59 protein-coding genes (2 of these 59 running past the window's edge) are annotated in these 56,280 nt (G+C 43.5%); 33 read left to right on the plus strand and 26 right to left on the minus strand.

Translation table 11 applies throughout. The features are described from left to right. From D8S93_RS18480 to D8S93_RS18490, 3 genes are all read left to right on the plus strand, one after another. Positions 1 to 1,666: the 3' portion of a bifunctional metallophosphatase/5'-nucleotidase gene (locus D8S93_RS18480; protein ID WP_152814662.1), read on the plus strand. 77 nt of this gene lie to the left of the window's left edge; only the last 1,666 of its 1,743 coding nucleotides appear in the window; the start codon falls outside the window, past its left edge; its stop codon occupies positions 1,664 to 1,666. Between the two features lie 626 nt (positions 1,667 to 2,292). Beyond that, a complete protein-coding gene (locus D8S93_RS18485) occupies positions 2,293 to 3,312 on the plus strand; it encodes a TerC/Alx family metal homeostasis membrane protein (RefSeq protein WP_152814669.1) in 1,020 nt (339 codons plus the stop codon). Between the two features lie 278 nt (positions 3,313 to 3,590). After that, the gene (locus D8S93_RS18490) at positions 3,591 to 3,782 is read left to right on the plus strand and encodes a hypothetical protein (RefSeq protein ID WP_005376351.1); all 192 of its coding nucleotides are present in this window, start codon (positions 3,591 to 3,593) and stop codon (positions 3,780 to 3,782) included. Between the two features lie 191 nt (positions 3,783 to 3,973). On the opposite strand, the gene D8S93_RS18495 is transcribed toward D8S93_RS18490, so the two are convergent. The 4 genes from D8S93_RS18495 to D8S93_RS18510 form a co-directional block, all read right to left on the minus strand. Next, positions 3,974 to 4,531: a PhnA domain-containing protein gene (locus D8S93_RS18495; RefSeq protein ID WP_005395511.1), complete on the minus strand. Its 558-nt coding sequence runs from the start codon at positions 4,529 to 4,531 to the stop codon at positions 3,974 to 3,976. 289 nt (positions 4,532 to 4,820) lie between these two features. Beyond that, positions 4,821 to 5,030 carry a YgdI/YgdR family lipoprotein gene (locus D8S93_RS18500; RefSeq protein WP_109169951.1) on the minus strand — a complete coding sequence of 70 codons (210 nt, stop codon included), beginning with the start codon at positions 5,028 to 5,030 and terminating at the stop codon, positions 4,821 to 4,823. A gap of 135 nt (positions 5,031 to 5,165) precedes the next feature. Further along, entirely contained in the window at positions 5,166 to 7,574 is a 2,409-nt protein-coding gene (locus D8S93_RS18505; RefSeq protein WP_152814671.1) for a VolA/Pla-1 family phospholipase, read from the minus strand. Between the two features lie 20 nt (positions 7,575 to 7,594). After that, complete coding sequence (locus D8S93_RS18510; protein WP_012842310.1) at positions 7,595 to 8,839, minus strand: outer membrane protein transport protein; 1,245 nt, start codon at positions 8,837 to 8,839, stop codon at positions 7,595 to 7,597. A gap of 422 nt (positions 8,840 to 9,261) precedes the next feature. Here D8S93_RS18510 and D8S93_RS18515 point away from each other — a divergent pair, with 422 nt between their 5' ends. Beyond that, positions 9,262 to 10,290 (plus strand): site-2 protease family protein, encoded by a 1,029-nt coding sequence (locus tag D8S93_RS18515; RefSeq protein WP_227484009.1) that lies wholly within the window; start codon positions 9,262 to 9,264, stop codon positions 10,288 to 10,290. 74 nt (positions 10,291 to 10,364) lie between these two features. Here the strand turns inward: D8S93_RS18515 and D8S93_RS18520 are convergent, their stop codons facing one another. Continuing rightward, positions 10,365 to 11,153, minus strand: a complete 789-nt coding sequence (locus D8S93_RS18520) for a M48 family metallopeptidase (protein ID WP_152814675.1) — start codon at positions 11,151 to 11,153, stop codon at positions 10,365 to 10,367. Between the two features lie 203 nt (positions 11,154 to 11,356). Between D8S93_RS18520 and D8S93_RS18525 the strand changes: the two genes are divergently transcribed. The 5 genes from D8S93_RS18525 to cutA all read left to right on the plus strand — a co-directional run bounded on the left by D8S93_RS18525 (position 11,357) and on the right by cutA (position 14,402). Beyond that, entirely contained in the window at positions 11,357 to 11,791 is a 435-nt protein-coding gene (locus D8S93_RS18525) for a hotdog fold thioesterase (protein WP_012842307.1), read from the plus strand. A gap of 6 nt (positions 11,792 to 11,797) precedes the next feature. Further along, entirely contained in the window at positions 11,798 to 12,031 is a 234-nt protein-coding gene (locus D8S93_RS18530; RefSeq protein ID WP_054867596.1) for a DUF3389 domain-containing protein, read from the plus strand. 79 nt (positions 12,032 to 12,110) lie between these two features. Continuing rightward, on the plus strand, positions 12,111 to 13,820 hold the full coding sequence (locus D8S93_RS18535; protein ID WP_005395502.1) for an SgrR family transcriptional regulator: 1,710 nt from the start codon (positions 12,111 to 12,113) through the stop codon (positions 13,818 to 13,820). Further along, positions 13,804 to 14,055 carry a hypothetical protein gene (locus tag D8S93_RS18540; RefSeq protein WP_053349877.1) on the plus strand — a complete coding sequence of 84 codons (252 nt, stop codon included), beginning with the start codon at positions 13,804 to 13,806 and terminating at the stop codon, positions 14,053 to 14,055. The genes D8S93_RS18535 and D8S93_RS18540 overlap by 17 nt, the downstream gene beginning before the upstream one ends. Before the next feature lie 14 nt (positions 14,056 to 14,069). Then, a complete protein-coding gene (gene cutA, locus D8S93_RS18545) occupies positions 14,070 to 14,402 on the plus strand; it encodes a divalent-cation tolerance protein CutA (protein ID WP_031780471.1) in 333 nt (110 codons plus the stop codon). Here the strand turns inward: cutA and D8S93_RS18550 are convergent. After that, positions 14,364 to 14,960: a DUF2238 domain-containing protein gene (locus tag D8S93_RS18550; protein WP_005395495.1), complete on the minus strand. Its 597-nt coding sequence runs from the start codon at positions 14,958 to 14,960 to the stop codon at positions 14,364 to 14,366. The genes cutA and D8S93_RS18550 overlap by 39 nt on opposite strands. Before the next feature lie 242 nt (positions 14,961 to 15,202). Here D8S93_RS18550 and D8S93_RS18555 point away from each other — a divergent pair, with 242 nt between their 5' ends. Together D8S93_RS18555 and D8S93_RS18560 are read left to right on the plus strand one after the other, a co-directional pair. Continuing rightward, entirely contained in the window at positions 15,203 to 16,042 is an 840-nt protein-coding gene (locus D8S93_RS18555; RefSeq protein WP_005376329.1) for an isopenicillin N synthase family dioxygenase, read from the plus strand. A gap of 201 nt (positions 16,043 to 16,243) precedes the next feature. Then, entirely contained in the window at positions 16,244 to 16,864 is a 621-nt protein-coding gene (locus D8S93_RS18560) for a DNA-J related domain-containing protein (protein ID WP_152814677.1), read from the plus strand. 82 nt (positions 16,865 to 16,946) lie between these two features. On the opposite strand, the gene D8S93_RS18565 is transcribed toward D8S93_RS18560, so the two are convergent. The 4 genes from D8S93_RS18565 to tesA form a co-directional block, all read right to left on the minus strand. Beyond that, positions 16,947 to 18,602, minus strand: coding sequence for an ABC-ATPase domain-containing protein (locus tag D8S93_RS18565; RefSeq protein ID WP_152814679.1), 1,656 nt, complete (start codon positions 18,600 to 18,602; stop codon positions 16,947 to 16,949). 71 nt (positions 18,603 to 18,673) lie between these two features. After that, entirely contained in the window at positions 18,674 to 20,584 is a 1,911-nt protein-coding gene (locus tag D8S93_RS18570) for an EAL domain-containing protein (RefSeq protein ID WP_152814681.1), read from the minus strand. 180 nt (positions 20,585 to 20,764) lie between these two features. Then, a complete protein-coding gene (gene fabV, locus D8S93_RS18575; RefSeq protein ID WP_012842298.1) occupies positions 20,765 to 21,964 on the minus strand; it encodes an enoyl-ACP reductase FabV in 1,200 nt (399 codons plus the stop codon). Between the two features lie 82 nt (positions 21,965 to 22,046). Next, positions 22,047 to 22,649 (minus strand): multifunctional acyl-CoA thioesterase I/protease I/lysophospholipase L1, encoded by a 603-nt coding sequence (gene tesA / locus D8S93_RS18580; protein WP_005395483.1) that lies wholly within the window; start codon positions 22,647 to 22,649, stop codon positions 22,047 to 22,049. Here tesA and D8S93_RS18585 point away from each other — a divergent pair. The 3 genes from D8S93_RS18585 (at position 22,648) to D8S93_RS18595 (ending at position 27,589) form a co-directional block, all read left to right on the plus strand. Further along, positions 22,648 to 23,340 carry an ABC transporter ATP-binding protein gene (locus D8S93_RS18585; RefSeq protein WP_005395482.1) on the plus strand — a complete coding sequence of 231 codons (693 nt, stop codon included), beginning with the start codon at positions 22,648 to 22,650 and terminating at the stop codon, positions 23,338 to 23,340. The genes tesA and D8S93_RS18585 overlap by 2 nt on opposite strands. Beyond that, positions 23,340 to 25,796, plus strand: a complete 2,457-nt coding sequence (locus tag D8S93_RS18590) for an ABC transporter permease (protein WP_152814683.1) — start codon at positions 23,340 to 23,342, stop codon at positions 25,794 to 25,796. Before D8S93_RS18585 ends, D8S93_RS18590 begins: the two co-directional genes overlap by 1 nt. Positions 25,797 to 26,149: 353 nt before the next feature. Further along, entirely contained in the window at positions 26,150 to 27,589 is a 1,440-nt protein-coding gene (locus D8S93_RS18595; RefSeq protein WP_152814685.1) for an FAD-dependent oxidoreductase, read from the plus strand. Between the two features lie 27 nt (positions 27,590 to 27,616). Here the strand turns inward: D8S93_RS18595 and D8S93_RS18600 are convergent, their stop codons facing one another. Genes D8S93_RS18600 through D8S93_RS18610 form a run of 3 tightly spaced genes read right to left on the minus strand, consistent with a single transcriptional unit; the run spans position 27,617 to position 29,987 of the window. Then, positions 27,617 to 28,552: a biotin-dependent carboxyltransferase family protein gene (locus D8S93_RS18600; RefSeq protein ID WP_152814687.1), complete on the minus strand. Its 936-nt coding sequence runs from the start codon at positions 28,550 to 28,552 to the stop codon at positions 27,617 to 27,619. Then, on the minus strand, positions 28,549 to 29,232 hold the full coding sequence (locus D8S93_RS18605) for a 5-oxoprolinase subunit B family protein (protein WP_152814689.1): 684 nt from the start codon (positions 29,230 to 29,232) through the stop codon (positions 28,549 to 28,551). Before D8S93_RS18605 ends, D8S93_RS18600 begins: the two co-directional genes overlap by 4 nt. Then, complete coding sequence (locus tag D8S93_RS18610; protein ID WP_152814691.1) at positions 29,232 to 29,987, minus strand: 5-oxoprolinase subunit PxpA; 756 nt, start codon at positions 29,985 to 29,987, stop codon at positions 29,232 to 29,234. Before D8S93_RS18610 ends, D8S93_RS18605 begins: the two co-directional genes overlap by 1 nt. Positions 29,988 to 30,306: 319 nt before the next feature. Between D8S93_RS18610 and D8S93_RS18615 the strand changes: the two genes are divergently transcribed. Together D8S93_RS18615 and galE are read left to right on the plus strand one after the other, a co-directional pair. Then, complete coding sequence (locus D8S93_RS18615; RefSeq protein WP_152814693.1) at positions 30,307 to 32,265, plus strand: diguanylate cyclase domain-containing protein; 1,959 nt, start codon at positions 30,307 to 30,309, stop codon at positions 32,263 to 32,265. Between the two features lie 54 nt (positions 32,266 to 32,319). Beyond that, positions 32,320 to 33,336 (plus strand): UDP-glucose 4-epimerase GalE, encoded by a 1,017-nt coding sequence (gene galE, locus D8S93_RS18620; protein WP_134645666.1) that lies wholly within the window; start codon positions 32,320 to 32,322, stop codon positions 33,334 to 33,336. A gap of 333 nt (positions 33,337 to 33,669) precedes the next feature. Here galE and D8S93_RS18630 read toward each other — a convergent pair whose 3' ends face one another. After that, complete coding sequence (locus tag D8S93_RS18630; RefSeq protein WP_152814695.1) at positions 33,670 to 35,808, minus strand: TonB-dependent hemoglobin/transferrin/lactoferrin family receptor; 2,139 nt, start codon at positions 35,806 to 35,808, stop codon at positions 33,670 to 33,672. 231 nt (positions 35,809 to 36,039) lie between these two features. Between D8S93_RS18630 and D8S93_RS18635 the strand changes: the two genes are divergently transcribed. Beyond that, complete coding sequence (locus D8S93_RS18635) at positions 36,040 to 36,927, plus strand: LysR family transcriptional regulator (protein WP_268978892.1); 888 nt, start codon at positions 36,040 to 36,042, stop codon at positions 36,925 to 36,927. Positions 36,928 to 37,003: 76 nt separating this feature from the next. Here the strand turns inward: D8S93_RS18635 and D8S93_RS18640 are convergent, their stop codons facing one another. Next, complete coding sequence (locus D8S93_RS18640) at positions 37,004 to 39,637, minus strand: bifunctional acetate--CoA ligase family protein/GNAT family N-acetyltransferase (RefSeq protein WP_152814699.1); 2,634 nt, start codon at positions 39,635 to 39,637, stop codon at positions 37,004 to 37,006. A gap of 236 nt (positions 39,638 to 39,873) precedes the next feature. On the opposite strand from D8S93_RS18640, the gene D8S93_RS18645 reads away from it, so the two are divergent. From D8S93_RS18645 to yciH, 4 genes are all read left to right on the plus strand, one after another. Then, positions 39,874 to 40,443: an SPOR domain-containing protein gene (locus D8S93_RS18645; RefSeq protein ID WP_005390018.1), complete on the plus strand. Its 570-nt coding sequence runs from the start codon at positions 39,874 to 39,876 to the stop codon at positions 40,441 to 40,443. 149 nt (positions 40,444 to 40,592) lie between these two features. Next, the gene (locus tag D8S93_RS18650) at positions 40,593 to 41,582 is read left to right on the plus strand and encodes a D-alanine--D-alanine ligase (protein WP_124007891.1); all 990 of its coding nucleotides are present in this window, start codon (positions 40,593 to 40,595) and stop codon (positions 41,580 to 41,582) included. A 128-nt stretch (positions 41,583 to 41,710) separates the two neighbouring features. Then, on the plus strand, positions 41,711 to 42,097 hold the full coding sequence (locus D8S93_RS18655) for a DUF3319 domain-containing protein (protein ID WP_005395460.1): 387 nt from the start codon (positions 41,711 to 41,713) through the stop codon (positions 42,095 to 42,097). Between the two features lies 1 nt (position 42,098). Further along, positions 42,099 to 42,410: a stress response translation initiation inhibitor YciH gene (gene yciH / locus D8S93_RS18660; RefSeq protein WP_012842285.1), complete on the plus strand. Its 312-nt coding sequence runs from the start codon at positions 42,099 to 42,101 to the stop codon at positions 42,408 to 42,410. A gap of 229 nt (positions 42,411 to 42,639) precedes the next feature. On the opposite strand, the gene D8S93_RS18665 is transcribed toward yciH, so the two are convergent. Continuing rightward, positions 42,640 to 43,008: a DUF3693 domain-containing protein gene (locus D8S93_RS18665; RefSeq protein ID WP_045346885.1), complete on the minus strand. Its 369-nt coding sequence runs from the start codon at positions 43,006 to 43,008 to the stop codon at positions 42,640 to 42,642. 183 nt (positions 43,009 to 43,191) lie between these two features. On the opposite strand from D8S93_RS18665, the gene D8S93_RS18670 reads away from it, so the two are divergent. The 10 genes from D8S93_RS18670 (at position 43,192) to D8S93_RS18715 (ending at position 49,203) form a co-directional block, all read left to right on the plus strand. Further along, a complete protein-coding gene (locus D8S93_RS18670; protein WP_063518144.1) occupies positions 43,192 to 43,497 on the plus strand; it encodes a hypothetical protein in 306 nt (101 codons plus the stop codon). After that, positions 43,497 to 43,769 carry a hypothetical protein gene (locus D8S93_RS18675; RefSeq protein ID WP_152814701.1) on the plus strand — a complete coding sequence of 91 codons (273 nt, stop codon included), beginning with the start codon at positions 43,497 to 43,499 and terminating at the stop codon, positions 43,767 to 43,769. The genes D8S93_RS18670 and D8S93_RS18675 overlap by 1 nt, the downstream gene beginning before the upstream one ends. After that, positions 43,769 to 43,969, plus strand: a complete 201-nt coding sequence (locus D8S93_RS18680; protein WP_043048356.1) for a hypothetical protein — start codon at positions 43,769 to 43,771, stop codon at positions 43,967 to 43,969. Before D8S93_RS18675 ends, D8S93_RS18680 begins: the two co-directional genes overlap by 1 nt. Beyond that, positions 43,959 to 45,059 (plus strand): replication initiation factor domain-containing protein, encoded by a 1,101-nt coding sequence (locus D8S93_RS18685; RefSeq protein WP_152814703.1) that lies wholly within the window; start codon positions 43,959 to 43,961, stop codon positions 45,057 to 45,059. Before D8S93_RS18680 ends, D8S93_RS18685 begins: the two co-directional genes overlap by 11 nt. Beyond that, positions 45,031 to 45,366 (plus strand): DUF1293 domain-containing protein, encoded by a 336-nt coding sequence (locus D8S93_RS18690; protein WP_043852786.1) that lies wholly within the window; start codon positions 45,031 to 45,033, stop codon positions 45,364 to 45,366. The genes D8S93_RS18685 and D8S93_RS18690 overlap by 29 nt, the downstream gene beginning before the upstream one ends. A 2-nt stretch (positions 45,367 to 45,368) precedes the next feature. Next, the gene (locus tag D8S93_RS18695; RefSeq protein WP_005376279.1) at positions 45,369 to 45,614 is read left to right on the plus strand and encodes a hypothetical protein; all 246 of its coding nucleotides are present in this window, start codon (positions 45,369 to 45,371) and stop codon (positions 45,612 to 45,614) included. Between the two features lie 28 nt (positions 45,615 to 45,642). After that, entirely contained in the window at positions 45,643 to 45,834 is a 192-nt protein-coding gene (locus D8S93_RS18700) for a hypothetical protein (protein WP_152814704.1), read from the plus strand. Between the two features lie 134 nt (positions 45,835 to 45,968). Continuing rightward, positions 45,969 to 47,441: a chemotaxis protein gene (locus D8S93_RS18705; protein WP_152814706.1), complete on the plus strand. Its 1,473-nt coding sequence runs from the start codon at positions 45,969 to 45,971 to the stop codon at positions 47,439 to 47,441. Continuing rightward, the gene (locus tag D8S93_RS18710; RefSeq protein ID WP_005376274.1) at positions 47,441 to 47,773 is read left to right on the plus strand and encodes a DUF2523 family protein; all 333 of its coding nucleotides are present in this window, start codon (positions 47,441 to 47,443) and stop codon (positions 47,771 to 47,773) included. The genes D8S93_RS18705 and D8S93_RS18710 overlap by 1 nt, the downstream gene beginning before the upstream one ends. 5 nt (positions 47,774 to 47,778) lie before the next feature. Beyond that, positions 47,779 to 49,203 carry a zonular occludens toxin domain-containing protein gene (locus D8S93_RS18715; protein WP_152814708.1) on the plus strand — a complete coding sequence of 475 codons (1,425 nt, stop codon included), beginning with the start codon at positions 47,779 to 47,781 and terminating at the stop codon, positions 49,201 to 49,203. Positions 49,204 to 49,836: 633 nt separating this feature from the next. On the opposite strand, the gene D8S93_RS18720 is transcribed toward D8S93_RS18715, so the two are convergent. Further along, positions 49,837 to 50,289, minus strand: coding sequence for a hypothetical protein (locus D8S93_RS18720; protein WP_086494970.1), 453 nt, complete (start codon positions 50,287 to 50,289; stop codon positions 49,837 to 49,839). 255 nt (positions 50,290 to 50,544) lie between these two features. On the opposite strand from D8S93_RS18720, the gene D8S93_RS25050 reads away from it, so the two are divergent. Next, positions 50,545 to 50,916, plus strand: a complete 372-nt coding sequence (locus tag D8S93_RS25050; RefSeq protein ID WP_227484008.1) for a hypothetical protein — start codon at positions 50,545 to 50,547, stop codon at positions 50,914 to 50,916. Positions 50,917 to 50,937: 21 nt separating this feature from the next. Here the strand turns inward: D8S93_RS25050 and D8S93_RS18730 are convergent, their stop codons facing one another. Then, positions 50,938 to 51,291: a regulator gene (locus tag D8S93_RS18730; protein WP_413743279.1), complete on the minus strand. Its 354-nt coding sequence runs from the start codon at positions 51,289 to 51,291 to the stop codon at positions 50,938 to 50,940. Positions 51,292 to 51,634: 343 nt separating this feature from the next. On the opposite strand from D8S93_RS18730, the gene D8S93_RS18735 reads away from it, so the two are divergent. Beyond that, positions 51,635 to 52,057, plus strand: a complete 423-nt coding sequence (locus D8S93_RS18735) for a phage protein (RefSeq protein WP_152814712.1) — start codon at positions 51,635 to 51,637, stop codon at positions 52,055 to 52,057. A gap of 77 nt (positions 52,058 to 52,134) precedes the next feature. On the opposite strand, the gene D8S93_RS18740 is transcribed toward D8S93_RS18735, so the two are convergent. From D8S93_RS18740 to D8S93_RS18775, 8 genes are all read right to left on the minus strand, one after another. Beyond that, complete coding sequence (locus D8S93_RS18740) at positions 52,135 to 52,701, minus strand: hypothetical protein (protein WP_152814714.1); 567 nt, start codon at positions 52,699 to 52,701, stop codon at positions 52,135 to 52,137. Continuing rightward, on the minus strand, positions 52,698 to 53,042 hold the full coding sequence (locus tag D8S93_RS18745) for a hypothetical protein (protein WP_152814716.1): 345 nt from the start codon (positions 53,040 to 53,042) through the stop codon (positions 52,698 to 52,700). Before D8S93_RS18745 ends, D8S93_RS18740 begins: the two co-directional genes overlap by 4 nt. Positions 53,043 to 53,248: 206 nt before the next feature. Next, complete coding sequence (locus D8S93_RS18750) at positions 53,249 to 53,770, minus strand: hypothetical protein (protein ID WP_152814718.1); 522 nt, start codon at positions 53,768 to 53,770, stop codon at positions 53,249 to 53,251. Between the two features lie 67 nt (positions 53,771 to 53,837). Next, positions 53,838 to 54,017, minus strand: coding sequence for a hypothetical protein (locus D8S93_RS18755; protein ID WP_152814720.1), 180 nt, complete (start codon positions 54,015 to 54,017; stop codon positions 53,838 to 53,840). After that, positions 53,998 to 54,225, minus strand: coding sequence for a hypothetical protein (locus D8S93_RS18760; protein ID WP_152814722.1), 228 nt, complete (start codon positions 54,223 to 54,225; stop codon positions 53,998 to 54,000). Before D8S93_RS18760 ends, D8S93_RS18755 begins: the two co-directional genes overlap by 20 nt. 13 nt (positions 54,226 to 54,238) lie before the next feature. After that, complete coding sequence (locus tag D8S93_RS18765; RefSeq protein ID WP_029865452.1) at positions 54,239 to 54,709, minus strand: hypothetical protein; 471 nt, start codon at positions 54,707 to 54,709, stop codon at positions 54,239 to 54,241. Between the two features lie 2 nt (positions 54,710 to 54,711). Further along, positions 54,712 to 55,836: a TasA family protein gene (locus D8S93_RS18770; RefSeq protein ID WP_152814724.1), complete on the minus strand. Its 1,125-nt coding sequence runs from the start codon at positions 55,834 to 55,836 to the stop codon at positions 54,712 to 54,714. A gap of 3 nt (positions 55,837 to 55,839) precedes the next feature. Continuing rightward, positions 55,840 to 56,280: the 3' portion of a hypothetical protein gene (locus D8S93_RS18775; protein WP_152814727.1), read on the minus strand. It continues 300 nt past the right edge of the window; only the last 441 of its 741 coding nucleotides appear in the window; the start codon falls outside the window, past its right edge — the gene reads right to left on this strand; it ends in the stop codon at positions 55,840 to 55,842.

Raw genomic sequence — 56,280 nt, forward strand, 5'->3', positions numbered from 1 at the left:
AACGTCATTACAGTTAAAGCTTAAGATCAACAATGAACTCACGCTAGAGCCATACGTGAGTGCTGGCGGGTTTTCTCGCATCGCAACCCGAGTAGAGCAGCTACGAGACGACGCGCAACGTCAAGGGCATGGGATGTTATTTCTCCATGCTGGAGACTGTTTCCAAGGCACACTTTATTTCTCATTATTTAAAGGTAAAGCCAACGCCGATTTGTTGAATGCGTTAAAGATTGATGCGATGGCGTTAGGCAACCATGAACTGGATATGGGTAATGAACCTGTTGCCTTATTCTGTCAACGCACTCAGTTTCCATTGCTTGCTGGTAACTGGGATCTATCAAATGAATCGCTTCAAAAGCCTCACCGAGTCAGCGATAGCAACAATGTGTATAGTTATCAAACGGAGACACAAAGCGCACAATACATCGTCAAAGAGTTTCATGGTGAGCAGGTTGCGATTTTCGGATTATCCATTGATAAAATGAGCGATATCGCGAACCCAGATGCAGATACGCCATTTAAGTCTGCAATTGAAACCGCTAAGGCGACCGTAAAACAAATTCACTCCTCTGGTATTAAAAATATCATTCTTCTTAGCCACTTAGGTTATGAAGGTGATTTAGAGTTGGCTGAACAAGTTGAGGGGATTGGTATTATTGTTGGTGGACATAGCCACCGACTGCAAGGCGATTTCTCATCAATAGGTTTAGGGCAAGATGACCCTTATGGTGTCAAAGTAAAAGATACCTACGTTGTGCAAGCGGGCTTTCATGCTTTGACCATGGGGCACTGCGTCATTGAATTTGATGAAAACGGCAAAGCAACCATGCTGAGTGGTCAAAATGAACTTTTACTTGGCCGACGTATTTTTTGGGACTCGACACTAAACCAACAGCTTGACCAAGGCGTATTCGAAACCGCATGTGACTTTATCCATGGTCAACCTAATGTGGTGGTCTGTAAGAAACACCCAGAGACTCAAGCGATCCTAAGTGATAAATACATCCCTCGGGTAAGACAGTTACAGTCACAAGTCATTGCTAGTATTGACACCAAAAAGCGTCATGTGCGAATCCCAGATGAGTTTGGTGAGAGCGAGCTGGCTTCTTCTGTTGCGCGTTCATTTTTGTACAGCCTAAATAAACGCGGGCATGAGGTTCAATTTGCGATTCATAATGCGGGTGGCGTGCGAACATCATTGAATCCTGGCAACATCACAGTGGCAGATATTGCCGGACGATTGTTGCCTTTTGCCGTTCCGATCGGCTTTTACGACGTAAAAGGCAGTGCTATTCGCCGAGCACTTGAAGGCGCCATAAACAATGCACTCAACAATGATGTGGAAGGTACTGGCTCTGGCAGTTATCCATACACTTACAATTTAAACTTTGAGTACCGAGCTGATGCCCCTAAAGGTGAAAGAATTCAGTCATTAGCAATTTTTGATGGTCAACAATGGGTCGACGTTCAAGACGACACCTGGTATCGAGGCACTTCCTCCGCTTATACCATGAAAGGGAAAGAAGGTTACGATGCGCTACTGGAGATGAAAGACGAGGGGCGTGTAACCAACTTATCCATGGCAGACTGTTTTATTGAACTTCTGACCGATGAGCCAAACTGCTTGAATCAAAGTCACAAACTTTATACACAGCAACACAGGTAGTAGATATTGGTATCGATTTTGCTGCCCTTCAATTGCTACATGCGATGATGAGGGTGGCAGTATGTGGAATAAAGATTGGACAGATACGGCAGTGGTGGTTGCTTGGGTCGCAATTTGGTCAACGTTAGTTTACTTTGTCCCTTTGAGCGGCTTTTGAATTGCTAATAACACGGAAGTTAGAAAAGGAGCAGTTATGCTCCTTTTTTGTGTCTATGTTCTCAAAGACAACGCTCTGACTCCTAAATGTATCATCTTGAGTCACTTGCTGCTCTTTACACCTAATAACAAAAGTTCACGTGGTTGAATCAATTCCTTTCTTTTTATATTTCTTTCTGATTTTTAATAAGAATTTTATTTCGATTGGACAAAGTTTTTTTGTTGGAAAGCGTGACATTCGGCGTTATCATTGCGGCGTTTGGGGAGTAGTTAGCGCAAGTTTACTTATCGTCATCTCGTTAAGCATCAGCTTATCCGGTAAGTAAAGGTGTTGCGTGATTCATCCACGCCGACACTTCAACGAGACCAACGCATTCATTGACTGGCAGCACATGATTATTATGTGACTGCTTGTTGTTATTGTCTGCGGAAGGTCACCAAACTCATGTCCTTCCGCCATGGGAGGAAGCATGTCTCTTATCGAAAGTACCACCCAATTGAGCCAATTGGCACCACTTCAAGAGTCATTAGCGATGTATGGCGCTTTTGGTCTTTTTACGCTTGTTCTTGTTGCGCTTGATATCTATCAAACGCGTGGTGGCGTTATAACGATGAAAAAAGCCATCCTCTGGAGTGTTTTTTGGTTCTTACTTGCCTTTGTTTTTGCAGGTTCTATCTATTTATTCTGGGACTTTTACGCACCGCACAGCACTTATACGAACGATAAAGCAACGGTTTCATTCTTAACAGGCTACTTACTAGAGAAGTCGCTAAGCGTGGATAACTTGTTTGTGTTTGCCATCATCTTTGCACAATACAGTGTGCCGGAGCATTTGCGTCCGCGAGCGCTGCTTTGGGGCGTGATTGGTGCGTTAGTTCTACGTGCTATCATGATTGCGGTTGGTGCTCAGTTACTTGCGCAGTATCACTGGGTGTTGTACCTCTTTGCCGCATTCCTTGTTTGGACCGGTATTAAGCTTGCTCGCGACAAAGGTGAAGCAGAAGAGGTTAACCCATATCCTGAGCAGTTTATTCGCAAAATATTGCCAGTTACGAATGATTACCAAGGAAATCACTTAATCTTAAAGCAAGCTGGTAAGTGGGTGGCAACACCAATGCTGATCGTAGTCGGTGTAATTGCAGTGATGGACGTAATGTTTGCACTGGATTCTATACCAGCCATATTTGCGGTAACACGAGAGCCATTTTTAGTCTTAGCCGCGAACGTGTTTGCACTGTTGGGGTTGCGATCTTTGTACTTTGTTCTGCAAGCGATGTTAGACAAGTTTGTGTACTTAAAACCAGCATTATCGGTGATCATGATGTTTATCGGTGTAAAGATGTTATTGGTGGGAACAGAGTATGAGATTCCGACAACGTGGTCACTCACATTCTTAATCGTTGTGATGACATCAGCGGTTGTGGCATCGCTCCTCAAAAATAAGTCGAACAGTCGCTCTAGCGTTAAAATTACTAATCAAAAAATATAAGTAAAGCGCTAAAAATAAAATAAATAACGAAACTTAATGTTAAAAACATGTTGTTAGTCGAGATGGCTTTATGCAGGTAACGTTAAGTTATTCAACATAATTAGACAGTTTATGACTATTTATGCTGTTATTATTCATTTGTATTTTTGATATTTGTAATGGGCTTGTTTTATTAGATAATCTAATTCGAATAGGTAAAATTTGTCATTTCTTAAACAATAAGAAACTGACTAATATACAACCAACAAAACAGACTACTGCTTTAAAGAGAGGCAATCATGGCACAAGCAATGCAAATGACAAATGTAGCTTTACCAACCTCTATGGATAAGAAAACCTACGCGGTTAACTTCAAAGGACTGATTGCTCACTTACTAGACATTCTATTCGTAGATAATACTGCACCACGCAGTTACTATGCGGAAGATTTGTCAGCTCACATTCAAAAAGATATCGGTATGTACCGTTAATCTTGAAATAATGAATGAAAATACCGGCTTATAAGCCGGTATTTTTTTAGCTGCTCAAACGCGAATAACGGAGCTAGAACTCTATACAGAGTCAATACCGGAGTAGAGGAGCTTATTCCAAATTGGTGTTCATTAGAAATGAAAACGGGGCACTAATAGTGCCCCGTTTTGACTTGTAGAGTAATACGATATTACTTCTTACGGCAGTATTCTGCGATCACGTACATTGACTGACCGCCATTTGCCTTGCCCGAAACTAGTTTCGGATCATCACCAAGGCTTATACCACGGATCACTGTGCCTTGTTTGATTACTTGGTTAGTGCCTTTAACTGGTAGGTCTTTGATTACCGTTACATCGTCACCTTTCTTAAGTTCAGTGCCGTTGCAATCTAACGTTTTGTCATCATCAGACATACCCTTCATCGCCCAGTTCATTTGCTCTTCTTCCATGTACATCATGTCAAGAGCATCTTGAGCCCAGCTTTCAGAGTTTAGGCGAGTGAGTTGGCGCCATGCTGTCACTTGTACTGCAGGAACCTGGCTCCACATGCTTTCGTTTAGACAACGCCAGTGGTTAATGTCTTTTGGCTCATCGATCTCACCCAGACACTTATCACAAACCATGATAGCAGTATCAACGGTCACGTTACCGTGAGGTGGGACAGCGTATGCTGTTAGTTGAGATTCAGAAGAACACAGTTCACATTTTGACTCGCAGCGCGCAAGCAGAGTAGCTTCAATAGACATAAGGACTCACCTTAGTAATGTTATTTTGTGGCGGTATTATCCACTTTATCCTGAGAAATAAAAGGGTGTTAGCGAATTAAAGCCGAGATTTTACAATATTCCAACCTGATTAGGGTGAAGATGTAAAATATTCGCTAAACAAATAATACCTGTATATAAGAAAATGCATTGATTGCTTTGGGTGATGAATTGGTTGCTTCATTTATTGAGGAAGTTAGAAGTTCGTTGTGAGTATTAACTGCGCTCAGAAGTGTGGGTAGGGCCCTCTAAAAATATAGAGGGCATATTGCTAGCGTTCTATAATCTGCACAATTTGATCTTTTGAAATGCTCATTTCTTTCCCATCCATGTCTTCATACTCGTACATACCCGTTTCTTCGTTAAGGTCTGGTTTTCCGTAAGAAGTAATAATTTTCCCTTCATTTGTCGACATAAGATATTGGCTACTTCCGCATGCAGCAAGAAGTAAAGCAGTGACCATTATAGTGAATATGCGCATAGAGTTTTCCTTTCAAACAAGTAAGTTAGGTACGACACCGATTTAACTATAGCAAAGGATATACGGGACGGTTTTTTATGATAGAGAACGAAAAAGCCCAGTCGAAACTGGGCTTTGGTAAGAGAGGTGATACGATTACTTCAGAACGGAAGTATTAGTCACACCCGTTAAAGTGTCATCCATTAAGAAGTCTGTGTTTTCCATTTGCATCTCAAAGTGATGGTCAATATCAGAAAGTGTGCCATTTGGTGAAGCAAAGGTACTGTGTGATGCAGTTGCATTAAACTGAACAAAGCTTGCCATTGGAGACACGGCTGTACTAGCACTGTTTACGGTCGTTAGACCTAGCTTAGCTGCTAGAGGCTCAGTCCCGGCAAACGGTGCATTTGGAACGCTGTTTGGCACTGTGCTATCACCCTCAACCTCGGTCATCAAGAATGGTGTAGTTAGTGAACCAGAAGCGACCAAATCTGAGGCGTTTGTGAACGGGTCGACTGTATCTAGCGTTGTTTGTGCTGCATAGATAAATTGTGAGAAACCAGCTTCTAAAGCTGCGACTTGAGCTTCCGTTGCCGCAGCCTCAAATGCTTCGTAACATGTTTTATCTTCTAGATCCGCACATGATGCATCAGCGTAATTCGCATAGTCTTTTGATGCTGCATAAGCGAGGTTATGTTTGATCTGAGGACCGTAATTGTCTGAACCCAGTAACAAATTACCAATTTGTCCACCAGAGTTCTGTACTGATGCAGAGCTAAAGGTGTACAGCGCATCCGCAGTAGGGCTGCCCAATGTATTGTTTGCTGCTGCGACGGCAGATGTAGCTACAATACCGCCAAGTGAATGACCTAGCATTTTGACTTTTGAACCCGTCATTGGGTTGAAGCCTTGCAGAGGACCTCCAGCTAAAAGACCGCCTTGCGCCGATACTACCAAGCTAGCGCGCAAACCTAACACATCCAGAACACTTTGACGTAGATTGTCACGCGCAACGGCTAAGTTGGAAAGATTTAGATAAGCCAGTACATTCGCATTTGCGGAACGTTGTTCATCTAAGCTGCGCGTACCGTGAATAGGTAAGTCAATAGCAATAACAGCCACACCTGCTTTTACCATATTGAACGCGAACGCGTACGCATTCTCTTTCGCTGAAGTGATGCCGTGTTGATAAATCACAACGTCTGTCGCGACGCCAGATTTAGGTGTGAAGACCAGTACTTCGACATCTTCTACCGATTTAACGACTGGAACTGGGGAGTAGCGAGTCACAATACGTTCATTGTCGAGTTGGGTACCATCGCTTAATGTGAGTTTAGCACCCACCAGTTTTAGCTGCTCTGTAGGATCGGTTGCGAGCTTTGTCACGTCAACAGGGTTATTTGCGAAAACGCCAGTTGATAGCTGCTGAACCATGTTCGCTTGCTCGTTCGGATCCGCCAGTGCTGCACTTAGCTTCGCTAGGCTTGGCATCGCAGATACCATTGGCTGCATGTTCCAGTTTGCCCCTTTTTCTAGATAATGAGGCAGTCTTACCACACCTTGAGTCACATTTACATCGGCACCTGACTTCGCATAAAGGCCTTTAATTGCCGTTTTTGCCGCGTCTAGGTCACTAACGTACTTACTAAAGTCATCGTCAGAGTCTAGCGCAGTGCTAAAGTCTTGGGTTGCACCAAGTGTCATTGTGTAGGCTGTTGATAAATCTACTGAACCTTCGTTCGCATCGTTTTTGTAAACGGCGTTTAGTGTATTTGCACCCGTTGAGAAACCGGTTGCGGTTACACCTTTAACCGCCGCCAAAGTATCACCTACAGACTGAGTGCTGAACCATGAGGAGTAAACGATGTCGTCAGGGTTAACTTGAGCTAGACCAAAAATGCCTTCCACCGCTTGTGTCACCGCTTGAATAGAAGCAAGAGCACCAGTTTCATAAACGATTTCTTTCGATTTACCTGTCGCGTAACTGGCTGATGTACCGATTGGCTCACCATTCACGTCAGTAACATCTTGTGTTACTGCAAAAATGTACTCGCTTGACTCATCAAGCGCATCCATGAACTGGATATATAGAGAGTTGCCTTTTGCTTGAACAACGTAGTCTTGGTTCTGAACGAGAACTTCTTCGATTGGGTTAGACTTACCATCCCACTCGGTCAAACGTTGATTAATCTTGATGACTTTAATACCAGACGGCAGCATACCCGTTGCAAAACCATCGCCTTTAAAGTTCAGAACGATTGGCATAGACGTTGACCATCCATCCATCGTATTCATCGAGGCTCTAGGGTTGGTTAAGGCATCATCACCGTCAGTTGGCAGACCAAGCGTGCCATCTGTTGTGTCCATTAATAAGTAAGAGGGCGCAGGTACATCCGCATTCGCCCCTTGAAGCGTAAAGCTGATAGATGTTCCACGGTCGAGCAGTGCTTGGACTTCATCTTCAAATTGAACTTTGTCGGAAGTACCAGAGCTTGATGTATTATCACCACAACCAGCAAGAAGGATTGCAGAACAAAGCATTGATAATTTAAACGTGTGTTTCATTGGTTTACTCCGTAATCCCATTATTTGAAGGTGTAGTTCATCTGTACCGCGCTGATGTAAGCAGTACCTTCAGAGTCGAACTTGATCTCTTCATCCTGAGCATTTGTCTCGGTGAAAGAGCCTGATTTACTCTTAACAAGTGCAAAGCCTGCATCGAAAGTTAAATTCTCATTCATTGCGTAAGTTAGGCCCGCGCTGTACCAAAAACGGTCACTGTCAGGGATGCTCAATGTGGCTTCACCTGCTTGTTCGTCGTATGCAAAGCCCGCACGGAATGTCCAATCCGCATTGAGGGTGTAAGTGGCACCAATAGAATAACGATTGTTGTCTTCGTATTTCTCTGGTTTGTAGAAACATTGACCAGCAGTTCCATCATTACATTGAGGACTCGTCGCTTTCAGTTCTTTAAATGTGCTCCAATCGGTCTGTTGCCAGCCGTAATGTACTGCCCATTGTTCATTCAGTTGATGGAAAGCCGATAATTCGATAATTGAAGGGAGAGAGATTTTTAAACGGCCATCCACTTTTGGTGATGGAGCTCGGCCTGAGTCGTAACTACTAAACTCACCGTCGTCAAAATCTAGATCAACTTTAGAACGGTAACCAAAGCCAAAACGGTTGTTTTCATTTAGCTCGTACAAAGCGCCAATATTCCAACCCCAAGCAAAAGTTTCGCCTTCCATGCCGACAAGGTTATCGGACTTATTACCACCTAAAATACGGGCGAGTGCGCCTTTGTGACGAGTCAGCTCCGCTTCCGCGTACACTAGGTTGATACCGCCACCGACACTGAAAGACTCGTTAATACGGTAAGCGACATTAGGATTAATGTTTACTGAAAGTAGGGAAGTGTCACCCGCCATGTCACCCGCAGAAATATCATCTGGATAATCAGTAGCAACACCGTATGTTGTGAACATACCGATACCCCAAGCCCAGTTATCGTTGATAGGGCTGATGTAATAACCCGCTGGCACGACTTGTAAAGGGGCAACATCTTTCGCATGTTCTTTGTTAACCGTGTCATACACATCGACTTCAGGATCGATGATAGATAACGCGCCCGAGAATTGAGCTTCTTTGAAAAGCGTCATCGCTGCTGGGTTTCGTGCAAGAACGCTGGCATTGTCTGCGACCGCTCCTTCACCTGAAAATGCTCGACCAAGACCAGATGCTGAATGCTCAGCTACCTGGAAGCCCGCTGAATGGGCATTACACGCAAACAATATCGAAATTGTAAGCAGAGAGCAGTGCTTCTTGTTCATCCTTGACCCTCCTAGGGTGTCATAGTGTTGGACCGAAGTCCTTGTAATTGTTGTGTGATACTTACACCAGTTGTTAATACGTGAAATACAACTGTGATGTAAATGTAATGTTAATTGTATGTTTAATAACTTGTCAAAGTTTGAGCGTATTTTGCGTTTTAAATATGATGCATAGGTCAAACGGTGATTCGTAAGGGCATGTATTATCGTTATATTTTTTAAGAGAATGGTACGACCAGAATTGTTTTGCGAGCTTTATAGTTAAATAACGATCAAATCAAGAGATAGCTCGCTTTGCTGTTTCTTCACTTCACAGGCATAATTCGCGCTCGCTATGTAGTTATTCAATAGACGCAATAGGAATCGTGTTGGAATTACTGAATGTTGAATTTTTAGGTCGTTCGTTAAGGCTCGAAGGATCGATGGCTGGTTGGCAGCAGTTATATTGGGATAACACCTTGGTGTCCCAAATAGATGCCAGTGATAATGTTGCAGACACTTGCCTTCACCAGTTTAGACTCTCTGCAGGGGAGGAAGTCCTGGTATGCCATTTGGAGTGTTCATTAACATGGCAACCGTTTGAATTGAGTTACAAGGTCACAATTAACGATGAGCTTATTAGCGAAGGTTGCCGAAATGAAAAAGACATCGAACGCCAAGTACCAGAAGTTGAGCCGCCAACGGAAAAGCGTTTAAGTGTGATAGGGCTAGTATCACTTGGAATGAAAGCACTCAAGAGTGCGAAAGTAATCAAAGTGGCGCTAGCATCTGCAAGTCTTGCTGCATATTCTTGGCTATTTTCTATCGAGTTCGCGTTAGCTTTGATCGCCTGTTTAGTTTTCCATGAGTATGGCCATATTAGAGCGATGAAGTACTTTGGAATGAAGACCAAGGGCATCTATTTGATTCCATTTCTTGGCGGTTTAGCGCTGAGTGATGAAAAGATCAACACACGCTGGCAAGATGTGGTTATCTCGATTATGGGACCATTTTTTGGTTTAGTTCTTAGCATCGCGTTTACTTTGCTTTATTGGATGACTGGAGAGATGCTCTTCGCTGGCCTAGCAGTGTTTAACGCGTTACTAAACCTGTTTAATCTGTTGCCTATTCTGCCACTAGATGGTGGTCATGTACTCAAAAGCATTACCTTCTCGATGAACACTTGGGTTGGATTAGTCGGCAGTATAGCTGCTGCCTTGTTGGGTATTTTTATCAGCTATTCTTTCGGGCTGACGTTGCTAGGGTTTTTATTGTTAATGGGGATGCTAGAAGTGGTCATGGAATGGAGAGGTCGACATCATAGTCATTTATTGCCGTTAACCCGTTACGGACAACTCTTCTCACTTGCTTGGTACTTGGTTTCTGTCGGTGGTTTTGTCGCTATCATTTGGTATTTTGCTACCCTTGGAGATAGCCTGTTGAGCTTGCCACTACAGATACTGGGTACTTAAACTATTCCTTATACCCATTAAAAAAAGCTCCCAAGGGAGCTTTTTTGCGAATAATAGCCACTTTTAGCAGAAGTTTAGCCACATTTTGGCGCTTTCGCCTTATACGCAGGCAACTTATTTATGGTTGCTTGTAAATCTTTAATACGCGTACTGTGCGATGGGTGAGTTGAGAAGAATTCAGGCGGTTGAGAACCACCGGATGCAGCACTCATATTTTTCCATAAATCGACACTTTGACGTGGGTCGAAGCCTGCTTTTGCCATAAACTCAAGCCCGACAATATCAGCCTCGGATTCCTGTGTACGACCGTATGGTAAAATAACACCGTATTGGACACCGACACCAAGTGCCGCCATCGTCATTTGCTGATACTGTTTGTACTCGGAAGCTCCTATAGCAACGTTTGCCAGAGACAATCCCGCATTTGCTAACTGGCTTTGTGAAAGGCGTTCATTACTGTGGTCAGCAAGGACGTGAGCCACTTCGTGACCAATGACTGTTGCCAACTGATCTTGGTTTTTCGCGACACCTAAAAGCCCGGTGTAAACGCCGATCTTCCCACCAGGTAGAGCAAACGCATTGACTTGTTCACTATCAAAAACAACCACCTCCCAATCTTTAAATCCAGCTTGCGCAGGGATGGTGTCAGTGATGTGTTTGGCAACGCATTGTACGTAGGCATTCGTTTTGCGATCTTTGCTGATTGGGATATCTTTCTTCATTTGTTCGAAAGATTTGGCGCCAAGCGATGACATTTCTTGATCTGAAAACATCAGGATCTGATTACGGCCGGTCGGTGATGCGCTACATGCCGTTAAGCCCGCGATAGTTAAAAGAGCAGAGGCTTTCATCCATACCTTCATAATAGGCTCCATCTAAATTATTTTTGTTTTGAAGCAATAGTATATACCCAAATAGTAACACGATGCATGGATCAAATTATTCATCAACTGGCAAAGAGGCCAAGATGTTACACCTTGAAGTTAGACCTAAGTAAAGTCTATGCTAGCTTCCTAGCACATCGTTACAACCTAACAAACCAGTTTGTGAAACTAAGAGTAAAACAATGAGTATATGGAAAAAGCCCGTTAGCATAGAGATTCTGAATGCTACATCAAAAAATACCCTGATCGAGCACCTACAAATTGAATACACAGATTTCACGGATGACTCCCTTACAGCAACCATGCCTGTATGTAGTTTTACTCATCAACCTTTAGGAATGCTTCATGGTGGCGCTTCTGTTGTACTCGCAGAAACATTAGGCTCTTTAGCTGCGAATTTCTCTGTCGATGAGGGGAGTTACTGTGTCGGTTTGGATATCAACGCGAACCATGTACGTGCAATGCGAAGTGGTCATGTGATTGGTACGGCAAAACCTGTACACCTTGGCGTTTCAACACAAGTGTGGCAAATCGACATAACTGATGAACGAGGCCGATTAGTGTGTACCAGTCGCTTAACTATCGCAGTGAAGCAACATAAAACGAAGTCGGTATAAAGCAAGATGGTGATTGAGTTTTCATTAGGAAAAATCATTGCTACCCAGCGTGAAATCGTGATTAAGCTCTCCGGCAGTGCAATGGTGACCTTACAAGCGCAAACCGATTCTATCCAGTTACTGGGTAGAGGAGCGAACGTTGTTTTATCTCATGGTGCAGAGTGTAAATGGTCTATCAAGCTGGATAATGAGGAACAACTTGTCGGTCTTGCACGAGAAATTGGCATCGATATTCAATAATTTACTGCGTGACGTTTGCACTTTTTGATAAAAATGAGGAAACTTAGCTTATCAACAATAAGATAAGAATTTCCTCTTTATGAGTAGCCCTCGTTTACGTGTTCAGTTCGAAACACTGTTTGAAAAATTCGCCGGTCACGATACGGACGTTCAGCTAGAAGACATTACCGAAGCGCTGTTTTGTACACGTCGCAATGCCCGTATTGTTCTCAATAAATTAGAAGAGGAGGGCTGGATTGAATGGCATCCAGCGGCGGGTCGAGGAAAACTCTCAAAACTCGTTTTCAAACGTAACCGTAGCGATGTCAGTGAAAACCTCGCCAGACGTTATCTTGACGAAGGGAAAATTGGCCAGGCTCTAGATGCGCTTGATAACGACGCGGCTCGATTAACGCAGGTTATTCAGGGTTATTTAGGGCTTCAGCATCGGCAGGGCGAACAGGTGGTACGTTTGCCATATTATCGACCATTGGCGATGTTAAACCCACAGAAACCGATGCGGCGTTCTGAACAGCACATCGCCCGACAAATTTTTAGCGGGCTCACTCGCCTTGATGAAAATGAACAACTTCAGCCAGATTTAGCCCACACATGGGAAGCCATTTCTGATACACACTGGCGTTTTTATCTTCGTCGTGGGGTGCGTTTTCATAATGGTGAACCGTTATCAACCAGTTGTGTACTTGAAAGTGTGCTTGCACTAAGTAGCCTGAACCTGTTTTCTCATATAAAAAAGGTATCTTCACCACAGGAATGGACCGTCGATATTGAACTCGTCCGTCCTGATCGCTACCTGCCTTTGGCGCTGAGTGAGTCGCAAGCAAAAATTTTGCTACCAAGCGCTTTGCGTTCAGAAAACTTCGATAGACAACCAATAGGGACTGGGCCGTTCCAAGTTAAAATGAATGATGATAAGCGTCTTATTTTGACTGCTTTTGATGGCTACTTTGGTTTTCGCCCTTTACTTGACCAAGTGGAGGTTTGGGTAATCGATGAAGCCTATTCTTCAATGGTTTATCCAAGCCTGTCAAAACCGAAGATGGATAAACAAGGTTCATCCGATGAAGTCGAGCTGGACCCTGGCTGTACATTTCTATTACTAAACAAAAACACCGGGATTGCAAAAGACCCACGCTGGGCAGAATTTCTATCACAAACTCTCAACAGTCACCAGATTTACGCGCATGTTCCTCAAGATAAAGTGATGGAACTGGGAGTGTTGCAAGCTTTTGGCCTTAAGCCCGGTTGGATTGACCTTAGGCCAGCAGAGGCGGGCAGTGTGCCGCAGGCTGATAAGGTGATTTCTGTAGCGTATCAGAAAAAGCATCCGATGTTTCCAGTAGTTGCTAAGGCCATCAAGACACTCTTAAAACCGCACGGTATAGAGGTCGAGTTTATTCGTTATGATTCTCAACCGCCCGCACCGGAGGAAGTGGATATTTGGGTGAAAGCCATGGGCATTGCAACGAATCGAAATGACGCGTTGGCTGGCTGGCTTCTGGATTACAGTGATATTGAGAAATTCAGTTCTGGTTACGATTTTAGCGAATGGGCGAAGCTCGTTGATCAGTGGCGTGCTGGTGTTTATCCAGACTTCCCTGCACGTGAGCTAGGACGTCAGTTGGTAAAAAGTTGTCAGGTGATTCCGATGTTTCACTGCTGGTTGGGTGTCAATAAAGACCACAGCGGTGCCTTACAAAATGCAAAGTGTAATGCCTTAGGTTGGTTTGACTTTAATAACGTATGGGTAAAACCTGATATAGAAAATAATCATGGCGAAACCGAATAAGAAACAGCCGACGAAAACTGTCGATATCTATTGCTCAAAGTGTAAAACTCAACTATTCAAGTACCGTAAAGGCGGAAAAGGCGCACTGGTCAAATGCTTCAAAGAGCGCATTGTTGACGATTTCACACAAACCCCATGCATCTGTCCCAGTTGCGGGCAAGAGTTTGCAAGAGATACCCTAGTGAGAGGAACGCCCGCTTACAAAATGATTGGCGGCAAAGTGACAATGAAATAATGAAGGGCTAGAAAATGAGTATAAAACATGACTACTGCATGGTGTTAAGCACAACCAGCAACGAAAAAAATCGAGATCAGATCATTAAAGGTTTGCTAGATGCCCAATTAGCCGCGTGTATTCAAACGATGCCTATTGAAAGTCACTATGTGTGGAAAGGGGAGATTTGTACTGACAACGAATGGTTGCTGGTGATCAAAACTCGTCGAGAGCTCTATGAATTGGTGGAAGAGAAAATAGAAAACCTGCACGAATATGAAGTAGCACAGATCGTACAGGTCCCAATTGTTGATGGGTTTAACCCTTATTTAGAGTGGCTGAGAGAATCGACGCTGAGCCGACATTAAAAACAGCGACAACGCTGCACCAACGGTGTCGCACAACATATCTTTCTGGGCGTCCCATATGTCACCTTGCGAGCCCAGAAAGGCGATTCCTTCATCGCCGCCAGCCAATTCTGCATACCACCATTCGATAATCTCATAGCCTGCTGCAAGCGACATGATCGCAAACAAAGCAAACCAGCAAGAGAACGTTTTGTTGAACTTATTCTTGTGTATCAAGTATTCAGCTATCGGATACGCATAAAGGCCAATCGAAAAGTGCGCAACGCGATCAAAGTTGTTTCTATCTGAACCAATCATGTCGTTAAACCAGTCAAATGGTACTTCGGAAAACGTATATTTCGCTCCGATAGTGTGCAAACAGAGCCAGATGAACATTAAAAAGTAAGCCGTATTACTGAATTGATAGCGAATCGAGATTGCCCAAATAGCAACAAGAATACCAATTGCTGGGATAATCTCCGCAAACCAAACGGCACGTGAGTTAGGTTCTAACGCAGAAAATAAAAACACGATGGCATAAAAAATCGTCAATCCTAAGAGTGTCGAGGTACTTTTCATAGAGTTACTTGATCCTTCAATTTATCTTACAGTGGGACTCCATAGACTTGGGTAATGATTACACTTAATTGAACGGTGTGCAATTGTTATTTTGATGGTGTTTTTGATCACTGAAAATGTTGATTTATTGCCAAACTGCTCAACATTAAAACGTTTGCGCGTGCACCTTTCATTAAAGTTTGATTTACAACATGGCCATCCATAGAATCCGTGATTCAGTCTAATAAAAAAGAAGTAAAGCCATGAAACTGGAAACTGTCGATTATCTTGCTGACGATGCTGCTCAACAGTTCGTTACCTCTCTGCGCGAAACAGGGTTCGGTGTGTTGAAAAACCACCCGATTCCACAAGAGCTTGTAGAGTCAATTTACAAAAACTGGCATGAGTTTTTCTGTTCAGATCAAAAGAATGATTTTCACTTTAACGTAGACACCCAAGATGGCTACTTTCCACCTTCTGTGTCTGAAGTAGCGAAAGGGCACAAAGTGAAAGACATCAAAGAGTACTTTCATGTTTACCCTTGGGGTCAGATCCCAGAGCAACTTAAAGCTGAAATCTTAGAGTACTATGAGCGGGCGAATGCATTTGCTCAGGAGCTATTAGGCTGGGTTGAAGCGTACGCACCTAAAGACGTTCAAGAGAAGTTTTCTATCGCGTTGTCAGAAATGATCAATAACAGCGACAAAACATTACTACGCGTTCTTCACTACCCGCCAATGACAGGGGAAGAGGAGCCAGGCGCTATACGTGCTGCCGCGCATGAAGACATTAACCTGCTAACGGTTCTGCCAGCCGCTAATGAGCCTGGACTGCAAGTAAAGAGCAAAGAAGGTGATTGGATTGATGTACCCTGTGACTTTGGTAACTTAATTATCAACATTGGTGATATGCTTCAAGAAGCGTCGGGCGGTTACTTTCCTTCAACGACTCACCGTGTAATCAACCCAACGGGTGGCCGTCAAGAAAAGTCGCGTATTTCATTGCCGTTGTTCTTGCATCCAAAGCCAGAAGTGGTTTTGTCAGAGCGCTACACCGCACATAGCTACCTTATGGAACGTTTACGTGAACTAGGGGTTATTTAACCTTTACGTGATCTCCTTACAAAGGCCGATGGTTGATGACTATCGGCCTTTTGTTGTTTATGGTACAAAATGATACCCACGCTTCATTCGGTGCCACAGAAATTAGGCCTGAAACACGCGTCAGCAAGCATTTTTACCAGTACAGATGAGCAGCTTTCTCTGAGATTAGTGTGATGCTTCAATATTAAACAGAGAGGATGAATGGAAGGACAACGCACGGTCAGTAGTATTGAGACTCACGCAATAGAAAACCCGTTGCTTTGGCCAATGCTAGAAATTCTTAGAAAGCAGCCTTCCGATTGGAAAGTTCACACCTTAGCAAGCAAGTTGAGTGAACAGGGCTACATTTCGAAATTGGATGATTCTCCTGATAAGGATTTATTCAAACGAAATTTCTTAATCATGAACGCGCTATACCAACTGCAAGAAACGCTTTACCCAGATGCCTGGCTGCAAGTTGAAGCGATGAATATCCAGCTGATGTCTTCGTTAGAAGCTTCGAGGCATATCGTTGATATTAACGACCCTTTGCGTGATTATTATCTGGATTGGCGCAACTACGAAGCGGACGAAGATGAAGTGCGTCGATTGTTGAATGAGTTTTGGACCACTTATCAAAAATTCATTGGTGGTTCGTCTGTTGCAAGTGTAGATAAGACAAAGGCACTGTCACTGTTTGAGCTTAACCCTGATGCAACACCCGCAGAAATTAGAAAGCAGTGGCGAAAACTCGCGCTTCGTTGGCACCCAGATAGAGAGAATGGTGATGCAGAAAGGTTTAGAATTCTTTGTGAAGCGTGGAATGTACTGAGAAACGAATGATTCGGTATGAATAAAGATAAAGGAAGGCAGCTAACTATTAGCTGCCTTTTTTCATTGGATTGTCTCAATCAGCGTATCAAAACTAGCATGATGGCTTAAACTGAGATTTTCTCATGCGGTTAAGCGCAGCCATTACGTCTAGTGTGCGTGGTTTGGCTAAGTCCCCTTGCTTAGGGAGCGATGCATGCCACTCACCAGACAGCATTTCTTCAATTTCCTTCGCTGGGTGATGACACCAGCCTGGAAGCTGAGCGATTTGGAACCATAACCAGCCAATCGTGTTGACTTCATCAGCGGACTCAATCTGTTCCAAAGCGCTAAGGTCAGTAAACTCTTTGCCAAATCGAAGTGACTCTTTGCCTTTCGCATTCACACGGAATTTACCGTCAGTGAGAATATTCATCAAAGCAACGCGATTCAGGGCGCGAGGCGGGAAGGTTTGTAAACGTTCTTCCGATTCGTTATGACGTTGAGTAGGGTGTTGAGCGATCACTTCTTTCGCTTTTTCTGTCACATCAACCGCTTGGTAGTCGTGCATCTGAATGACTGTATCGGCAACGTCTAAGTAGTCGCCTGAACCCCCCATAACGATAATGGTAGAGATATCGAGATCATCTCGCAATTGACCAATGCGATCGACAAGAGGGGTAATTGGTTCATCACCTTTTGCCACCAATGCCTGCATACGTTCATCTCGAATCATGAAGTTCGTCGCAGAGGTGTCTTCATCAATCAATAACGTGCTCGCACCCGCTTCAATAGACTCTTGAAGCCAAGCGGCTTGTGATGTTGAGCCTGATGCATCTTGAGTCGAAAAATCCGCAGTATCTTTACCCATTGGCAAATGGTTGATGTAATTCGACAGGTTCAAATGATGCACGCATCGACCATCTTCGGCGCGGATCTTCATTGCTTTGTCATCAGCTACGATGTATTCACGACCATCTCCTGGTATATGGTCGTAAATCGAACGCTCAATCGCATTCAGTAAGGTAGATTTACCGTGGAAACCGCCACCAACGATTAGCGTAATGCCCTTTGGAATCCCTAATCCCGTGACATGGCCTTTGTTTGGCGCATGTAAAGTCACTTGCAGCGATTCAGGTGCTTTGAACTCAACCGCCTCTTTCATTGGGAGATCACAGTTGCCAGCAATTCGAGGAAGAATGCTGCCATTTGCGACAAACGCAACTAGGTTATTGGCTTCCAACTGTGCACGCAGGGCATCTTGGTCTTCAACAACTTGGCAATGCTCAATCAATGCTGCTTTGTCGAGTTCACGTTCTAAGGTCGCTCGACGGATAAACTTAGGCAAATGGAAAGTCAGTATGTTGTTGGCTTTTTTCCCCAACACTGAACGACCTTCAGCAGGCAAGTTAACTCGAAAACGCAGTTCAATACCTTCCTCGGTAAACAATACTGCGGTGCTATCCAACACAGTTTGGCCATTCAATGAAATGGATACGGAGTTTTCTTGTTTAGCAAACAGCTCAAAACTGCGCGCAATAAAATCACGTGCTGCTCGTTGAAAAGCAGGGGACTCGTCTTTTAACCATTCCAGACCAGTCAAGGACCAGGCGCGAGTTGCACGAAAACGTGACGCGGAAGCATACGGATCTCCTTGTACGTGATCGACGAACAAAGTGAAATCAGTGAAGTCGTATTGACCTTTGATTTGCTGATAAGCGCGGTAGTTCTGCTTTTCAATTTTCTTAAGCGTGGCAGTCAACTGATCCATGAAGATATTGGCCTTTTAATAGAAGCGGGCGGCGATTATAGAAACCACCGCCACCTTAGTAAAGAGAATGCTTAGGAAGAGTAGGCGTATTGTCCGCCTGAAAGACGCTGATTAAACAAACTTTGCTCAAATTCATTACAAGGCATCGGTTTACCATAGAGAAAGCCTTGCCCAATATCACAACCCTCACCAATAAGAAACTGCTCTTGTTGGGGGGATTCAATGCCCTCAATAACCACTTGGAGGTCCAGTTTTTTAGCTATGTGTATGATAGAGCAAATGATCGCACGATCATCGTCCGACTTTTCCATTTGCTGGACAAAGCTCTTATCAATCTTGATGGCATCAAATGGGTATTTCTTCAAATAGCTGAAAGAGGCGTACCCTGTACCGAAGTCATCTAGTGACAACGTCACACCTAGTTCGTGCAATTTGTTTAGAGTTGTGCGTGCTACGATTTCATCGGCAATTAAAGCGCTCTCGGTCACCTCGAGTTCGAGAAAATGTGCTGGTAAGTGAAAGGATTCGAGTAGGTGTTGCACTTGCTCCGCAAAGTTCACGTTTTGTAATTGAATTGGAGATACGTTAACGGCAATTTTGAAATTATCAATTAACTCCGACCACTGTTTAGCTTTGTCTATCGCGGTACGAAGAACAAAAGAGCCAACTTCAAAAATAAGCCCGTTTTGTTCGGCCATATGTATTAATGCTTCGTTAGAGACGTCGCCCAGTATTGGGTGTCTCCAGCGCAGCAATGCTTCTGCTCCAATCCATTTGTGAGTATGGGGATGAACTTTGGGCTGAAAGTACAGCATCAGGTCGTCATTTCTTACCGCTTGCAATAAGTAGCTTTCCAATTGATTGTGGTTGTTTAGCTCATTCGAATGACTTTCACAAAAATAACTATACGCTTCGCCAGACTCTTTACACAGCAGCATGGCATAGCATGCATTTTGAAGAAGTTGTTTGGCATTGCTGGTTTGGTGGGCTTGTACAACACCAATATAAGAGTTGAGGTGAACCTCTGTGTCTTTTATATAAAAGCTTCCCAAGCCAATATTGGTGATATCATCCAGTAGCTTACGCAATTTCATATCAATATCGTTGCCCCAAATGAGTAATACAAGGTCATTCGAGCTCGGCCTCCCGGTAACAAAATAACTCGATTCTCGTTTACCAAGGCGATACCGAAATTCCTTTAATATCTCGTCAAAGGCCTCAAAGCCATACCGGGTTTGGATACTGCGAGCATTACTAAAGCCAATGTTTATCACGAGCAGTGATTGCTGGCTATGATCCAACGTTCCGAGCGTTTCTCCGACAACACTTTCCAGTGCTGCGCGGTTTAAGAATCCGGTTCCCTGATCGTGTGTTTTTTGGTAGCTCACTTGTTTTTCTGCGGCCTTACGACGATCAATCTCTTTTGTTAGGGAGTAACTCAACTGCGCTAAGTCCGTAGTACGGTTCTCAACTCGATTTTTGAGTTCATTATTAAGACGCTGGAGCTTGTGTTGCTGATACACGACGGAGAGCTGCGCTTCGATTGAGTCTTTGAAAGTTCCGAGCAATTGGCGGTAAGTGTCGCTGTATTCATTCTTCTTGGAATCAAGCATGCAGATGGTTCCAAACGTCTCTCCGTTTGGCCAGAATAACGGTAAACCACAATAAGATATCATGCCTAGTTTGATGTCAGGGTTATTGCACCATTCTTCATCCTCGAGCGCACTAGGAACCATGAGTTCGCTCTTATGCTCAATGACATGCTCACAATACAAACCGTTCCCGAGCAGTTCAGCATCGCCAGTACGATAGGGGTTACCTTGAGTTTCACTGGATGTGTTGACTTCAATACGATCTGGATGGATACGCATGATTAATGTGGTGGGTACGTGCGTTATTTGAGCCAGTAAGTTGACGATTTCCTGCCAGCTTTTTTGCATAGACTCAGGGATTTCATAATCTAATGTTTGCAATCTCCCCATATAGGTCATCCTTTACGTGGTTTCACTTCCTGTGAATTTAAAATGTAGACTGCTCTATCTTGTTCTCGGTTTTTAATTAAGTATAGGGTGGCTGGGGCTTGAAACAAAAAAAAGTCCTGAAAAGAGTTCAGGACTAGGAATAGTTATCACATATCTCATACTTGAAACAGATAACAAGCATTAAGGTTTAAGCGATTTTAGCGACTCAATAGAAATGTCTTGCGAATAGTCGACGTCTTCAAAGTTAAAGCCATTTAGCTTCATAAACTCATCTTTAAAGCCTTGGTAATCACCAATCTCTTTAAAGTTATTCGCGTTCATTTGCTCTAAAAGAGCATGGACTTCTTGTTGTACTTGCGGGTCAAGCTCTAAGTCGTCTATCCGGATTAAGCGTTCGCCGTCAACAGGCACTTTATCTTGATCGTACAATTTAGTGGTAAACAGTCGCTGCATTTGTTCAATACAACGTTCGTGAGTACCTTTTTCCTTCATCACTCGATACAGTGCTAAAAGGTAGGGACTTAGCGCAGGAATGAACACACTGGCTTTCGTCACCAACGCCTTACACACTGTTGCGTAAGCACCGCCGTCAAAGTTGGCAAGTTTTAGATTCAACGAGTGACTTGTTTGGTGTAAGTCGATTTTCGCTCGACCTAACGTACCATCGAGATAGATAGGGTGCGTAACGTCTGGTCCCATGTAAGAAAACGCGATGGTTTTGCAGCCTTGTGCAATCGAGTCATTATTAATCAGTGTATCAATCCAGCTTTCCCAGTCTTCACCGCCCATCACTTTGATAGTGGCTTCGGCCTCTTCCTCTGTTGCTGGAGTTAAAGTGGTTTCTACCCACTGATCGTTCTCCAGCATAATTGAAGCGCCAGTGACAGGCTCACCAATAGGCTTAATGACGCTGCGCCAAAACTCATCAGACTCTGGTTTAGGTCGAACACCCGTCGCTAAGCTATAGATGACTAAATCAACTTCACCTTCAAAGTACGTTTCAATGGCTTCAATCACTTGATTGCGGACAGAGTCAGAGAATGCGTCACCAACAATATTGATGGCGGTACGCCCCGCATGATTTGCTTCTTGTTTAAAAAAGATGTTGTTATACCAACCCGCACTTCCAACGCCTTTATCTGAAGGCCCGCGCTCGAAGGAGACACCAATGGTATCAGCTTTAGCACCTCCGAAGGTGAGGGCAATACGAGCCGCTAACCCGAAACCAGAGGAAGCACCAATAATCAAAACCCGTTTTGGACCGCTTTTGATCTGCGGGGCGTGTTTTACGTACTCAATTTGCTCTTTAATGGATGCATGACACCCGTATGGGTGAGCAGAGCGAGCAACAACACCTTGAATTAAAGGGTCTATTCGCATGTTGTTATCTATCCTCGATGAGTGGAATTGAAAATAGATTAACGTAAAGTTAAGTAAAACTTATTGAGCTAGACCATTAAAATTAGAGATGTTTAATTAATTCTTGAGCAACAAAGTCAGCAATCCAAGGCTGTGCATCAGGCTTTGGGTGAAGGCCATCATCCATCATCCACTCGGGTTTGATGACCACATGCTCCAAGAAGAATGGCATCAAGGTAACTTGTTGATGTTGTGCGAGCTTAGGGTAGATATCGTAAAACATATCGCTATAGCGCTTACCATAATTAGGTGGCACTCGAATTTGCATCATGACAACGTCCGCACCTGAATCTTTTATCATGGTAATCATTTTTGAGAGATTCGACGTAATAAGTTTAGGAGGGAAACCCCTCAGGCCATCGTTGGCACCTAACTCAATAAGTACCATATCAGGGCTGTGTTGGGTTAGCAGCTGTGGTAATCGAGCTAAGCCGTTGCCTGTGGTATCGCCAGAAATGCTGGCATTAATAACTGTTACATCTTGACCATGTTCTGACAAGGCATCAGGGAGTAAGCTAGGCCAACTCTTTTCGATCGGCATCTGATAGCCCGCGCTCAGGCTATCACCTAAGACAAGTAGCTTTTCGCTCGCATGTGCAGTAGCGGAAAAACAAAAAAATAGAACTAAGGAAAGTATACGAATCATGCAAACACCTGTACTTAATGCACCTATTGTTCAAGCCAATTTGGTTTCTAAACAAGTCTCTACTAATCAAGAGCAATTAACAATCCTCAAAGATGTAAATGTTGACATCAGGAAAGGAGAAAAAATCGCCATCGTCGGTACTTCCGGTGCGGGTAAGTCAACGTTGATGACGTTGTTAGCTGGCCTTGATACACCAACATCAGGTGAAATTACCTTGTTAGGTCATGAGTTATCAAAACTTGACGATGAAGCTCGCGCAAAAATTCGAGCTGACTCTCTAGGTTTTGTTTTCCAAAGTTTCTTATTAATCCCGAGCTTGAGTGCATTACGCAATGTCACGCTTCCTTGTCTTTTACGTGGTGAAGCCGAAGACGAAGCAAGAGCCGCCGAATTATTAACCGCTGTTGGATTGGAAAAACGTGTCGATCATCTTCCAAGTCAATTATCTGGTGGTGAACAACAACGTGTCGCGCTAGCACGTGCCTTTATGACACAGCCTGAACTGTTGTTCGCAGACGAGCCTACCGGCAATCTTGACCATCAAACCGCAGACAAAGTGATTGAGCTGCTATTCGATCTTAATGAGCAGCATGGAACAACGCTGATATTAGTTACACACGATGGTCATCTAGCAAGTCGATGTGACCGTATTTATCGTATGGAGGCGGGTGAGCTTAAGGAGGAGGTGTAATGTCTGCAGTATCATCAAGCGAAGCAACATCGACAGAAAGAAGCAGTGCAATAAAACACTCGTCAAACAAAAGCCTAATACGTTGGAGTTTCGGCGAAATAAGACAGGGGAACCTTTGGCCTATTAGCGTTGCTCTTATTCTTGTGATTGCGAGCATCTTTGCGCTTTCTGCATTAGCGGAGCGAATGGAGCAGGTGATCGTCAAACAGGGGAAGGATGCATTGACAGCGGATGCGGTGTTTGTGTCTGCTAATCCTATACCTGACACGTTGTTATCCTCGACTGAAAACCTAGAACGTTCGACGATGACACGATTTGCCACGATGGCATTTAGCGACAATGGTATGCAGTTGATTTCCGTAAGGGCAGTGGACGACAATTACCCTTTAATGGGAGAACTGGTACTAAACAACAACCCATCCGGTCGCGTTAAAGAGAACCAACTCTGGCTTGATGAGCGGATTATGGCTCAACTAGACGTCAAGTCGGGTGACAGCGTCACTATAGGCGATGCCGATTTTACGGTTTCAGGTGCAGTGCTGATGGAACCTGGGTTAAGCTTTAACCCATTTCAACAAATGCCTTCTGCATACATCCATCAAAAAGACGTTGAGAAAACAGGAGCGATTCAAGTCGGGAGTCGAGTTCAATACCGTCTGTTTCTACAAGCCGATGATAAAACGCTAAAAGGCCTGCAAGAAGATACGGTTCTTTCTCCTAGTGATCGCTGGCGCACGCAAGATACTGCCAGTCGTAGCAATGAGGTCTTTGAACGAACGACGCAGTATTTGTCTCTAACGGTTGCGATTGTCATCATTATGGCAGCGACAACATTGGTTCTTACTTGCCAAAACTATGTGAATAGTCGAACACAAACCATTGCGATGCTAAAAAGCCTTGGCGCAAGTCGACGATGGATTGAAAAATGGCTGTTTATTCAAGTCACAATCCTGCTCATTAGCGCCAGTGTCGTTGGGTTATTGTTGGGAAGTGGGCTGGAGTACTTGTTGCGCATTCCACTCAAAGACTTATTACCCGAGCCATTACCTAGTTACGGCGTCACTCCATATTTGGTGTCGTTTATCTCAGCGGTCCTGATCACCGTTCCTGCCCTTGGCATACCATTGTTGGGTTTGATTAAAACTCCAGCCTTAGAAGTGCTACAGCAGGGCAAAGCACAACGTTCTTGGAAGCGAATGTTGCTCGTTCTAGTCCCCGTTGTTCCATTACTTTTGCTTTATGCTGATAACACCTTAGTTTGGATTGTTCTTATTGGTATTGCAGTACTTTTTGTTGTGCTTGCTGCAGTGAGCGTCGCACTCACAAAATTGTTTGCGCGTATTTCAACACAACCTGCCATGAAGCTTGCGTTGAGTCGTATCAACCGCACGCCAGTAACCAGTGGCCTGCAGTTTGGTGCTTTGGCGTTGTCTTTGATGCTGCTATCTATTATCTGGCTTGTGCGCAGCGATATTCTCGCGGATTGGGAGAGAACCTTACCTGCAGACGCACCAAATGTCTTCGCATTAAATATTGGTGATTACGAACTCGATAGCTACCTAGAAACCTTAGATAAAAATGGGGTTACACGGTCACAAGCATATCCAATTATTCGTGGTCGATTGACAGAGATTAATGGTCAAAACGTCAAAGAGATTGAATACGAAGGAGAAGGCTCTGACGCAATACGTCGTGAATTGAACCTTACGTGGGGAGACAGCCTGCCAGAGTATAATGATGTACTTGCGGGTGAATGGACAAATAAAGGGAGTGTCTCTGTAGAAGCCGATGTAGCAAATGACTTGGGCATCGAACTTGGTGACAAACTGCGCTTTGTTATTAATAGCCAGAACTACGATGCGGTAGTAGATACCATTCGTTATGTTGAATGGCGTGATATGAAGCCTAACTTTTACTTTATTTTCTCATCCGACGTTATGGCTAATCTACCGGGTTCTTACCTCATCAGTTATAGAATTGATGAAGGGAACGAAGCACTATTAACGTCTATGTCTCGATCTCACCCAACGGTATCTGTTTTAGATATTCGTACCATGGGCGAAAAAATCCAGGACTTGATTCAACAAATCGTATCGGCAATCACTATTCTTGCTCTTTTAGGCGTGGTTGCGGGATTGCTACTTATCTTCACGCTATTGAGATTAAGCTTATCCCAACGTCAGCAGGAGATTCGTTTGTATCGCACATTAGGCTCAAGTAAAAAACGGATCAATACGACTCTGTGGGCCGAATACGGCATTATGGCGTTGATAGCTAGCGGTGTTGCGGTATTCGCTGCGGAAGTTTGTGTGGCCGCGGTAATGACATATGGCTTCGATCTAAACGCACAAATTCACCCCGAATTGTGGATAGCTTTACCACTGGCAACATTTGTTACGTTGGCATTTGTCGTAATGAGTTTGTTGAAAAGATTGTTAACGCCAGTAAACACTTAATCACTGCAAATGTTATTGAATGTGGAACACTCCATGACACTTTTATTTTAGTTATCCACAAAAACAGTGGATAACTTTTGGGATAACTAAATGGGGTAAAAAGTGGGGTGTTTCTGCAGGCTTTGCGCCATGGGTCTTACAGTGAAATTGTTATTCACATAGGCATAAAAAAGTGTCTTCCTAACCATGTCGTCAAGTACTTTTTTTGCAATTTTTTTCTACTTTAACGCACCATAAAGGCGCAGTTGGATATTTCGCAAACCCATGAACTTTTTGTGATTTTAATCAAGCCCAAACACGAGTAGAATCCACCGTTAGTAAAGAATTTTCCTTATAAAATTTTTAGTGAAGCAATGAAGTCTGAGTTTCCAAATTACAAAGATAAGCACATCGCTGTTGTTGGTGGCGGTGTCGCAGGTGCAACAGCAGCAATTCATTTTGCGGAGCTGGGTTTTAAAGTTTCCGTAATAGAGAAGGGCGTATCACTGGTAAATGGTCCGCCCATTTGCCATTTACATGCAGGTGGCAACTTATATCGAGAGATTTCTGAGCAACAATGTTTAGATTTGTTAGCACAATCCATTGATACCGTTCGCCTATATCCGCTTTCACTGAATATTCGCCCGACGATCATTGCAGTTCCTTATTCTGATGGTGGAGACCCATCCGCACTTATTCCTCGACTAGAGGTGGTGAAAAATGCGTATAAAACGCTCGTTGATAAAGATCAAAGCAACAAAGTGCTTGGTGAACCAAGTGAATACTACAAATTGTATTCAAAAGAGGATCTAGAAGCACTCGCACAACGCACTCAACCAAGTCACCCTGCAACCTTTGATGAGTGGTGTATTCCTTTTGCTCAACATGCTGATCTAGAAGCGCTAAAGTACCCAGTTGTGGCGGTTCAGGAATATGGCTGGAGTGTTTTTCGCCTTGCCGCAATTGCCAACTTAACGTTGAACGCTCTGCCAAACGCCTCAGTATGCACACAAGCAACGCTCAAACAAGCGGACTGGATGGGTAATCACTGGCAACTTGGTTACGAACGAGATGGCATTGATTATCTTATGACATGTGACTACTTGGTCAATGCATGTGGTTTTGAAACAGGATCCATTGACAATACCATCGGTGCCAAGCGTGATAGGTTAGTTGAGTTTAAGGCCGCTTACGTAACCAAGTGGGCAGACTGTCAACAACTGTGGCCAGAAGTTATTTTCCATGGACCGCGTGGAACTGATAAAGGAATGGCTCAACTGACCCCCTATGGTAATGGTTATTTTCAGCTTCACGGCATGACGAAAGGAATTACGCTATTTGAAGATGGCTTAGTTGAGAGTACGCCGTCTTCTGCTCAGCCTGAACTGCCAGTACCTTTACTCTCAAAGATACGTAACGGTTGGCGAGAAGAAGTCTTAGAAGAACGAACCAATAATGCTATTAAACACATGGCGCAGTTCATTCCCGACTATCATTCTGCTATCAAAGGGGGAAAAGCCCTGTTTGGTGCCCAGCAAATTCCTGGAACGGATCCGGTACTCAGGGCAGCCGATGTGACCTTTGAAGACAACCATTACGCACGAATAGAAGTGGTAAAAGCGTCATCAACACTACTCGCAGCGCAAAAAATGCTTCAGTTCTGGTTTGATATCGAACCTAACCAAAACGTGGAATCACAACATCCAGTCGCTGTGCATTGGTCTGAGCAAGAAATTGAGCAGTACGCGATTAAACTCACGCAAGAGCGAGACTATCCGCAAGCGTTAGCAGAGCGTTATGGGATGCCGGCATAACAGTTACGTATGGGCTCAGAGGTTGTATTAATATCCAAAAAACTGAGCCCATTGGCACCATACTTCTTGCAAGCTTTGTCTATCTCCTTTCACAAAATTCACTTTTTGCCCGGGTTTCGCCTGTGCCAACCTTGGCAGGTCAATACGTGCTACACAGCCAAACTTAGGATAGCCACCGATGGTTTGGTGATCGTTGAGCAACACAATGGGATTACCATCGTTAGGAACTTGAATCGATCCTAGCGCAATTCCTTCCGACAGTACGCCTTCGTAAGGCGGTTTGATTTTGTTTCCCTCAAGACGATAGCCCATTCGATTTGAATCAGGGGATATGGTGAATGCGTTGCTATAAAAGGCTTGGCGAGTGTCTTCATCAAAGTCCTCATTTTGATAGCCTTCAATCACTCTCAGCTTAATGGGTAAGTTGTAATCCGGCTTAAAGCGAAATGTCATCAGCCTTGGTTTGTGTTTCGGTAAGTTATGAGGAAAAAAGGGAAGAATATCGCCTGCTTTTAAAGCGCCACCATTTGAGTCATAACCACCAAGAGATTCTCTCGTGACTGTAGAGGCACTTCCTAAGTGCTGAGCAATATCGAATCCACCTTTAACCGCAAGATAGGATCGAAGTCCATTTTTTGCGACTCCGAACTGCAGCTTCTGCCCCTTCTTCAACGTAAAGTCAGACCAATTTGAGATAGGCTCACCATCTACTTTTGCATTCAAATCACCACCACATATTGCAAGATGGCAGTTATGTAGTGCGACAAAGCAAGCGTTACCCAAAGTAATTTCAATCGCTGCACAATTGACTACGTTACTAAGTAAATGGTTTGCCCAACTGTGGGCGTAATCATCTACGGGGCCACCTTGAGTCACGCCAATATGCGCTAAGCCAAAACGACCAAAGTCTTGAATCAAAGAAAGTGGCCCTGACTTTTCCACCAGCAATCCAGCGTAACTCATAGAACACCTCCTAACTCGATAAACTTTTGTTTGGAAATGGCATCAAACGTGACCTTGTCACCTACTTCAAACGGTATAAATGGTGGCGTATCAGAGAAAAGGGGAAGCGGGCTTCTACCGATAATGTTCCATCCGCCAGGACTATCTGATGGATAGACGGCCGTTTTAGAGTCTGCGATTCCCACACTTCCGGCTGGTACTCGCGTTCTTGGTGTAGCTAACCTTGGCATATATAATTGAGTATCGACATCGGATAGGAATGCAAAACCCGGAGCAAAACCAATCGCTGAAACCGCATACTCGGCTTGAGTATGTAAGGAAATGAGCGCGTCTAATGATAGTCCACGATCTTGAAAGCGGGGCAAATCTAGCGCGGTTTCTTCGGAGTAGTATACGGGAATAGTGATGTGGTTAGGTTGAACAAGACTGAGCGATTGAGTATTAAACTGACGGCTCATTTGATGCAGTTTATGCACTAAATCTTTTTCATTGATTCGAAAAGGCAAGTAATCAATGAGGATGGTTTGATAGGAGGGGACCACATTCATAATGATTGACGCTAAAGTGTCTTTGATGTTTCGAGCAAGTTCTCCGACCGCATTTTCAGAGATACTCTCGTCAAACTTAATGAAAATACTGCACTCGGAGATCAAAGAAATACTAAATTTCTCTTTATGCATTAATTTCCTCCCGCGTATAGGCTTTGGCGGATCTTTTGGATCAGCGCGATCGACTCTTCATTATCACCATGAACACAAATCGTATCGGCTTCCAGTAAAATGTAGCCGCCAGAAGCGGTTTTGACACGACCAGAATCTGCTAACGTACGGACTTGCTCAAGTATCGCATGCTCATTCTTTAACACGGCATTAGGCTGTGTCCTAGGTGTAAGTAATCCGTCATCTTGATACAAACGGTCTGCAAATGCTTCAAACAGCAAGGGAACGTCATAATCATCTGCGATTTCTAAGTATTTTTCGTTTTCCTGTGACGCTAGAATCATTAACGGCACTTTGAATAAAGCTGCCGCCTTTACGACTGATCTAAATATCGCATCACTTTTCATCATGTCGTTGTATAACGCGCCATGAGGCTTTATATAGCTGATATCTGTGTATTGAGCCCGACAAAGTGCCTGTAAAGCGCCTACTTGGTATATAACCATGTTAGTAATTTCATCACCCGTCATGTTTATACTGCGCCTGCCGAAGCCTTGGAGGTCGGCGTAGCCCGGGTGTGCTCCAATATCAACATCGTTGTCGTTGGCGAGACTGATAGTGTCGTGCATGACATTAGGATCGGAAGCATGAAAACCACACGCGATGTTTGCCATATCAACATGAGGCATAACATCTTCGTCTGCCCCCATAATCCAAGAGCCAAAGCTCTCACCCATGTCACAGTTCAATGTAAGTTGCTGTTTATTCAATGTCATACGTTTTATTTCTACACAAGCAATGGGTTCACGATGCAGGAAAATGCATCTAGGTTCAGTGACTCACTTCATTCTTCTATCATGAAAGCGAGGTTTATGATCTGATGGCTGACGAAAAAGATCACTTTAGTCCATAAAGATGTTGCCGTTATTTGAGTTGATCCGAATTTTAAGGTATTTCGTTCCTTTTCCATCCAATTTTTGAGAATTTAAGGTTATTTTGCATTGGCATCGTGTTAATCTTGTCGCCCTTAATGGGTAATAGATTGCATAACAACGCTTCTGTCATTTTTAGTGGTTGTCTGCGACAGGAATACATATGTCATTACGAGCAAAGCTTATTTGGCCAATTTTGGTCTTTATAACGGCTATCTTTGTTATCTCAAAAGGTTATACCTCGTATACTGCATACCAATCGTCTAAGCATGAGTTGGTCGAACAAACGAGAAAGTTGATTAACAATGTTTCTTTCTCAATTAAAGATGCGCTAACGACAAAGAACAAGCAAAAAGCTCAAACTACTCTCATCAACTTTTTAAACCAGCCGAATGTTACGCGGGTTAAACTTTACGACCAAGATGATCAGCCTTTCGTTGTTCTTGAAGGAAGTGGGGTATCAGCTCCCGTCCCTAATCAAACTGAAAGAAGCAAGTTACACGCGCTAGGTTATGCCTTATCAGCCAAATTTCTTTATGTTCTAGAACCGATTATTCACGATGGTCGTGTCATTGGCAGTATGAGGGTTACGCTTTCCCATCGTCCAATCATAGAAGCCCAACAATCTTTACTTCAAGATGGTGCTGTACTTCTTCTGTTGCTGTTCGCTGGTGGCACTATCTTTTACATAAGTATCAATAGGCTTGTTCTCAAACCTGTCATAGAACTGAGTCATACGATAGAGAGTGTGACACACGGACAAAATACGGATACTCAAGTTCGCTATTACTCCAAGGATGAAATTGGAGAACTCGCACATTCCTTCAATCAAATGATGAACAAGTTGACAACACGCGAGAAACAGCGGCAACACTCATTAGAAATGTTAGAACAAAAGCGGGCGTTTTCAGAAGAAGTCATTGAATCTGTTCAACATGCATTAGTTATTACCGACAACTTCGGGCGTGTTATTTACTGTAATACTGCGACTCGGCAGATATTTCAAAAAAAGTCAGAGGAACTTGAGCATGCCAATATCCGTGATCTAATTAAAACGAAAACACCGAATGAGCTGAGCCAAATCCTAAGTAGGGGGTTAGAGTGCGATGACATTCACCTCAAAAATGCAGACAACGAACAGCAGTTGAGTTTAACCAGTCGTCGTTTGTCCACACATGGACACTTATTGTTTTCGATTCAAGATATCACCGAAATTGAAGAGGCCATGAGCAGGCAGCGTGTTGCGGGGCGTGTTTTTGAGAGCAGCCAAGATGGCCTCATCGTTCTTAATCATCGAGGTGTTATCACAATGGCTAACCCTGCGGTCACTAAGTTAGTTGGACTAGAGATGGATCAGCTTATTGGGAAGTCATTTATCCAAACACTTAAGTGGCGCAAGTTGCAGGAAATGATGCCTAGCATCATTGAATCGATAGAAAACTACGGGGTATGGCAAGGGGAAGTTATTGAACAGAACCATCTTGGCCAGTTTGTGCCGATGTTTGCAAGGGTTAATCGCATCGTTAAGTGTGAAGACCATGGGTTCTACGACCTGGTCATTGTTCTTACCGATCTTTCTGGCGCAAAAGAGATGGAACGGCTTGAGTACTTAGCTCATCACGATGCATTAACGGGGTTAGCGAATCGCTCTAAGTTCCATTTAGAGTTGGAAGAATTAGTACAACGGTCGGGATACTTACGTGACGAATTTGCGGTGCTTTACCTCGATCTCGATGGTTTTAAAGAGGTTAATGATACTTATGGCCATGACGCAGGTGATGAAGTTCTGAAAAAAGTAGCCGAGCGTCTAACATCTGCGACTCGACATAGTGATTTAATCGCAAGACTTTCGGGTGATGAATTTGTCATGTTGGTTAATCCTGCCAACCAAAAAGTCGTCACCCGAATTGCAGAACAACTGCTCGAAAGCGTATGCACACCAATCGAGTACAAAGGTAACTCGCTCAAGGTTGGCGTTAGCATCGGCGTAAAATTGGTCGGTGTTAATGAGCGAGATGCCACTCGAGTGTTAAAAAGTGCAGATACTGCAATGTATCAAGCTAAAAAAGCCGGAAAAGGCCAAGCAATATTAATGGGATGCGAATTGCAGGAGACAGTTTAAATCGTAACGTCAAAGCTTTAAACTAAACCCATTCGCGTCAGAAGGAATGATAAAATGAAAGTACTTGTTACGGGTGGTATGGGCTATATTGGTAGCCATACATGTATTCAAATGATCGAAGCTGGTATGACGCCAGTGATTCTAGATAACCTGTACAACAGTAAGTCTACGGTCTTAGATCGCATTGAAAAGGTATGTGGCGTAAAGCCAACCTTCATTCAAGCCGATATCAGAGATAAATCGACAATGGTAGAGGTTCTAAAATCGCACGATATCGAAGCGGTTATCCATTTTGCAGGTTTAAAGGCCGTCGGTGAGTCCGTAGCAAAACCCCTAGAGTATTATGACAACAATGTGAATGGCACTTTGGTATTGGTTGATGCAATGCGCGAAGCTGGAGTTAAATCGTTGGTATTTAGCTCCTCAGCAACTGTCTATGGCGATCCTGCATCTGTTCCAATCACAGAAGACTTTCCAACTAGCGCAACTAACCCTTATGGACGCAGTAAATTAATGGTGGAAGAATGTTTAACGGACTTCCAAAAAGCGAATCCAGATTGGAGCATCACACTTCTTCGTTACTTTAACCCTGTAGGTTCACATCCAACTGGTGAGTTAGGTGAAGATCCTCAAGGTATTCCAAATAACCTAATGCCGTTTGTTTCTCAAGTTGCAGTGGGCCGCCGAGAGTTCCTCTCTGTATTCGGTAGCGACTACCCAACGAAAGATGGCACCGGCGTGCGTGACTACATTCATGTGATGGACTTATCCGATGGTCACGTCGCTGCTTTGGAAAAAGTAGGCAACAAAGCTGGCCTTCATGTCTATAACCTTGGCACTGGTAATGGCTACAGTGTGCTTGAAATGGTGAAAGCATTTGAAGCCGCAAGTGGTAAAGATGTTCCATACCAACTTGTTGAACGTCGTCCAGGCGATATTGCGGAGTGTTGGGCTGATCCATCAAAAGCAATAAATGAGTTAGGTTGGAAAGCGTCTCGCACTCTAGAAGAAATGACTGGTGATACATGGCGTTGGCAATCTAACAACCCTCAAGGTTACCCAGACGTCTAATTTTGATTTACATAATAATAACAAAAAGACGCATAATTGCGTCTTTTTTGATCCAAATCGGAAAAAATCGTAAATTACTGGTTAAAAGGTAGCAAGTCTATATAGAGCTGTTAAACTATGTCCGACTCTTAATTTGGGTTATAAATTTTCTCATAGCTATTGGGGTAGTTCATGGAACTCGGTCTGATCATCACTTTTATCATTGCAGCAGCAGTAATGGTGAAAAAAGAGATGGCAAAACAGTAAACTTTCATTTTTCATACTTTTCTTTACATTTTTGAAATGAAAGCCATAAAAAAGCCAGCATTACGCTGGCTTTTGTGTTTTTAAGGTTTAGAACTCGTATTTAACACTAATGTTGTAATTACGCTCAGCTTGCGTTTTATCTCGACTTAACTCAGTCTTACCGCGAACATCGTTCCAAAGATGGTATTCTTCATTCGTCAGATTCATAACACCAGCATGAATGGTTATATCTTTCATTGGTTTGTAGTACGCCGTTAAGTCAACGACTGTCGCAGACGGCAAAGCAACTTGGTCTTTGATTCCGCCTTTATCACCATCAGAGTTGATATCACTGTTCGATTTCTTAGCCGTGTAGTTTACTTTTAGGCTTGTCCCCCAAAGTGCATTTGGTGAATCGTAATTTACCGCTGCCACTGCATTCCATGGGTTGACGCTATTCAATGGGTTACCATCACCATCTTCACCTTCTGTGTATGCTGCAACAAAACGAGTTGTCACGCCTGATGGAAGACCGGCAATAGCATGCCAATCAAGACGGTTAGAGAGCTCAACCCCTTTAATATTTGCTTCATTAATATTGATATTTGTGAATTCAGTTAAACCACCATTATTTGATGACGTTTGCTCAATAAAGTCACTGTAATCACTGTAGTAGAACGCTACTTCAGTTGCAGACGCTGCAGTGTTATGACGGTAACCAAGCTCATAAGACAAACTCTTTTCAGATCCCAAATTTGGGTTAGGGCGGTTAATATAGCCATGAGACGGATTATCGTAGGTGTAGTAAAGCTCGTCGAACGATGGCGCTCGAAACCCTTGGCTCACTTGCGCGAAGATCGTGCCAGGTTGCGATATAGAGTAAGTTGCTCCTAAACGACCAGTTAATGCAGAGTCGCTAAACTTCTCGAATGACTCTTCAGAGGTGTTGGAAGGATTAGTAGAGAAGTAATCGTAACGCACACCTGGAGTCAGAATTAGCTTGTCATTAAGAAGTGAAATTTCATCTTGCAAGAATAAACCAAAGCTTTCTTCTTTTGCATCCGGAGTGTAAACGTAAATGGTATCTGGCGTGCCGGGATCGGAATTCAACTCGCGATTGGTATTACTGATGTCACTATGTTTATACGATATTCCGTAAACAATATAGTGATTTTGAATCTCTTTATCTAACTGAGTTTCGAATTCAAATTTGTCTTCAGTATATTCATAATCTTTTTTCTGTTGGTTGTCACCACTAGGCGGTACGTAAGGTGGATAACCTGGGCTGGCTTCGATAAAGCGATTAGACACGCCGTTTTCTTCTTTACCAATCCATGTAAGCTTGGACGTGATCGTATCCGAGATAGCTGCATCTGCAAACCAAATGTGCTTGAGCCCAATGCGATTTTGCTTGGTTGTGTCTTCAGCGTTGAAGTTTTTGTAACTTTTATGTGCGATCTCTGAGTCAGTCTCGTTGTAAATAACTTCTCCCAAGAACTCCAAGCGATGAGCGTCATTCAATTGAGATTGAAGTTTTACCAATAGATCGTTTTTGTAATAATCTTGGTTGTCCACAGAATAGTTATCGTAAGGTGCCTTAGAGAAATTTTGTAGATCTCCACCATCACGTCGTGTAAAGGCAATAAGTGCTTCTGTATTAGCGAAACGCTTTGCTAAAGCTACATGCTCACTAAAAGAGTTATCTTCCGATGAATAAGAAAGTTTTGCTTGACCACCAAAGTCTTTACCATCTTTGAGGAAATCCTTCGGATCTTTTGTTTCGAATGCGACAACACCGCCAATTGCATCACTACCATGTAGGCTAGAAGCTGCACCTTTAACAATTTCGACACTCTTTAGCATATCAGGGTCAACAGTAACGGCACTAGAATTGATAAACGAATATGGTCCACCGCTGAATACACCTGGTTGAGATGCACCGTCTACTAAGATTTTAACTCGTTTACCTTCCGTCCCGCGAATGTTAATACTTTGAACGCCTTGGCGTTGAGTGCCATTAACAGTAACTCCTGGCGTATACTCGAATAGATCATTCAAGTCCTTTACCATGTTTTCTTCGATTTCTTTCTCAGAAATAACGGCAACAGACGCAGCAACCGTATCCATGGTTTGGTTGGTACGGGTTGCCGACACAACGACTTCTTCAAACTTAGAAACTTCTTCCGCATAAGCAGTCTGGGAAAGGGCAATCAGAATAGAGGCTGACAAAATTGTTTTTTTATACATTGGCTTCAATACCTTAGATCCATAATAGGTAACAACAAACGGATATTAATGGATCTAAATAATAATTACTATCACTACCGTTATCACTTGTAGCTTTATCCTGAATAGAACTCTTAGGTTATGAGCATTTCTAGTCTTTAGTTATCAGTGTGTTATATTGTTTAACGTTAGTTCTTGGTAAGATCATCCAAATACAATCAATGTGACAAAAATCACATTAAGAGAGGCCATGTGCAGAGTCCAATTACGTTAGAAGCGCTCCATATTCTGGATGCCATTGACCGAAGAGGGAGTTTTGCAGCTGCTGCGAATGAGTTAGATAGAGCCCCGTCATCACTGAGCTATCAGATCCAGAAACTCGAGCAAGACTTAGACATCATTATCTTCGATCGCTCTGGCCACAAAGCCCATTTTACTGAAGCAGGAAAGCTCATCCTTGAAAGAGGACGAGCCATTTTACAAGCCAGTGAAAAGTTAGTGAATGATGCAACGTTATTGGCGAATGGTTGGGAACTGGATATTACCATTGCCTTTGATGGCATTATTCCTATATCCAATTTCTTCCCTATGGTTGATGCATTGGCTGAAGTCAGCTCAACACGAATCAGACTGCAAGAAGAGATCTTGGCTGGTAGCTGGGAATCGCTGAATACAGGTAGAGCGGATTTACTGATTTGCCCATCACTGGATACACTTCCTCAAGAAGTCAAATCAGAAAAAATTGGTAAGATGAGCATGTTTTGGGTAGCGGCAGCTGATCACTATGTTCACAAGCGTAGTGGTAAGTTTGATGAGGCGGCGCGAGAAAAGTACCGAATCATTGCCATTGCAGACACTGCACGCGAACAACCCGCGCTCTCAATTAATATCATTCAAAAACAGCCTCGCTTGACCGTCACCAACTTTACGGCAAAAGTAGATGCGCTCACTGCAGGTTTAGGCATTGGTACGTTACCAAGCCAAATTGCACAACCTTTGATTGATAGTGGCGTATTGAAGCGAATCGAAGGTACAGAAGAGCAACCGATGGATATTATCTTAGCATGGCGCCGAAATACCATGGGTGAGGCGAAATCCTGGTGTATTCAATACTTGAAAAAGAATTGGAAACTAAAGTAACAACGTAACTTTTACTTCTTAGGTTCCCATTGCTTATCGAATCTAAGAAGTAAAGTTATCGCTAATGCTTTATTTTTCAATTTAAAGGAAGCACCATATCTGCCGTACCATCGGCAAACTGAACATCGACTTCAAATCCCAGGTTTTGAGCTAACATCAACATCCCTCTGTTTGTAGGCATGGTCATTCCAGACATTTGCTTTGTGCCTTTAATCTTGCAATAGCTGATAATTTTCTGCATCAGCACTTTACCTAAGCCTTTTCCTTTCAAATCTGAACGAACCAAAATAGCAAACTCAGCATCACTATTATCTGGAGTAATCAATGCGCGGGCTACGCCTATGATAGACGGTCCGTCGGTATTAAACGCTACCGCAACAAACGCCATTTCGCGGTCATAGTCGATTTGAGTGAAGTTTGCCAAAGCCTCATGGTTGAACTCACCAACCTCAGAAAAGAAACGCTTATACAGATCTTCTTTCGATACGCTATTAATGAATTGAGCATGCAGCGGCTCATCTTCAGGCAGGATAGGGCGAAGCAGGATAGGTTGGCCATCTCGAAGCGTTACAGTTTCGACAAATTCTGCCGGGAAAGGACGAATCGCCAGACGTTTTTGCGCATCTCCCTCGTATTTACACAGTGTGATGTCCGCATCGAGGATAGTTAAATCGCTTCCCGACACCAATACTGGATGGATATCCAGTCTTTGTATTTCTGGCAACTCAACCGCCATTTGGGAGATACGAACTAAGAATTTCGACAACTCACTGATATCGAGCGCATCTTTGTGTTTCTGCAGGCGAATCTTTCCAGACTTTAAAGCAACAACGACAAGGTAGCGTGCAAGCGTCATGTTCAAAGGAGGAAGTGCAGCGACGGCATCTTGGGCTATATTCCACTCAGAGCCGCCTTGACCAAGCAAGATCACTGGTCCAAAGACTTTATCTACTGCAATACTAATCCGTAGCTCTTCAGCGCTGCCGAGCTTTGCCATCCCTTGTACCAAGAGCCCATGTACATTGGCGGAAGGGTAACTGAGCTTTACGGTATCTAAAATGGATAGCGCTGCGTTGGAAACTTCTCGACTGTTTCTTAAATTTAGAGCGACACCGTGAACATCCGATTTGTGAGGAATGTCTGGAGAACGCAATTTAACCGCAACAGGGTATCCAATATTTTCTGCCATATGAACAGCTTCAATGTCGTCAGATGCTATCCACGTAGGCAAAACGTTAAACCCGAACAGCTTAAATAATGGGCTGGTTTGATGCGTGTCCAAGGTAACTGTGTTTTTATCCAGTAGTCGTTCGTTTACCCATTCTTTTGCTGAACTCACACTTCCAGAATGTAATGGCTCTGCCGTCGTTGGCGTTTCCATTAGTTGTTTCTGGTTTTGTCTATATTCAACCAAGTGCATGTATGCTACAACCGCACTTTCAGGTGTTCTATAGGTTGGAATACCTGCTTGAGTAAAGGCCAGTCGTGCCTCTCTCGACGTTTGTTCTCCTGACCAGTTGGTCAAGATATTAAAATGCTTATGCCGAGGGTGAGCCTTGATCGCCTCAATAACAGCTTGAGCAGTTTCAAGAGGGTCGGAAACTGCAGAAGGACTATGCATAATCAAGATCGCATCTGCACAGTCGTTATTCATCAGTGCGTTAATGGTTTCAATGTAGCGTTTTTTTGTTGCGTCACCTGACAGATCAATCGGATTTCGAGCGCGCCAGTTGGACGGGAGTACAGTTTGTAACTGCTCAATGGAAGCGTCATCAAGCGTTGCGAGCTGGCCACCACGTTCAATCAAAGTATCAACGGACATAACAGCAGGGCCACCGCCATTGGTGACGATCGCTAAACGCTCCCCACGAAGTGGCACAGAATGCGTGAGTGTTTCTACCGCAGCGAAGAGCTCATGCGTATTGCTGACTCGTAACATACCAGTTCGACGGATGGCAGAATCGTAAATTACATCAAGCGTATCACCATCTTGCTGTTCGAAAGTATTCATCTCTTTAGAGCGGCCAGCTTTTAATACCAATATACGGCGGTTACGTGAAGCAGCTCGCGCAGCAGACATAAATCGTCGAGCATCCTGGATGTTATCCACATAAAGCAGAATAGCTTCCGTATTCCCATCCATACTTAAGTAATCAAGCAAATCTGCAAAATCGATATCCTGTCCGCGTCCAATCGAAATGAACGAAGAAAAGCCAATATTCTTATCATTTGCCCAGTCTAACACTGTGGTACAAACCGCCGCAGATTGTGAGATGAACGCAATTTTTCCGGGCTTAGCCGCAACAGGAGAAAACGTGCAGTTAAAATTGTGCCAAGGCAAGATAATACCTAAGCTGTTTGGTCCTAAAACTCGAATATTCAATGATGAAATATTTAAAGGCTGGGCGTCATCAGAGATAACAATCGCAAACGGTGTGCCTCTCTCATCTAACTCTTTAAGCAGTTGCTCGTTGCGTGAAACGTTCGTACATAAAATCGCAATATCTGGCGTATAGGGTAGGGAAGCCATATCAGGGTAGGCTATAACTCCGGATACCGCTTTGTATCGCGGCGTTACTGGCATAATCGCGCCACCAAACCCACTTTGTAGAAGGTTGCGCATAACTACATGTCCTGCTCGCAATGCTTTTTGAGATGCCCCAATAACGGCCACAGAGTTGGGTTTAAAGAGTTTATGTAGTTTATTCATGCTGACTCCTAGCCGTTTGCAAGTAACGTTTGCCTATCGGTTTCATATCAATCATAAACGAATAATTTATTGATAAAACGTCTTCAGACCAGACATTGCATAAAATGTGGGCGATGCTTATGGAGTTTGTGTTATTCATCACATCAAAATCAAAGATTATTGTATTTGATGCTTGATAAACGGCTCTGCTATCGGCATGATTTATCGTAATATTTATCCAGAGCATTTGTTACTTCATGAAAAAAATCGCAATCATCGGCTTGTCAGTCCTGCTTTCTGCTTGTGCATCTGAAACTTACATCACAGACGTAACTTCTGAAAGTTATCGAGAGGACTACAAATCAGATCGTATCTCTAAGCCAATTATGGCGTCTGAAAACGCTGTAGTAGAAAAAGACGTACAACCAACTGTTGTGAAAATGACGGCAAAGCCTGAAGAGAAAAAAGTAGTCAAGCTAACGCCAAAAGAGCAGGCGAAGCCAGTTAAGATCGTACCACCTAGTAAAAAGCAAGCAGGTATTCAACGATTCGGCTATACCATTCAAGTCGCGGCTGTGGGTAGCCAAGCGAAAGTCGATCAGTTTGCAAATAAGCTGCCACAGAACGGTCAGCCAATTTGGGAAAACTACAAAGTCGTCAACGGTACTAAGTGGTTCTCAGTTTTATACGGAGACTACGCAACAAGCGCGGAAGCCAAGCAAGCGATTTCGACTTTGCCTGCTCAATTTCAGCAGTTAAGACCATTTGTTAAAAGCATTGACGCCATTAAAAACTCAGCTTATCCAACGCTTAACAAATTAAACTAACACATCAAATAAGGGAGCGAATAGCTCCCTTATTTATTTGTTCAAATCCTACTCGAACAAAATTCCTCACACTAAAATTACTGTACGTCACACTTCAAAGGTTTATCATAATAAATAGTATCTTTTGTAGGTCACGGAAAGATTGATTCATGATTAAAAATATTCTTCTACTATGCGGCGGCGGCTCTTCTGAGCACGAGATTTCATTATTGTCTGCAAACTTTGTCGAACAACAATTAAATCTTATTGAAGACGTTCACGTTACACGCGTAGAAATTAAAAACGAAGGTTGGATGACCAACCAAGGTGAGTTGGTTTACTTGGATCTCAATACCAAGCAGTTGTGCTCAAGTGAATCTAATCAAACCATCGATTTCATTGTGCCTTGTATACATGGTTTTCCAGGCGAGACAGGTGATATTCAATCTCTGTTTGAAATCGCAGGCATTCCTTACCTGGGTTGCGGGCCAGAAGCAAGTAGCAATAGCTTCAATAAAATCACATCTAAGCTTTGGTACGACGCTATCGGCATTCCCAATACGCCATACTTATTCTTAACGCGCAACGATGAAGAAGCTCATACTCAAGCTCATAAAGCATTTGAAAAATGGGGAAAAGTCTTTGTCAAAGCCGCTCGTCAAGGGTCATCTGTTGGATGTTACAGCGTCATAGAAAAAGATAAACTTTCCAATGCAGTAAATGATGCGTTTGGGTTTTCTGACCAAGTGTTGGTTGAAAAATCAGTAAAACCACGAGAGCTTGAAGTTGCTGCATATGAGATGAATGGCCAGCTGCACATAACGAAGCCAGGCGAGGTTATTGCACCTGACGGTGCTTTTTACTCGTACGATGAAAAGTACAGCAGTTCAAGTCACTCGCTCACCGAAGTTGAAGCGAAGAATCTGACCCAAGCGCAATTAGATGCAATTCAGCACGCATCTGAGAGGGTATTTAAGCAAATGAATCTTCGCCATTTGTCTCGTATCGACTTTTTCTTAACGGAAGATGATGAGATTTACTTAAACGAAGTAAACACATTCCCAGGTATGACTCCTATCTCGATGTTCCCTAAAATGCTTCAAAATAACGGGCACAAATTCCATGAGTTCTTGGAAGATTGTATAAACAGTGCAAAGTGATTAACGTTATCGAGGCGCGTTTTATGATAGAAATTGTTTTCTAGAGCAAGGTTTATTCAAGCCGTATTTGAATATTGCTCAGTAGCAATTATGATTATATCAACGTATTAAACAGATGACTCAGTGGTATGGCGATTTCAAACTATAGAGGTTTTAACCTGCAGTCAGGCGGACCAGATGGCAGTATTTGGAAGGTTAAAATCAAGAACCACGTCTTACAAGGTAGTTTGACGGCGGTAAAGAAAAGCATTGATTGGTGGTGCGATACCGCATCAATTATTGATCCCAAAGAGTTTGCTGCGCTTGGACAAAGAGCGCAGCAAGTTGGTGGTGCAAAATCAGAAGTCTTTAACGGTTATACTATTCAAAATGATACAGGTCAGCCCAACTCTTGGTACTGTATGTTTAATGGTAAACTGATTAAGGGTAGTAAAACTGCTATTCAACGTCATATCGAAGCTTATTTAGTTGCAAAGCAAAAAGCGATGCAAGCACAACAACAAAAGAAACAATAGAATGACTCTGGTATATTCAACAGAAACCGGTCGAATTAAGCCGGAAGAAGAAAAAACATCTCGCCCCAAAGGCGACGGTATTGTACGAATTCAGCGCCAAACGAAAGGCCGTAAGGGTAAAGGTGTATGCATCGTGACAGGTTTAGACTTGGATGATGCACCTTTAAAATTATTAGCTGCAGAGCTCAAAAAAGTCTGCGGCTGTGGTGGCTCGGTAAAAGATGGCAATATCGAAATTCAAGGTGATGCTAGAGACAAGATCAAAGCGCATCTTGAAAAGAAAGGCATGACAGTCAAATTAGCCGGTGGCTAATTTACATTAAGGAAAACTCAGAATGGCGTCTAAAAATAGACGCCATTTTTTATTTTGGTAAGTAATACGCTAATTGAAGAACAAGCAATCGCAGATTGATAGATCGATATTAGCTATTTTATGGTAAATAGCCATTATGTTTAATACTCACATTAAAGTCTTTAACTTTCAAATTAACAGGGGAATAGGAGCGCTCATTGGCAACATTTGGCGTACGAGCACATTCAATTTAACATAATATACATAATGCGCACTTAGCTATAGCTACTTTAAGGTCGCCAAGCCACAACGCAAACATGCCACAAACCATTGAAATACTTGATAATCCTAGCCCGTTAAACTTTTTTGCAATGTTTTCCCACATTCCTTTTATGTGTGGATTTTCGTTGCGATCAGCGTGACATCCCAACAAAGCTATCTCTGGGTCAATTCCTGAATTCTCCGCTAGAAAAACTGCTTCTGAATCAGATATATAGCGTCTTCCTTTTCGCATTTCGCTGATTCTGGACGCGTTTACATTCAAATCATGTGCGATTTGCTTGTCTTGTACGTAGTTTTTCGCCTTTTTGTAGGCATCTAACAGCTCACTTTGATACATGGGACTACCTCCGTTTTCTTGATTTTAGCTTAGTAGTTACGGAAATTCGCATCTAGCAATTACGAAAAACCGTAATTACACTTACGACAAATCGTAATTAAGACCGCCTTGGCTTGGGGCGTTTGCCCTTGACGCTTACGTCTTGGCTTCGGCGGTCGCTCTCAACTAGTCAAGGTGGTTGTTATGGTCGTATTGGAAACTGAAGTTCAAAACGTCAACGTTAAAACGTTAACGCTTCGTCATTTCGCTGTGTCTCACGTTCCTGCTTTCAAGCTTTGCTACATCACTACAACAGACATCTTTGAAGAAGTCGTTGTTCCTTTTAATCATTTTGGCTACTGCATTAGCACATTCGAAAACAACCAAGAGTCCTTTGGTTATCTCTCGGTTGGTGATTACGAGTTTCGCTTTGAATCTGACGAACATGAAGTTCTATGTCGCTTCCTAGGAACGACACCTTCGAACGCTACTGCATTGGAGGCTAAATAATGTTTGATGATCTATTTGGAACTTCCGTTCTTGCTGCTCTTGGTGCTGCTTTTTTTCTTGTTGTTGTCTCTTTCGAGGGTTCTCAAGAAATTAACGACCATCAATATGGTGAGCTTGCTTCCTCTTTCGATTTCCCTTTGACCCATTCAATGCTTCAGTCGGCGCTTTCCGATGGAAAAGTCAGTGTTGATGAGTACAACGATATTGCGGATGCATACAACTCACTTACTGATAACAAAGAAATTCTGATTGAGCGCTTGGGAGCAAAATAATGGATTCCATTTATTTCGATGATGAACCCCAAATCGGAATCAATGTTTATTTTCCTTGGGGTCACCATTTCTTTAAAAACCAAGCTGAATTTAACCAGTTTTTGCACATCCATTACGGCAATGATGCTTATCAACTGGTTGAAATTACAGATGAAAATTACAACGAATTGCTGTTAAAGGGGGTCTTTCATGCAATTTAAAGATGAAACACGCCCAGTCAAAATTGACCACTTGGCATTTACGTTTAACTACGGTGATTTACGCCATCTTGATAAGTCGAATGACCAAGATTTCATTAATTTGCAGATGCCTGAGTTTCGTCAACCTACTTCTAGCACTCCAGATGCCATTGAAAGCGCAATGGAGCGTCATAAAGACAAGGTTCGTAAAGTGCTCTCGCATCGCTTTGATGAATTCATTTCAAAGATTTTCGGTTTCCGTTTATCGCCTATGCGTGGCCGTGGCTTGCATGGCTATCAAGATTCGATGGTGATTCTTGATAAGACGGGAACCGTTGAATGTGGTTTGGTTGGTATTGGTGGCAACAATGACACGGTATTCGTCCAAATCAACGGTACTGGCTGTACCAAGCTTTTTGATTACACCACGCATAAGAAAATACATTTCTGGTTAGCTACGGTTCTTGGTGTTACTCGCCTCGCCCGTCTTGACTTGGCTGTCGATGATTACACGGGAGTTTTTGACTGTGGCTATGCAGAAATATGTTTTTACAACGGTGCGTTTCGTACGGCTAAGCGTGGTCGTGGTCCCTCAATGGTTCCACATAAGCGCATTACTGAATCTGGTGAGCTAATGGAAGAAGCAACGATAGTGGGTTCACGTTCTTCAACCGTTTATTGGCGCATTTACAACAAAAAGTTGGAGCAAAAAATTACTGACCCTGAGGTCATTTGGTATCGAAATGAAGTTGAACTGAAAAAGTGCGACGTCGATATGCTCGCCTCTCCTGCTTCGGCTTTTGCTGGTCTTTGTGATTTTGCCGCCAGTATTGAACCGTCTGAACCCGTCAAGTTTTCCAAGAATAAAAAGGCTCAAGGTTTGGAGTTTTTCTCTCGTATCGCTTGGGCTCGTCGCCAATGCGGTAAAGCGTTATCTGAGGTCATTGCGATGACTGAGGGCGACTTAGGGGAAGCGTTTGGAATGCTTATTCCTGAAAAATACAGACGAACGAATTTTAACGAGCTAGGCGTACCGGACGCTTACGCTCATCTCAAATCCTTAACTTTGGAGAGTCAAGGCTATGCCAACAATTACAGCAGTAGTTATTAAGAAGTTCCCGAAATCGGGTATGGAGTTCGCGGAGCTTTCAGTTCTTCGTGCGGTTGAAGAAGTTGACGTTGAGAAGTTTCAACAGCGTGGTATCGGTTTAAACACTGATATTCCTTTTAACAAACAACCAATTCGCATCAATCTGGATTACGCAAACCAGTTAATCAACACCAGAGCGTTTGTTCCTAATCGCGAATATGAACTTCGCTTTGATGTGAATATTGATGACCCTCTTGATATTCAAGTTAAGGAGCTCATTCCGCTTGATGACGATATTAAAAAACACTTTCAAGCGAGCCTTAAATAATTATGACTCTCTCAGTCTGTGCGGAAATCCTCACTGATGGAACGATTAAAGCTTTCCCCTACGAGCCGTTAGCCAATTGCACGTTCGTAGTGGTGAGCAATGACGACTATCAGTTGATGGCGACTCGCGCAAACTTGGAGTTTGATATTGATGCAGCATTTTACGCTGAGATAACGGGTTATTTGCTGCTCTCTTTTGTGTCCGGTCACGTGCTCGGACGAATCGTTAAAGGGCTTGGTAAAGCCTAATCCTGTAAAACCTTTTGGAGATATTCCTATGAAAAAACTATCTGTTCTTTTGGCTACTGCGGTAGCGTCTGGCTCTACTTTCGCTGCTGACCACTCTGAAGTTATCGGTACGGCTGTTAATGAAGGTCAAGCAAACTACACGCTAGTTGTGGTTGGTCTGATTGGTCTAGCGGCTATCGGTTTTGGTCTTCGTATGATGATTGGCGCGATGCGTTCGTAATCACTATGCAAGAGACGTTAACCGCCATACTCACCCTACTTTTCGCTCTCTCGATGTTCGGTGGATTCGTTGGGGGTTTTAAGTCTGGTATTAACGCCTCCTAGTGGGGCGTTATTTTTTTATAAGGAATACAAATGAGTATTAAACAAAGCATTGCTTTGCTCTTTCTTTTCTTTGGTGTTTCCTTTAGTGCTTATGCTTCGCTTTATACGGTTTATGATAGTGGTTTAAAGGCGTGTTTTAAGGTCGGTTCGACTTATAACAGTACTGCTGTTAGGAACTGTAGTGCTACCACTTCAGATGGTTATTCTGTAAAAAACTGTTCTATTTCTTCTTATAAGTTCTATTGCGATTATTACAAGTACGGTCAGTTTGATGGTCGGTCTTGGGTGGCAAGTGCTAATATCGTTCAGTCATGTCCCAATGATGAGGTATTGAATCCTGATACGGGTCAGTGTGAGGAGCCGCCACCTCCACCGTTCTGTAGTCGCCCTGACACTATAGAAAAGATGAATCAGTTCAAAGATTCGTGTTTTGATAAGGGGAATGGTTGGTCTCCTGAGGTTTCCTGTAGTGATGCAACCGAATCCTTAGATATGACTTGTAATCCTCCTCCTCCTGAGTCTTGTGAGCCTGGCTCCCCTTCATTTCCTGCTTGTTTGGATGATGATAGTAAATGTGACGAGACTCATCCTGATTGGAATCCAGAATACGGTATGTGCTGTACGCCAGATAATAATTGGTGTGACGTTCCTCCACCTGAGTCCTGTACCATCTTTTCCCCAAACTGGCCGGAATGTTCGGGTGATACTGATATAGACCCTCCGACGGGTGGCGATTTAGGCGACCCTGATAAACCATCTGGCGGTGGCGGTGGTGGTTCTACTGACCCTGATAAACCTGAGCCGGATGTTGATAATACTAGTGACACTCTAGCGGCTATTAAGGCGATGAATAAGGATGTTAACTCTCAGCTAACTGGTATCAATAACGACATGAATAAAAACCAAGCTGAAACCAAATCCGCTCTGGATGCTCTCAAGGCGTCGGTTGATTTAAATACCGATACGGTTGTCGATAATGCAAACCATGTGGCTAACGCTATCAAAGGACAATCAGATATGTTGTCTGATATTGGTAATCAAACCAATGGCTTGCTTACTTCTGCAAACAACCTTTTAAACAACGGCTTTGGTCAGCTATCCAATGACCTTGGCGACTTGGAATCAACTAACCAAAAGGGCTTTGGTGATGTGGTCGATGCTATTGAGGGGTTAGGTAAACCTATGGTTGATGGTGGCGGTGGTGGTGCTGTTGTTCCCCTTTATTCAGCTACCCAATTACACAACTTAAACGCTGAAATTACTGTCCTTAAAAATGAGTATAAGGATTTGCTAAACCAGTACCGCGCTTACTTCAACTTTACGTCTGATGTTAACGGCGGTGATTACAACGCTCATAACATCGAACTCACGGTTCGCGGAAATGTAGTCCGTCAACAGAATGCAGTTATGGCAGCGTTACAGGATAACGCAGGAATCATCGGGGCGGTGGTTTTGTTTGTATTTGGCTTGTTAGGGATAAGAGCAATCGGAGGGGCTTTCTAATGTATGAGTTTTTTCAATACATCACCAATATGGGTGAGACCATTCTTAACTATTTCAGTAATGCAGGTAGCTATTTTGATGCGGCTTTTGTGTGGCTCCAAGCATGGTGGATAAAAATGAAATTCATGGTGATGATTGAGTTTCTGCGTATCTCTTATTTGGTGGCGACAACATTATTAGATGAGATTGGTTTTAGCTCCCTATTCTCTGATTTGTTTAACTTACTCCCCTCTGAGCTTCGTTACTGGGGGATATTATTTAAAGTTCCTGATGGGATGGCTATTTATGCCAATTGTGCCACTACTGCACTTGTAATGAGAATGTCGAGGTAACAACAATGGCAATTAGTATTAGAACGGGTGGCAATGGCTCTTATAAATCCGCTTACACGGCATGGTTTGTTATTCTCCCTGCTCTCAAGGCTGGTCGTGTGGTTGTGACCAACTTTGAGGGTATGCAGCCCTTAGAAGAAATTGAAAACCGCTTGAATATTAAATTCCCTTCATCTGCTAAGTTGATTCGTATTTTCTCGCGCTCTGAAATTGGTATTGAACTCTGGCAGCATTTCTTCTGTTGGTGCCCTCTTAACGCGCTCATTGTCATTGATGAGTGTCAGGATATCTTTTCTAAAAACATCGGATTTGATGGTCGTAAAATAAAATATCGCCCTTTAGAAGAATTTCTCCCAAACCTACCTAAAGGCTATAAGGAGTTTTTCGATTCTCGCCACGTTCCTGTTGATTTGAGTACGTTGCAATCGTGCGAGATAGACGATTTAGGCGTGGCTGAATACGACGAAAATGGTCGCATAATCTACCCGTTAACTTATAACGAGGGCTTTATGCGTCATCGAAAATACAACTGGGATATTGAGTTGCTCTCTCCCGATTGGCAACAGATAGATAGCTCAATTAAGGCGTGTGCTGAGCAAGCTTTCTTTCACAAAAATAGGGATGGTTTTTTCTTTGCTAAGCGTAAACCGTGGATATACAAACACCCTACCAATGTGACTAAACCAGTCATTCCGCAAAAGAAAGACGCAAACCTATTCCCTCAAAAAATCCCATTAGAAGCGCATCTACTCTATAAGTCTACGGGTACGGGTGCGGCTACTAAATCAGGTGGCTTGAATACGCTGTTTCGCTCTCCGAAATTCTTTCTAGCCTTGTTCTTAATGATTGCTTGTCCGGTGTATTTTATTTATGGCGCTATGGATTTACTTACTGAAGATGAAAGTCAGGTTTCAACAGATGAACTTGAGACGAAAACTAACAGCCAAAATTTGGAATCTGTTCCGGCTGGACGGGCTTCGACGTCTGCTCAAGGGGATTCTGTTTTACCTAGCGGTGGGACTGCTAATTCGAGTAGTCAGCAAGGCGGCTCTCCTTTTGTTCCTGTAACGGATGTTCTCTATTTTGAGGGGCTTCAATCTGCTTATCTGTCTGGTTTCCATAAGAAGACGATCATTAAACAGAAAAACGGAATCAACCTGAGAACGGCTAACTTTGATGTGGTGATTAACGCTTATACCGACGACGGGCTTTATTCAATCAACAAGCGTTATCTCGATGCCGTGGATGTTCAATTTGAGCTATTGGACGAATGCTTAATGGTTCTCAAACAAGGTGAGCTTAAAAGCTTGATAACGTGCGAACCATCCACTAATGACCGTGGTGGTCGTGATGATTCCATTGAGACGGATGTCGCTAGTATTGGCTCTCTGCGAGGTCAAGCGATGAGTGAAAACTCTTTTTTGATGTGAGGTGAGGATGTATGAATCTTATAGACAAGTTGCAAGGGATAAGCGCTGGATTCTTCGTAGTGGCTATGACTTCTCTGATTGGTATTACTGGGTTCATCAGTTGGTCGACGGTGAATCTAAAGGGAGCTGAGTTGCTTTTTTGGGTTTCTGCTTCCTTGGAGTTCTTAGATTTGCTTTGGATATTTTCTTTGGGGATTTTTTTCGGTTGGTATTTGTCTCCACGAAAACAGCCCCGCAGGGATAAGGAGTTGCGGAGCGACGACGGGGCACCAAGCCGCCCACTTAACTAAAGATAGCCTCCCCACTTAATCGGCGCGGTTAGCAACCCAAACTCACTTGGGTTCTGCCGCCCTCCTTTCCTGCTAGACCATTCAAAACGCCCAGGGCACTCCCAAGTGTCGGCTCTATCTCGTCTCTCCCATAGTTCTCTAAATCAATCGAGTGTCGAGATTGATTTTCCTATTTGGCGGTTGCCCGACAATAAGTGACGACGACGAAGACTGAGGAGGAGGAGCGCAGCGGAGGGCAAACCCCCGTTCTGTATCACGGGGGTAAATTCCCCCGTAACTTAAGGCCTTGCACTGACCTAGACTACCTGCAAGCGTAGCGCGCCAGTGTTTGAGCGTTAGCGAGTTATAGCCCGCATTCTTTCCATAACTTTGTATAAACCTTCTTACTCCCGGCTAGGGAAAAAGTCACCCTACGTTTTCCATTAAAGAAGCTCACCTCGACTGATTTACCACTTACAATTTGCTGAAATAGTTCTTTTGGCGGGTTCCTTGAATAATACATGTCGTCATATTCTTTAGAGCCTCCTTTGATCGAGATACTATTTCCTCCATCTACTTTTAACTGTATGTTTGAAACTCCATGCCAAGAGTAAAAGCTAGGATGTTTCAACCCTATCATGGAGAAAGCTTTCTTATCTGTTCCAATGCCACAACCTATGTGAAATTGTGCTCTGTCACTTATCGTATATTCAGTTTTGAAATATGACCCACTTGCTGAACTCTGACCTGATGTGCCACTAAATCCTGCATAGCAAGGCGTAGATAAACTCACCGCTAGTAATAGTATTTTTTTCATTTATAAGCCCTTGACGCTTGTTATATGAAATTTATTGCCTTTTAAGTCCGGCTATACATCTAGCATATTTAACGAGTCTTGTAAGCGTTTCTGTGTCACTAGGTGATTGAATTTCAAGTAAAGCTATTCCAGTTAGGAGCTCTTGAGGTGTAACTAGTTGTCCTGTGGGTAGTAATACGGGGTGAAAGTCTTCACTCCTAATCTACTGATTTTCTCCTTTCTCGATTAAAAACGTGCTTACCAGGTAAACACATTTTGCTATCTAAAATTGAACCGGCATTCCAGGAAACATTGTTGAAATGCAATCATTATCACAATCTTCCCTGGGACATCGATTTTAAAAATGCTATCATTTCATTGTTAAATGTTCCTGGGGAAGAGGTATTAATGATGGCAATTACGATTAGAAACACTGATGAGCATAAGGAAATGCTTGATGCTCTTTCTGAGCTGACTGAGCAAACTACCATGTCAAAGGCATTGATTAAGGGTGGTTATATGGCGATCTCTTACAAGGAAAGGTATGAGTTAGAAAAGGAGCGTAGGTATGAGCTTGAGCATGAGTTAAGGGTGTTGAGATCTAAGACAAGTAATTTTGTCAATGCCCTAAATGCACTTAGTGAGTAAGACCCCTTTCAGGGTCTTTTTTTATTTCTTCATTCTGGCAATTGCTCTTGCATATCGTAGTAGCCTGCTCACGTTCTTCATGTCCGGTTCTGCGCCTATCTCTAGGAGCGCTATTCCGGTTAGTATTTCTTGTGGTGTTACGAGTTGCCCCGTCGGTAGTTCTAATGTTTCTTTGTGCATCTTGAAGTGCTCCCAAGCTTCGGAGGTGGCTAGTTCCCTCCCCTTGGTCATTCTCATCAGGCGTTTGCATTCGGGCGGTATGGGTTTTCCATCATCCCAATTTTTGACCGCCCTCACACTTTTAAAACATAGTTTTGCTGTCTCTTCTACACTTAAACCGCATTCAAATTCACGAAAAACGTAATTCTTGCTCATTTTTCGAAAGTTCGTCATATATACCCTGATAATCAAAAGGGTGTATATGTAATCTGTATGAAACTTTATTCAACATAACGTCGCATAATGCGCACTAAGGGGTAATTTGTTAACAAAGGCTAACTCTTTGATTAAGCGTTTCATAAGTGTCTGATAACCAAGCCGTAATTTTTTATTTTGTCGATTTCCATAACGCAAGTTACTTGTACTATTCGTGACGTTCGTTTTGTGCAATCAACGAAAAACCACTAAAAACCTGACCGCCACATAATGTTGCGTTCGGTAACGCCCAAAACAACAAGAAAAATATTTTTAGTCAGTTATTCAATATGCGAGCGTTGTCATGTTTCACGAATCATTCCGCACACTCTTTTGGCGTGAGTTTACCTCCATCAAGCAAGGCGCTGAATATTTTCATGTGTCTAAACCGACAATCACCCGTTGGCTCGATGGCACGGTTCCAATCAACCCGATGGCAGAAAAACTTCTACTCATCAAATCACTTGGCTATTTGCCTAATGACATCCGCTGGTCTGGTTTTAGAGTTTGTGAGCAACGTGCGGTGTTAATCACACCATCTGGTCGTGAGTTCAGCCCTAAAGAACTGGAAAGCTTTGTGTTTTGGCGTGACGAACATCGTCAGTTTGTGGAAATGTACGGACACTTTGAGTATCCCAAGGTTTATCCTGCCAAAGAAAACGTCTTGCCGTTTCGTGGCGGCCGTCGAATGAAGGCGGCAGAATGGATACCGAGTAAGAAAAGATAACTGTTTACTATTGAGCCTAAGTAAGCTCTAGATAATAAAAAAAACGACCAATATTTTTGGTCGCTTAGGGTCAATCTTTAAACTTTCGGAGTTTTTATTATCGTATAGTGTTTTTCGTCATCAAGCTTATCTATAGGCCTGCCGACATATATCTTTGGTTTCCCGAATCTCATTCGCTGCTTTCGTCGCTTTTCTATTTGCTGTTCTCGCATGGTCGTGAATTTGGTTGATTTGCCTCCAACGCTTGCAATGACTTCAGCGTGACCTGCCAACTCCGAGATTTTAACAAGAGATGCGCCTTCAAGTGCTTCAAGTGCCTCAAGTGCTTCCTCTAACATCTCATCTTTGTATTTTACAGTAGAGGTTCTTGTCTGTTTTGTTGTGGAAGCTGCTTTTTTCTTTTGCTTAGGTTCAGCGGTCTCAGCGCCAGTAGAGGCACCGCTTAAAGAGGCACCGCTTAACTCAGATTTCTGGGCTATGTAAGCATCCCAAATGGCCTCATCATAACTATCCAACAATCTGGATACATTGTCATGAATCTTAATTTGCTTTTTTTCTCTATCTCTGAAAGCATCAAAATAGACGAATGCAACCAAGGCAACCAAACCAATAAAAGGGATGATCAAGTGTAGATTATTCATCATGTACCCTCCCTTGAGTTATCATGATTAAACATATTATTCATATGTATTCTCGCTTCAATTCTAGCAGCCTCCGAACTTAGTTTTCTACCTTTTCGATAGTAAAGAATTGTCATTAAGGGCATCGTGACTAACCCAAACATCGCTAGAATTACAAAAACATCCTCATTTGTTTTTATTGCCTCTGTTAAATACAAACTGAACCAAGCAATAAAGCAAGCCACGAAAGTAGCTTGAAATCCGTTACATCTATTCACTTCGTACTGTAAGCTTGCACGCTCTACAAACATATCTTCGCTTTTTATTTGTGCAACTCTAATCTTATTTCGCGTTTCTTTGTTCATTACATTTTTTATAAACTGGCCTAAATACACAACTCTAACCTAAGCCAAATACTTGCACAACTGACATAGGTCACCAAAAAAGCCGAACCCCATCGCTAAGGGTTCGGCTTTTTTAGGCCTCTGCTTTGGTGGCATTCATTTGAAGCCTGTCGAGGTCAATCGACCAGCCAAAAGTATCGGCTCCCTACTCGCTGTGTAAATCGTTATTAGTTATCATTTGAAATCTGTCGCGGAGTTTCGTTTTCACTTTCATTTGTCTCATTGCTATTCATTGAATCAGTCGAATTCGAGTTGTTAAGTTTTTTCCACTCCCGAAACTCTAAACTTTTCGACTCAATCCCTCCGAAAAATGAAAGAAACACAAAAACAGCTCCAACAAACAACGACCACTTAGCAGCACCAGTGAACAACGGAAGCATGGCATCTACATTGCTCATGTGATACTTCGCCATCGAACACTGTGTGTAAGCTTCGGATTCGAGCTTACACTCATGCTTTGAGATATCATTGATATCGACTTGCTCAATTCTTTCTGTTTCAAACAGATTAAATTTACCTTCTTTTTCTACAGGTATGATTACTAAGCTAACCTGCATAAACGCCAGTGTAGAGAGCGTCAACATGAATACTCCAGCTTTTCTCCAACTGACATAATGCTCACGATGGTTAAGTAGCCACTCAATTCTCTCTGCAAGTCCGAACAATACTTTGATAAAAAATGCTTTCATAACTCCAAATCCACTAAGTTTTATAAAGGATAAATTACCATGAAAGCAATTGTTTATCATATGAGTATTATTGCACTCTTTTAGTTTCCATGACCAAGACCCGTTCGCGCATATCTTGAAGACCTGTTGTGAGTGCTTTGTTGATACTTATCTGGTATTTCAGATTCATACCCATCAAAGCAAACAGCACAAGCGATTCAGACGAAAAGCCCAGACCAGATAAGGCGTTAACTAGGGCGCTCTCCATCCAAGCCCCCTACTTTTTTGTTTGGTTTCCACTTGTCCGGCAACGCTTCATAAGCGCCAATCACGGCGGGAATCGCTAAGCCAACCGCACCGCCAAAATTGACGCCCGTGTCGGTCAATTCGACGCTGAATAAATGGCCGTAGCCCGTTGCCGCAGCGATAACAGAACCGAGAAGCGTTAAGCCTTTTATTGTTGAACGTTCAAACATGTTGTGTTTCTCCTTAAACCAGATTGACGCCTTTCAGCACCGTGTGTTTGCTGTAATGGCGACCCACTTCCATGATGCTCATGGCGTGGAGGACTTCGACCAACAGCGGCTTGTTGTTCACCAAATCAATGCGCTCATCCATACCGACGCCAACGCGACCCGCGACAAAGCGTGCATAGTTGGCCGTGTGGTTTTCGTTTGGTGGCGCAAAGCGGTGAATGATTTCGGTTAGTGTGTGCAGTTCGTGGCGTAGCTGGTAGTTACGCAGCAAAATCGCTCCGGCTCGAAAACCCCATTCGGGCGCTTTAAAGGTTTCAAAGGCTTTATCACGTGACGGCGTCACCTTACCTTTCCACGCATTAGAGGCAATGCGAATGTTAAGCGGGTTATGAATGCGAATCCCGCGAACGCTTGATGTGGTTGAGGTTGTCATAGTAAAGGCTCCAATCCCTAAGAGTATGATGACAAAGATAAATAGCGGCATAACTACACCGCTTGATAGTTGGCTGAGTTGAAGTAATTCAAGTGCACAGGCGATTCCGAGTAGTACGCCATGATGACAGTGGTTGCATCGGCAACCGCTCCGCGCACACTGACTTGGTCATAACGGGTTTTCACCACTTCGGCGGGCAAGTTCTGCACGGTGTAGTATCCTAGCGTGCCTTTTAAGCTCGCAAAGATAAGGTGCTTTTCCATGCCAAACGGCATCAGGAACTTACTCACGTTGAGATGAACGCCCGCTTCAACATCTGCTTTGCTGAATTCGCCAAACGACTCCGTTAATCGAAAACGGCGAGTGGCGGTATCGCTCGGCGTCAGGTCTGGAATGGTGTCCAGTTCATCAGGGTTTAAAAACACGCCCGCACTGACTGGGCTTGAAGTGAACTCGCCCAAACTGGTATCTGACTCCACAAAGTAAGCGTACAAACCGCCCGCTTGGAGTTTGATACCGTGCAACCATGCTTGTGAAAACTGGTTAAACCCTGCTTCGGCGGGAATCTGCGCTTGTGCCACATACCCGACGAAATCGCCGTTTGCATCAAGTTCAAGCAAACCAAAGCGCACGGCGGTGTTCTTTTCACCACGGAAAAACAAGCTATACGATTGATTTTCTGGCACCCACGCGGTGCCCTCATCGTTGAGTGCTCGTAGCTCTCGGTCAAAAGGCGCACTGAACACACTGAAATGCAACACGCGACTGTTTGAGCCTGTTGCCAGCAGATAGGACGCTTTGGCCGTGTAGTCGAATTTCTCAATATCACCGCCAAGACTTGAGTACGCCACGCTGTGATAATCGCTCACGCCATCAATCGGCACGACTTCCACGCCCCAACCTACGGGAGCCGGACGGCCAAAACTGCGCCCAAGGTGCATTTGGTTGGCGGCTTGGTCTTTGTAGGTGTAGGCATTGGTGAGCCAACGCAGTTGATGCGGTGAGCCCATCGCCAAATCAACACCGGAATGCGATAACTCAGGGTTTACCAATAGGTTTTGCGGTGCGTCGCTTGCGCTCTCTGTACTGGCGGCCTTAGCATCGTCGATGCAATCGGCCAAGTATTCAATTTTGTTGCGTGGGTCGCCGTTGGGTAGGTTTTCTCGTACTTGTCCCATGCGTTAAATCTCCATAGTCGTGACGGTGTCACCCGCCGTGCCTGTTAAGGTCATGTCGGCCGTGCTTTCAATGGTGATGCGTTCGCCCGCTTCCAGTTCAAACGCATCAATAAACACCGAGGCACTATTGGCTTTTGCGGCCTTAATCGTGATGGCTTTGCGTGTGGTGTTTTGTGCAATGTTGTGCGGGAACACGCTCACTGCTTCGGTGATGAGGTTTCCACTGACTTGCTCATCCACTTTGACCACTTGCGCGGCTTCGAGCGTGACCGCGGGCAATGCAGACACTTCCACCGATGGTAATGACGTCACCGCCAATTTCTGATTGGCTGCCAGTTCAACAGCAGGCAGCGCAGACACTGCCAGTTGTTGATTTGCTGCAATGTGTACGGCAGGCAATTGGCTCACCGCCAGTTGTTGATTGGGCGCGATTTCTACCGCGGG

This window comes from Vibrio sp. VGrn 2, assembly GCF_009361695.1.
Lineage (GTDB): Bacteria > Pseudomonadota > Gammaproteobacteria > Enterobacterales > Vibrionaceae > Vibrio > Vibrio diabolicus.

What these genes read in the sequence shown, in the direction of transcription:
- D8S93_RS18485 (WP_152814669.1), top strand. Translation starts at nt 2,293, where the DNA reads ATGTCTCTTATCGAAAGTACCACCCAATTGAGCCAATTGGCACCACTT.
- D8S93_RS18490 (WP_005376351.1), top strand. Translation starts at nt 3,591, where the DNA reads ATGGCACAAGCAATGCAAATGACAAATGTAGCTTTACCAACCTCTATG.
- D8S93_RS18495 (WP_005395511.1), bottom strand. Translation starts at nt 4,531, where the DNA reads ATGTCTATTGAAGCTACTCTGCTTGCGCGCTGCGAGTCAAAATGTGAA.
- D8S93_RS18500 (WP_109169951.1), bottom strand. Translation starts at nt 5,030, where the DNA reads ATGCGCATATTCACTATAATGGTCACTGCTTTACTTCTTGCTGCATGC.
- D8S93_RS18505 (WP_152814671.1), bottom strand. Translation starts at nt 7,574, where the DNA reads ATGAAACACACGTTTAAATTATCAATGCTTTGTTCTGCAATCCTTCTT.
- D8S93_RS18510 (WP_012842310.1), bottom strand. Translation starts at nt 8,839, where the DNA reads ATGAACAAGAAGCACTGCTCTCTGCTTACAATTTCGATATTGTTTGCG.
- D8S93_RS18515 (WP_227484009.1), top strand. Translation starts at nt 9,262, where the DNA reads ATGGCTGGTTGGCAGCAGTTATATTGGGATAACACCTTGGTGTCCCAA.
- D8S93_RS18520 (WP_152814675.1), bottom strand. Translation starts at nt 11,153, where the DNA reads ATGAAGGTATGGATGAAAGCCTCTGCTCTTTTAACTATCGCGGGCTTA.
- D8S93_RS18525 (WP_012842307.1), top strand. Translation starts at nt 11,357, where the DNA reads ATGAGTATATGGAAAAAGCCCGTTAGCATAGAGATTCTGAATGCTACA.
- D8S93_RS18530 (WP_054867596.1), top strand. Translation starts at nt 11,798, where the DNA reads ATGGTGATTGAGTTTTCATTAGGAAAAATCATTGCTACCCAGCGTGAA.
- D8S93_RS18535 (WP_005395502.1), top strand. Translation starts at nt 12,111, where the DNA reads ATGAGTAGCCCTCGTTTACGTGTTCAGTTCGAAACACTGTTTGAAAAA.
- D8S93_RS18540 (WP_053349877.1), top strand. Translation starts at nt 13,804, where the DNA reads ATGGCGAAACCGAATAAGAAACAGCCGACGAAAACTGTCGATATCTAT.
- cutA (WP_031780471.1), top strand. Translation starts at nt 14,070, where the DNA reads ATGAGTATAAAACATGACTACTGCATGGTGTTAAGCACAACCAGCAAC.
- D8S93_RS18550 (WP_005395495.1), bottom strand. Translation starts at nt 14,960, where the DNA reads ATGAAAAGTACCTCGACACTCTTAGGATTGACGATTTTTTATGCCATC.
- D8S93_RS18555 (WP_005376329.1), top strand. Translation starts at nt 15,203, where the DNA reads ATGAAACTGGAAACTGTCGATTATCTTGCTGACGATGCTGCTCAACAG.
- D8S93_RS18560 (WP_152814677.1), top strand. Translation starts at nt 16,244, where the DNA reads ATGGAAGGACAACGCACGGTCAGTAGTATTGAGACTCACGCAATAGAA.
- D8S93_RS18565 (WP_152814679.1), bottom strand. Translation starts at nt 18,602, where the DNA reads ATGGATCAGTTGACTGCCACGCTTAAGAAAATTGAAAAGCAGAACTAC.
- D8S93_RS18570 (WP_152814681.1), bottom strand. Translation starts at nt 20,584, where the DNA reads ATGGGGAGATTGCAAACATTAGATTATGAAATCCCTGAGTCTATGCAA.
- fabV (WP_012842298.1), bottom strand. Translation starts at nt 21,964, where the DNA reads ATGCGAATAGACCCTTTAATTCAAGGTGTTGTTGCTCGCTCTGCTCAC.
- D8S93_RS18585 (WP_005395482.1), top strand. Translation starts at nt 22,648, where the DNA reads ATGCAAACACCTGTACTTAATGCACCTATTGTTCAAGCCAATTTGGTT.
- tesA (WP_005395483.1), bottom strand. Translation starts at nt 22,649, where the DNA reads ATGATTCGTATACTTTCCTTAGTTCTATTTTTTTGTTTTTCCGCTACT.
- D8S93_RS18590 (WP_152814683.1), top strand. Translation starts at nt 23,340, where the DNA reads ATGTCTGCAGTATCATCAAGCGAAGCAACATCGACAGAAAGAAGCAGT.
- D8S93_RS18595 (WP_152814685.1), top strand. Translation starts at nt 26,150, where the DNA reads ATGAAGTCTGAGTTTCCAAATTACAAAGATAAGCACATCGCTGTTGTT.
- D8S93_RS18600 (WP_152814687.1), bottom strand. Translation starts at nt 28,552, where the DNA reads ATGAGTTACGCTGGATTGCTGGTGGAAAAGTCAGGGCCACTTTCTTTG.
- D8S93_RS18605 (WP_152814689.1), bottom strand. Translation starts at nt 29,232, where the DNA reads ATGCATAAAGAGAAATTTAGTATTTCTTTGATCTCCGAGTGCAGTATT.
- D8S93_RS18610 (WP_152814691.1), bottom strand. Translation starts at nt 29,987, where the DNA reads ATGACATTGAATAAACAGCAACTTACATTGAACTGTGACATGGGTGAG.
- D8S93_RS18615 (WP_152814693.1), top strand. Translation starts at nt 30,307, where the DNA reads ATGTCATTACGAGCAAAGCTTATTTGGCCAATTTTGGTCTTTATAACG.
- galE (WP_134645666.1), top strand. Translation starts at nt 32,320, where the DNA reads ATGAAAGTACTTGTTACGGGTGGTATGGGCTATATTGGTAGCCATACA.
- D8S93_RS18630 (WP_152814695.1), bottom strand. Translation starts at nt 35,808, where the DNA reads ATGTATAAAAAAACAATTTTGTCAGCCTCTATTCTGATTGCCCTTTCC.
- D8S93_RS18640 (WP_152814699.1), bottom strand. Translation starts at nt 39,637, where the DNA reads ATGAATAAACTACATAAACTCTTTAAACCCAACTCTGTGGCCGTTATT.
- D8S93_RS18645 (WP_005390018.1), top strand. Translation starts at nt 39,874, where the DNA reads ATGAAAAAAATCGCAATCATCGGCTTGTCAGTCCTGCTTTCTGCTTGT.
- D8S93_RS18650 (WP_124007891.1), top strand. Translation starts at nt 40,593, where the DNA reads ATGATTAAAAATATTCTTCTACTATGCGGCGGCGGCTCTTCTGAGCAC.
- D8S93_RS18655 (WP_005395460.1), top strand. Translation starts at nt 41,711, where the DNA reads ATGGCGATTTCAAACTATAGAGGTTTTAACCTGCAGTCAGGCGGACCA.
- yciH (WP_012842285.1), top strand. Translation starts at nt 42,099, where the DNA reads ATGACTCTGGTATATTCAACAGAAACCGGTCGAATTAAGCCGGAAGAA.
- D8S93_RS18665 (WP_045346885.1), bottom strand. Translation starts at nt 43,008, where the DNA reads ATGTATCAAAGTGAGCTGTTAGATGCCTACAAAAAGGCGAAAAACTAC.
- D8S93_RS18670 (WP_063518144.1), top strand. Translation starts at nt 43,192, where the DNA reads ATGGTCGTATTGGAAACTGAAGTTCAAAACGTCAACGTTAAAACGTTA.
- D8S93_RS18675 (WP_152814701.1), top strand. Translation starts at nt 43,497, where the DNA reads ATGTTTGATGATCTATTTGGAACTTCCGTTCTTGCTGCTCTTGGTGCT.
- D8S93_RS18680 (WP_043048356.1), top strand. Translation starts at nt 43,769, where the DNA reads ATGGATTCCATTTATTTCGATGATGAACCCCAAATCGGAATCAATGTT.
- D8S93_RS18685 (WP_152814703.1), top strand. Translation starts at nt 43,959, where the DNA reads ATGCAATTTAAAGATGAAACACGCCCAGTCAAAATTGACCACTTGGCA.
- D8S93_RS18690 (WP_043852786.1), top strand. Translation starts at nt 45,031, where the DNA reads ATGCCAACAATTACAGCAGTAGTTATTAAGAAGTTCCCGAAATCGGGT.
- D8S93_RS18695 (WP_005376279.1), top strand. Translation starts at nt 45,369, where the DNA reads ATGACTCTCTCAGTCTGTGCGGAAATCCTCACTGATGGAACGATTAAA.
- D8S93_RS18700 (WP_152814704.1), top strand. Translation starts at nt 45,643, where the DNA reads ATGAAAAAACTATCTGTTCTTTTGGCTACTGCGGTAGCGTCTGGCTCT.
- D8S93_RS18705 (WP_152814706.1), top strand. Translation starts at nt 45,969, where the DNA reads ATGAGTATTAAACAAAGCATTGCTTTGCTCTTTCTTTTCTTTGGTGTT.
- D8S93_RS18710 (WP_005376274.1), top strand. Translation starts at nt 47,441, where the DNA reads ATGTATGAGTTTTTTCAATACATCACCAATATGGGTGAGACCATTCTT.
- D8S93_RS18715 (WP_152814708.1), top strand. Translation starts at nt 47,779, where the DNA reads ATGGCAATTAGTATTAGAACGGGTGGCAATGGCTCTTATAAATCCGCT.
- D8S93_RS18720 (WP_086494970.1), bottom strand. Translation starts at nt 50,289, where the DNA reads ATGAAAAAAATACTATTACTAGCGGTGAGTTTATCTACGCCTTGCTAT.
- D8S93_RS18730 (WP_413743279.1), bottom strand. Translation starts at nt 51,291, where the DNA reads ATGAGCAAGAATTACGTTTTTCGTGAATTTGAATGCGGTTTAAGTGTA.
- D8S93_RS18735 (WP_152814712.1), top strand. Translation starts at nt 51,635, where the DNA reads ATGTTTCACGAATCATTCCGCACACTCTTTTGGCGTGAGTTTACCTCC.
- D8S93_RS18740 (WP_152814714.1), bottom strand. Translation starts at nt 52,701, where the DNA reads ATGATGAATAATCTACACTTGATCATCCCTTTTATTGGTTTGGTTGCC.
- D8S93_RS18745 (WP_152814716.1), bottom strand. Translation starts at nt 53,042, where the DNA reads ATGAACAAAGAAACGCGAAATAAGATTAGAGTTGCACAAATAAAAAGC.
- D8S93_RS18750 (WP_152814718.1), bottom strand. Translation starts at nt 53,770, where the DNA reads ATGAAAGCATTTTTTATCAAAGTATTGTTCGGACTTGCAGAGAGAATT.
- D8S93_RS18755 (WP_152814720.1), bottom strand. Translation starts at nt 54,017, where the DNA reads ATGGAGAGCGCCCTAGTTAACGCCTTATCTGGTCTGGGCTTTTCGTCT.
- D8S93_RS18760 (WP_152814722.1), bottom strand. Translation starts at nt 54,225, where the DNA reads ATGTTTGAACGTTCAACAATAAAAGGCTTAACGCTTCTCGGTTCTGTT.
- D8S93_RS18765 (WP_029865452.1), bottom strand. Translation starts at nt 54,709, where the DNA reads ATGCCGCTATTTATCTTTGTCATCATACTCTTAGGGATTGGAGCCTTT.
- D8S93_RS18770 (WP_152814724.1), bottom strand. Translation starts at nt 55,836, where the DNA reads ATGGGACAAGTACGAGAAAACCTACCCAACGGCGACCCACGCAACAAA.